Genomic DNA, 57,671 nt, shown 5'->3' on the forward strand with positions numbered 1-57,671 from the left:
CTAATGAGGTAAACTTATAGTAAAGAGGTGGTTAAAAATGTCAGCCAAAAAGCATGTGTTAAAAGTCCAGAAGCCAAGTGGCGAGGAAGACATTTTTGATTTTGATCGGTTATTCAAAGATGCTGCCAATTATAATAAAAAAGCAGACCAGCAGGATATTCAATATCCGCGCGGAGCATCGATATCAAGGAAAAGCTCCATCGTGAAAGGACTTTTCGCTGCCAAAGCCTGATGAATCGGCAAGGCTGGTTAAAAGGGGACCGGCTGCAGGCATTTGACAGGGCTGAAATAAAAAACGCCCGATTCACGGGCGGCACGCGGCATATTAGGATCCCGGAAAAGGTCCGCTGATTGTTTTTTTAGATGGACAAGCCATAAGGTCTCTTGTAACTTGCGTATGCAGGTTATTTTTTTATGCCCAGATATTTGGACAAGAACTGCTGCATATTGTGGCTGTTTCCAACGATTTGGGAAGACCGGTGCACCTTGTTGATGGGGCTGCCTTTTGGGAATTGGATCTCCCGCTGCCCCTTTTTATGAAAAAAGCTTTCTGCATCCGCAAATAGCTTTGAAAAATTAAAGTCATCCATTTCTGTTCTCCGCCTCCAACTCAAATGCTCTCCTTATTGTATTCTATGCAGGCAGTACTATACGGGAAATGAAATCTGTGTGTATAGACAAAAACGGGCTTTTTTACGGGAGCGGCAGGGTTTAAAGCATAGGAAGTCGAACCTTTGTAAAGTGAGAAAGAGGAGGGAAAGAAATGGCGGATAACTATCCAGTATTAAACGGAGCAGAACCCTTTTATTTTGAAGGCGGCAGGACAGGCATCCTGGTTTCGCATGGTTTTACAGGCTCGACACAAAGCATGCGGCCGCTCGGGGAGGCATATGCGAAAGCGGGCTATACTGTCTGCGGCCCGAGACTCAAAGGCCATGGCACCCATTATGAGGAAATGGAGCAAACACAGTACAGCGACTGGATTACAAGCATTGAAGAAGGCTTTCAATGGCTGAAGGAACGGTGCGATGATATTTTTGTCACGGGACTGTCCATGGGAGGAACACTGACGCTTTATATGGCTGAGAAGCATCCCGAAATCAAGGCCATCATCCCGATCAATGCAGCCGTAGAGATTTCGGATATGGAAGGTGCAGCAGACCTGCAGGACGTCCGCTTCCTCGATGCCATCGGCTCAGATATAAAGAAGGCTGATGTAAAAGAGCTTGCCTATGAAAAGACCCCGGTCAAATCCATCGGCGAAATCGTCCAGTTAATGGAGCTGGTAAAAGGAGGGCTGGCTGACATACAGTGCCCGGCATTGATTTTTGTCTCCAGCGAAGACCACGTTGTCCCGCCTGATAATTCCCGGCTCATCCTTGACCGCATCTCAAGCAAAGATAAAAAACTGATTACGATGGAAAACAGCTATCATGTTGCCACGCTGGATAATGATCAGCAGCTGATCATTGATGAGACCTTGGCGTTTATAAAAAAATATCATTAAGAATGGGGGCCCCGGCCTCCTTTTTTTTATGGAAAAAGGGTAAAATACAGCATTGCCATAAATTAAATAACTGTGTTAACATTTAGTGAATCGAAATATATTCTGAATAGAGTATTTGTTTTGAGCCTTATGCCCGAAAAAGGGAAATCCAACAAAAGTTTTTAGAAATAGATTATTTTTGAAAAGGAGGCTTGGCCGTTGAGTGAACAAAAAGAAAAACTTTGGACAAAATCCTTCGTCATGCTGATGGCAGGGAATTTATTTGTCTTTATGTCTTTCCAAATGCTGATTCCGACAATGCCGCCATACATAAAATCGATAGGAGCCTCCGGCTTGGAAATCGGCCTGGTCACAACTCTTTTCTCTGCAGGTGCAATCCTGTGCAGGCCTTTTATCGGCTATATGCTGGAGTACAGGACAAGAAAGCCCCTCGTCCTGGCCGGTGCAGCCGCCCTGCTGCTGATCACGCTAGTCTACCCGCTTTCCAGCGTGGTTGTTATGTTTCTTCTCTTCAGGCTGGTGCACGGGCTTGCCTGGGGCTGGTCGACGACTGTCAACGGGACAGCAGCGGTCGACGTTGTTCCTAACTCCCGCCTTGGCGAGGGGATGGGCTATTATGGATTGTCTGTAACTCTCGGGATGATCATTGCGCCCAGCCTTGGCATTTATTTATTCCAGGTTACGACCTTCGAGAACCTGGTTTATATATCGGCTGGTCTTGGCATCATCAGCATCATACTCCTGGCGCTTGTCAGCTACAGGACGCCCCAGTCGGTTAAGGAAGCGAAAAAAGAGGATTTAGCTTTTTCCTATTTAGGGTCGCTGATTGAAAAAACGAGCTGGTACCCGGCACTTATCACGGTCATCGTCACCTTCGGGTATGGATCCATTGTCACTTTCATTGTCATTTTTGGTGAAGAGCGGGGGATAGAGCAGATCTTCCTTTTCTACCTGTTCAATGCCGTCCTGGCATCGGCATCGCGCCCGGCGGCTGGAAAGTGGTTTGACAGAAATGGGCCGAGAGGGCTCGTCCTATTCTGTACGCTCATTACGTTCGCCGGGATGTGGGTGCTGTCCTTTGCCCATTCTAATGTTTTGATTGCAGCCGCCGGAGTTCTGTTCGGGATCGGCTTCGGATCGCTGATTCCGACGCTTCAGTCGTGGACATTATCCCTTACGCCGCCAAACCGCAGGGGTGTTGCCAATGGCATGTTCTTTTCAGCCATCGACCTTGGCATCGGCTTGAGCGGACTGGTATTTGGCGTCATAGCACAGTACGTGGAAACAGGCAGGCTGTTCCAGATCTCGAGTATCTTCCTGCTGATTGCCATCGCCATGATCATGGCTGAAGGGCGGAGGCGGAAAAACAGCATAAAGAAACAGGCAGCAGCCATATAAGGCCGGGGAAGCTTCCCTGGTCTTTTTTTTGCTGGGCTGGATTGCTGCGGAAAGCTTAAACAAGTCTTGTTTCTTTAGATTTTCTCAGCAATTGGCTTCTCCTGGTGCTGGAATGATAAAATAGAACAAGCAAAAGATACAGCTGGCGAACAGGGCAGCTGATCTCATAGAAGGGTGATTATATGGCACAGGAAATAAAACTGCGTCTGAAGGCGCGTTCTGATGAAGAGTATAGAAAAGGGCTTCCCCTTGTTTATAAAGATAGAATAGAGAATCTTGCTGATCTGAAGGAGGAGGGGGCAATCTTCCGTCTTGCAGACAGCAGGAACAAATTCATCGGCAAAGGCTATTATGGCTTGCAGAACAAAGGCTGCGGCTGGATCCTGACGCATAATGAACAGGAAGAGATAGACCAGGATTTTTTTGAGAAAAAGCTGCAGAAGGCTTTTAAGCACCGGGAAGCATTCTTTAACAGCTCCGAAACGACCGCATTTCGCGTCTTCAATGGCGAGGGCGATGGAATTGGCGGGCTGACAATCGATTATTTTGCCGGCTATTATCTGCTGACATGGTACAGCGAAGGCATATACCGGTTTAAAGAGGAAATCCTCCAGTCTCTAAGGAACCTGGCTGACTTTAAAGGGATCTATGAAAAGAAACGCTTCGATGTGAAGGGCTCATATATGGAGGATGATGACTTTGTTGAAGGAGAGCGTGGAGAGTTCCCGCTCATCGTCAAAGAAAATGGCGAAAACTTTGCCATCTACCTGAATGATGGGGCGATGACCGGCGTATTCCTTGATCAGCGCGATGTCAGGAAAACAATCAGGGATGTATATGCGAAAGGCAGGACCGTACTCAATACGTTCTCCTATACAGGAGCCTTCTCCATTTTTGCGGCCAAAGGCGGGGCAGTGAAAACGACAAGCGTGGATCTTGCGAACAGGAGCAAAAGCAAAACGATTGAACAGTTCAGCATCAACGGGATCGACTATGAGGCACAGGATATCATTGTAGAGGATGTATTCAATTATTTTAAATATGCCGTAAGGAAAAAACTTCTATTTGATATGGTGATCCTTGATCCACCGAGCTTTGCCCGCTCCAAGAAGCATACCTTCAGTGCAAGCAAGGATTATAAGAATCTGCTGAAGGAAGCGATTGCGATTACGGAAAAGGATGGCATCATCGTAGCTTCCACCAACTGCAGCACATTTGATATGGGCAAGTTCAAAGGGTTTATAGAAGCAGCCTTTAAGGAAAGCGGCGGAAAGTACAAGCTGCTGGAGGAATTCTCTCTGCCAAAGGATTTCCGGACCATCAGTGAGTTCAAGGAAGGGAATTATTTGAAGGTCGCATTCATCCGCAAGCTGTCTTGATTATGCCTGCGTTTTGCCTGCAGCTGTAAAGGGTAAACAGCCTATATATGATTTTCATATAGGAGGCATAATGATGAAACGGGATATTATCGGTGTTTACAGTTCAATAGATGAAACAATCGAGGCGATCAGGGACCTTACTGCCAAGGGCTATGATTCAAAGGACCTGGCTGTCATTTCGAAGCGGCAGGATATTTACACTCTTGATGCGTACACAAATGCAGATGTGGAAAAGACTGCCGGCTCAGCTACGGAAGATCATGACGATGAATCGTTCTGGGATAAACTGAAAGAAGCGTTCTCGCTGGACGGCGACTTTGGCGAATCCCATGAAAGGCTGACAAAGTACGGAATTGCTGAGGAAGATGTAGAGTCATATGCAGCAGATATGGATAATGATAAGATTCTTCTGGCTGTAAATGCAGATTCTGCGTTTGCCAATGCTGAGACCGGTGCGGATGAGTGGTATGGCGCAGGCCGGATCGAAAGCGAAGATGAAGCGGAAGGCACGGCAGGCAGCCCATCATTTTCAGGGGAGCAAACCGTCTATACAACAGATGAACAAAACAACCTGAGAAGAGGCTCCCGCTAAGGGCTTCCATCCAACATCAGCGCGAACCCGCCTTCTTTCAAGGCGGGTTTTGCTTGATTCAGGCTGTTTCAGGCTGTCCAGAAAGAAGAGGCTGCGTAAATTTTTCCATATCTGAAGGTTGCTGTTAGAATTATTACAGAAGGAAACATTTCTGTATCAAAAATGAAAGTAAAATGAAATTTGTTGCATTCCATTCTTTGCTAGAATACAAGGATAGAGAGTGCAGAATAAAAGGAATCTCTTTAGCATATAGTAGGTCAATCTATTTACATAAGGGGATAACAATGACGATAGAACAACAATTAATCGATAAATCATATTACGGGATGTTCATGGAAGGCCGGAGCGGCGAGCAGCCTGCACAGGTGCTCGGCGAGGCATATTTCCTCGAGCAGAAAAAAGAAATACCGGAGCTCTCGGTCATCAGGTTCGCACAGGGTGAAATCTATTTCCACCATAAAGACTATGAATCTGCCATTTTCAAATGGGAAAACATACATAACGAATTAGGGGAGTGGGCCAAAAAAAATACAGCTGATGCCTATATGGAGCTGGAGCTGCATGCAACAGCCGAGGAAATCTATAAAAGCATCGGGACAGAATCCCTTGTGCTCCAGACAGAGGTCCTGCTCCAGCTTTTTTCCTTATATATCCATCAGGGCAAGCTTGACAAGGCTGTGCAGACAATCAAAGAAGCTGTCCTCCTCAATCCGGATTATCCGGATGTAACAGAGCTTGCGAGAGCCTTTTTCGAAAAGCACCAGGATTGGGGCAATGCCATTGAACTTGCCGTCAATGAAGGTGTCCGCACCAGCTCGCTCAAATGGTTTGAGGTCCTGAACGGCTATATTGATCAAGGGGCGGCAAGGAAGCTTGAGCCTGTTTATTTCCTTGAAGCGCTGAAAACGGTCTTTTATAAAGATGAATCAAGGTTTGAAAAGCTGTCTGTATCCCTATGGCAGCATTATCAGAATCAAAGCAGCAGCCACCAATGGCTTAAGGATTTCAACGGGATGATGCTGGAGCTTGAAGCAGACCGCTCTTATGCGTGGCATGAACTGTCCGCTATGTACAGAGAGACGTACCTGCAGCTTATCACAGGCAATTATTATGTGAAGGAATTGACTCCGCTCGTTCCTGAGCTGCTCGTGAACTGGGTCAGGATCACAGATTCCGCCAACGCGGTGCACGCTTCCGCTGCATTGCTTGCCTGGAATAAGCTATTTGCCGGTATCGATTCTGGCGCTGTTGCAGATGCAGAAAACCTGATCGGCCGCTCAAGCCTTTATAACGGAGGGCTGGAAGACAGCTATAAATTGTTTATGGATATTAAGAAGTGGGCCATCAAAAATGATATTCCGCTTGGCCAGAGGCTGGAATGGATGGTTGAGGAGCTCCTCGACCTTGATAACAGTCATGTCCTTCTTGCCGGCAGGCCTGGAAGCGGAAAGTCCGCCTTCATTAATTATGTGCTGGGCAAGCCGGTTCTGGGAGAGGATACAGCTTCCATCAGCATGTTCAAGGCAGGGGAAGACGCAGCGTTCAGTGAGGTTACCGACAGCGGGCTGATCATGATGAAAGATCTCCCGCAATATCAGGAAAATGAGGCTGCTGCTGCCCTTGAAGGAGAAAGGGTTGCCTTTGATTGCCGCGTCCCTGTCCCATTCCTGCAGGAAAACAGGATTGCGCTCATTGACACCCCGGGAGCCAAAGGAAGCGGCCGCGCAAGTGGGGAACTCGCCCACTATCTCCCGCTTGCAGACAGCATTTTATATGTTATCAATGCAGCTGAAGGCCTTGTAGAGGAGGACCTTCTGCTCCTGGAAAAAATCCGCGGAGGCGCCCCTTCCAAGCAGGTGCACTTCCTCTTGAATAAGGTGGACAGGATCCATGATCAGCATGAGGCGGAAAGGCTGGTCGACGAGATAACCTCACAAATCCAGTCGTATTTCCCGGAAGGAAAAGTGTTCGCCTTTTCCTCCCATTACGGGAGCAGGGAGCAGCTGGCAGATTTGGCCGGATTTTTCAATGACAGCTTGAGCCGCGACTGGTATGAGGTCCGGACACAAAGTGTGCTCAGCTATATCCAGCGCGCCTTAAGCTATCTGCTTGATAAGCGGGTGGAGGTGGAAAACTCGCTCCAGGAGGATATCCGCTGGAACGAAGAGATGGTCACGAAGCTGAATGGCGCCATCAACCAGCTCAGCGATATTGAAGAAGAAAAGACAAGGACGATTACAAAATCCTACCAGTCCATCAAAGACCGGATGAAGACGAAGCTTGAAGAAGAAATCCCGGGAATCCTTCGGGGCACTTCCGAGCTGGTCACAGAAGACAGCGACTTTCGGAAAATCCATCTGGAGCTGAACGACGCGATGAACGAGCGCGTCCAGCAGTATCTGGAAAGCTCCGTTCTGCCTGAATTCTATGGCAGCATCCAGAAGTGGATTGCCCTCACAACAGAAGAGTTCAATCACAGCCAGGCTTATCTGTATGAAATGGGCGAAGGGTTCAATGAATTATATGGAGAAGAAAAAATCCGGCTTGAGTGCGACTTCAAGGTGCTGGATGACTGGCGGAGGGATGCCGACAGGATGACAAGCGGGGTAAGGATGGAGAAGGTGAACATCCTATTGCGCTTCACTCCTTCGCAATTCCTGCTGAAGAGCGCCGGAAAGCTGTTTGGCGCAATCCCGCAGAACAAAGGCATGCTGTACAATAGATACAAACAATTCCTCGAAAATGAGGATTACAGCGAGAGTGTCGACAGCATTGTCAGCAAGTTTATGCAGCAGTTTGAATTGTTCGAAAAAGCACTTGAGAGGGATATTAAAATTTTCTTCCGCAATCCATTCAGTGTGCTCAATATGACAGTTGAGGAAACCCTGAATATCATTGAAGCGAACGGGGTGGCTCTCAGCAAAATGAAGGAAAATCCTGAGGCTTACCGCGATCCGGTTACTTTGTTTGAGCTTAGGAAGCTCCAGTATGAGCAGATGGTTCGTGCATAGGGGAGTTTGTGCTTCATAAAATAAAAGACTGGCCAGGACTTGTTCTGGCCAGTCTTTTTGCGTTTTTTCCGCAGGATTAATCAGGCTGGTTCCGAAGCTGTGTGCTCTTGCTGCTGCTTCAATCCCTGTCTTTTGCCTGCTGTGTATCCCGGATATTCTTCTGGACTGTAACAGCGGCAAAGACGCTGAGCACGAATGACATCGCATAAAATCCTTTTTCACTCAGGATGATGCTTCCTGCATTGTACAAGCCGATAGCCATTAATAAAACGGCAACAATAAGTGCGAACCAGCTTAAACCGTAGTAGATTCCGGTAACAGGTATTCCCTCTTCCTTGTCTCTGACCGCCTTTTGCAAAGAGACCGCTGAGTAGAGCCCAAAGATCAGGACAGCAAAATAATATCCTTTTTCATTCAGCTGCATGGTGTCAGCATTGAACAGCCCGATCAGATAGGCTCCAGCCCCGACCATTAAAGCAGCCCAGGAAGCGCCTTTAAAAGCGGCAGTCGGTTCTCCTTCTTTCCGTTCTTCCTTCTTTTTCGGCGCTTTATTCGTGCCTTTATCTAACAAAACATCATCTTCATAAGCCATTCCAAAATCCCTCCAGCTAGTCAAATAAATTATAGCACCGCAAAAGCCTGCAGCACTCTTCTTCCAACATCTATTATATAGAAAATTTTTGAAATTAATAGGGAAATTTGTGTCTAAGTTCCAGTGTGTCAGGCACTGTCTGTGGACAAAATTGGTTAAAGTGTCTTTTGGCGGTGTCAGGCACGGGAGAAATGACATTTGTCATATGATTTTGATGACATCAGGTACTAATGAGCATGGCTGGAAAGTTTTACAATGAGGTTAATCAATGGAGACGGAGCTGATGAGTATGCAACAGGCAGTTGTTTTTGAAAATGTAGTGAAGGCTTATGGATCTTTCAGGGCGCTTGATGGATTGAATTTGAAGGTCAATGCGGGAGAGGTTACGGCGCTCCTGGGTCCGAACGGAGCCGGAAAGACTACCGCGGTGGGGCTGATGCTGAATATGCTCAGGCCTTCCTCAGGCAGGGTTGAAATATTCGGGCGGGAGCCGAAGAGCAAAGAGCTCAGGGAAATGACGGGGGCCCTTCTCCAGGAAACAAAGCCTGCAGACGGCTTGCGTACAGGCGAGATCCTGCAGCTTTTCCGGAGCTATTACAAAAATCCCTTGTCGTATGAACGGCTGCTGGATCTTTCAGGGCTGCATAAGGAAGAAAAAAGGAAGGCCACTGCTCTTTCAGGGGGCCAGCGGAGGCGGCTTGCATTCGCACAGGCACTTGCAGGCAATCCGAGCCTCATTATTCTGGATGAACCGACTGTCGGGATGGATGTGGAATCGAGATTCCGCTTTTGGGAAGTGATCAGTGCTCTTGCGAATGACGGGAAGACCATTCTCCTGACCACCCACTACCTGGAGGAGGCGGATGCTGTTTCTGACCAGATCTGTGTGATGGCAGAAGGGAAGCTCATCGCTTCCGGGACTCCGCAGGCACTTAAGGCAAGAGTATCATCAAGGACTGTTTCGTTCCGCTCTTCCCAGGAGCTGGACCTGAATCTCCTGAATGGACTGCCGGGCGTCGAGAGGGCGGAGAAAAGCGGGAATGCTTATTCTCTTTATGCCAGGGAAACGGATGAGTTATTGCGGTACATCATCTCATCAGGCTGGGAGATCAGGGATGTCCAGGTTTCCTCCGGCAGCCTCGAAGCCGCTTTCAGGCAGCTGACAGACATACAGGATCAGACCCTCAGTAAAGAAGGAAGGTGCGTAAACAAATGAATATGTTCATATCCCAGTGGAAGGCAGAGAGCCTCCGGATCATCAGAAGCCCATTTTTCCTGCTGTTTTCCCTTTTGATGCCCTTTGTATTTTACTTTCTGTTTGCCAGCCTGAATGGAGCCGATAAGGAAATAGCAGGCACTTCATGGGGGGCATACTCACTAATGTCCATGACCGCTTTTTCATTGATAGGGACGGCTACATCCCAGTTTGGCATCCGCCTTGCTTTTGAAAGGAAGGAAGGGTGGATCCGCCAGCTTCAGCTCACACCTCTGTCCCACTTCACCTGGATCAGCGCAAAAGTTGCCTCGCAGATGCTGATCCATCTGCTGATCATCCTGCTGCTTTTCCCGCTGGCAGCTATTATATATGATCTCCATCTTACTCCCCTGCAGTGGGCAGCCTGTACGATATGGCTGCTGTGCGGAAGCCTCCCGTTCCTGGCACTGGGCGCCCTTGTCGGCACGATGCGGAACGCGGATGCCGCGATTGCGATCTCAAATGTCCTGCTGATGGGGCTGGCAATCGCCGGAGGGCTGTGGATGCCATTGGAGGCACTGCCGGAATGGCTGCAGAGCATCGGCAAATGGCTGCCATCCTACCATTATGCAAATGGTGCATGGGAAGTGCTTTCAGGCAATCTCGTCTCATTGGAAAATATTTTCTATCTTGGCGCCTGCACGGTTTTATTTATGGTACTATCAAGCTATATTCTAAAGAAACGGGATGCGGTATAAGTGAATCTTTACTGGAAAAAGTTGTTTCCTGCCTCGGAAGGCTGGCCGCCGTATATCTATCTGGCCAACTTTGCACTGCCTGTATATTTCATGCTTGGGGAAGCCCCGCTTAAGAGGGAAGCGGGCTTTTTCCTGCTGCTGATCTATCTCTTTTTTTACAGGCATCTGTACTGGACCAGAAAATATGAAACTTTCATCGTTGCATTAATGGTCGGCATGACGCTGTTATTCAGCTTTTTCTATAATCCTCTGTATCTGTATCTCATCTTTCTGGTGCTCAATCATCTGGTTAGGCTGCCGCTGAAAATGATCTATATCCTGTGTGCATTCTTTGGTGCAGCCAGTGCAGCTGTTATGTTCCAGTCGGGCCTTTATCTTGAGCCCCTGATGCTCTCCGGCATCAGTCCGCCATTATTCGGCGGGACGATCCTTCCTTTCGTTGTAAAAGCTTCTGCAAAATATAAGGATATGTCAGAGCAGCTGCAGGTGGCCAATATGCAGATTGAGCGCCTGGCACAGCAGGAGGAAAGGCAGAGGATTGCGAGGGAACTTCATGATACACTCGGCCACACCCTTTCCTTGATCGCACTGAAAAGCGAGCTCACAGCCCGGCTGGCCTCCAAGGACCCAATCAGGACGGAAAAGGAAGCAATGGACATCCAGCAGACGGCCAGGACGGCTTTGAAGGAGATGCGTGACCTGGTATCAGATATGAATCTTGTCAGGCTTGAAGAGGAAATCGGGCATGCCCAGACGCTTTGCGCGGCTGCCGGCATAGAATTCATCTATGAAAAATCGGCTGTGCCGGCCACCCTGACACCGCTTCAGGAGAGGATTCTGGCCATGTGTGTGCGCGAATCAATCACCAATGTGGTGAAATACAGCAGGGCAGCCAGATGCGTTCTGTCAGCTGCCGAAACAGATGATAAAATTCACCTTTCTGTCCAGGACAATGGGATTGGGTTTGATTTATCGGTGATTGCTAAACATTCCGGAAATGGGCTAGCAGGGATGAAGGAAAGGCTCCAGCTTGTAGAAGGGAGCCTCAAGATCAGTTCGGCAACAGGAAAAGGAACAGATATAGTGATGAGCATTCCGCTGGTCATCAGGGAAGGATTTTAAAGGGGGAGATGGCAAATGATCAGGATTGTACTGGGCGAGGATCAGCGACTGCTGCTTGGCGCACTCGCCTCTCTGCTTGAGCTGGAGGATGATATTGAAGTGGCTGCGCAGGGGGAAAATGGCAGGCAAACCTTGGAGCTCGTCGAAAAGCACCAGCCGGATGTATTAATCGTTGATATTGAAATGCCGTTGATGACCGGGCTGGAGGTGGCAGAGGCGCTGAAAGAAGCAGGTTCTTCCTGCAGGGTGATCATCCTTACTACATTTGCACGGCCGGGCTATTTCCAGCGGGCGATTGCGGCTGGGGTGGGCGGCTATCTGCTGAAAGATACCCCGAGCAGGGACCTGGCGGAAGCAGTCCGCCGGGTGCATGCAGGCAACAGAATGATTTCACCGGAGCTTTCCCTTGCCATGTGGGAGGAAAAAAGCCCGCTCACCCCAAGGGAAACCGAAATACTCGAATCGGCTGCCGCAGGACATACAATGGCCCAGATTGCCTCACAGCTGTATTTATCGCACGGAACAGTCCGAAACTATATGTCCGAAATCATCGGCAAGCTTGGGGCTGCCAACCGGATTGAAGCCGTCAATCAGGCAAAGGCGAAGGGCTGGATTAAATAGAGTTGGTGAAATAAGTGAGAAACAGGCTCGGGCTTTTTGCCGGGGCTTTTTTTGTGTTGGGAAGGGGTGTGCTGAGGCGGCAATAAGTATATGAGAGGGGGAGGGGAGGGCAAGGTAGTATGGCGGGGGGATCGGGTCTGGAGTACATGAGAGGTGTGGAGAAGAGGGAGTCGTGTATCTCGGGAGCGTTTTGGAGTACATGAGAGGTGTGGAAAAGAGGAAGTCATGTATGTCGGGAGTGTTTTGGAGTACATGAGTGGTGCGGAAAAGAGGAAGTCATGTATCCCGGGAATGTTTTGGAGTACATGAGTGGTGTGGAAAAGAGGAAGGCATGTATCCCGGGAATGTTTTGGAGTACATGAGTAGTGTGGAGAAGAGGAAGTCATGTATCCCGGGAGTGTTTTGGAGTACATGAGTGATGTGGAAGAGAGGAAGTCATGTATCCCGGGAGTGTTCTGGAGTACATGAGTAGTGTGGAAAAGAGGAAGTCATGTATGTCGGGAGTGTTTTGGAGTACATGAGTGGTGTGGAGAAGAGGAGCTCGTGTATCCCAGGGGTGTTCTGGAGTACATGTGTGATGTAAAGAAGAGGTAGTCATGTATCCCGGAAGTGTTCTGGAGTACATGAGTGGTGTGGAAAAGAGCGAGTCGTGTATCTCGGGAGTGTTTTGGAGTACATGAGTGGAGTAGAAAAGGGGGAGTCATGTATCCCGGGAATGTTTTGGAGTACATAATCAACGGTAAAAAGGGAGTGGGATGTATCCCGCCATAGGAATCCGCGCAGTATACCTCTGCATTCATGTCAAACCCTAAGACTAACCACACTTTTGTCCTCCCTTAAAAAACATTTGTGCTTTCCACAAGGAAAAACTATTGCTTTTTCTGCTTTAAAGCGTGATAATAAGAGTTAAATTTTAGCAGGGAAACTGCAGTTATGGGAGATGTAAAAATGAAGGTTGTTAAGTTTGGCGGTTCTTCTCTTGCTTCCGGCCGTGCAGTCGAAAAGGTCTTTGAGATTGCAGCAGCCGATGAGAACCGTAAGATCATTGTTGTATCAGCTCCGGGCAAGAGATTCCCGGAGGACGAGAAAGTGACAGATATGCTGATTGACTGCGGGATATATGCCCTTGAAAAAGAGGGGATGCCTCCGAAGCTGGAAAAGATTGTTGAACGGTACAGCCGGATAGCAGCGGAGCTGGGCCTTTATAATAAGGCAGAAGAAATCAGGGGCAGGCTCCTCGAAACAATGGCTTCCGGCAAAGAGCGGCCGGAATACTTCCTTGAAAAAGTAAAGGCATGCGGCGAGGATTTGAATGCGAGATTGATAGCCGAATATTTCACCTATAGGGGAGTGGAAGCGGCGTACGTCAATCCTGGGGAAGCCGGGCTTTATGTGACGGATGAACCCGGCAATGCGAGGGCGCTTCCTGAGGCCTACTTCAATTTAAAGTCATTGCGGGAACGCAAAGGCATCATTATTTTTCCCGGCTTTTTTGGCTACAGCAAGCAGGGTGATGTTCTTACTTTTTCAAGGAGCGGTTCGGATATTACCGGATCGATATTGGCAAATGGCATTGAAGCGGAGCTTTATGAAAATTTCACCGATGTGGATGCTGTCTATTCGGTGAATCCCCACACGGTAAGTTCGCCGAAGGAAATCAGGGAGCTGACATACAGGGAAATGCGGGAGCTGTCTTATGCAGGGTTTTCTGTATTTCACGATGAAGCGCTGATACCGGCTTACAAGGCAGGCATCACCGTTAATGTGAAAAATACGAATAATCCGGAGGCCCCCGGCACCAGGATTGTCGGTGAAAGGGACAATACAAACGGGCCGGTCATCGGAATTGCCAGTGATAAAGGATTCTGCAGCATCTATGTGAGCAAATATCTGATGAACCGGGAAATCGGCTTTGGCCGCAAAATCCTGCAGATTCTTGAGGATTTTGGCTTGTCCTATGAACACACTCCTTCAGGCATCGATGATCTTTCTATTATTCTAAGGCAGCACCAATTTGATAAAGCTGCTGAGGAACAAATAGCGGCAAGGATCAAGGAAGAGCTGGAGGCAGACGAAGTGGTCATTGAACATGATCTTGCCCTCATTATGGTCGTCGGCGAAGGGATGAGGCATAATGTAGGCACGATGGCCAGAGCTTCAAAGGCACTTGCTGCAGCAAAGGTAAATATAGAGATGATCAATCAGGGTTCATCAGAGGTGAGCATGATGTTCGGTGTAAAAGAAAATGATGAAAAAAGGGCGGTCAAAGCGCTTTATGAAGAGTTTTTTGAACCGGCCCGGACAGCTGTAGGATAGTTTAGGAAACCTGATTGCATGGCAGTCAGGTATTTTTTTGTGTTATTATATCGTTATATACGATATAATCGCAAGAAACGATTTAAAGTTGGAGGAATAAAATGATTGATCAAATCAATGAATACTTTACCGATATATATTTCCATCTTCACCCTGAACAGCAAGAGCCCATTTCCCACCAAAGCGTCCGAATCCTGCAAATGGTGGGTAAAAGAGAATCCGTCATGATCCGCGATATTGCTTCACTGCTGTCCATTTCACATAATACAGCTTCAGAGCATGTGAAAAAGCTGACAGCGGGCGGATGGCTTTATAAAGAGAGGGATGAAAAGGATCAGCGCAAGGTATATTTGCACCTCACAGAATCAGGAATAGCGGTTCTCAAAAAGAATACAGAACTGGACGGGGAGAAGCTGGAGGCGGCACTTGAAAAACTGTCTGCAGAAGAAAGGCAGCAGATTTTCACTGCGTTTAAGCTGCTGAGTGAGGCATCCAAATAAATGTATACGTTTATAAAAATTTTAAGCTCTGGAGCAATTATTGGCATCATCACAGAATTGGCAAGGAGGTTCCCGGTATACGGAGGCATGATCGCCGCCTTGCCGCTGGTCAGTCTGCTGAGCATCATCTGGCTTTCTGTCCAGGGGGAATCTGCACAGAATGTCACCCGATTCACTCTGGGCGTTCTGACTGGCCTCCCTGCCACAATCATCATGCTGCTTGTCATTTATGCCGCCTTCAAACATGCCGTCCAGCTGCCTTTGGCAATTATAATGGGGATTGCAGCATGGGGGATTTTTTTACTGATTCAAAACTATTTCGTGCAATCATTTATTAGATGAAAAGATTTCCTTCCATCACACAAATGACAGGCGTAACTCCAAGGCAGGGTTATGCTTCTTTTCGTGGAATAGTTTTATAGAAAAATAATACATAGTTAAAAATGTTTTGAAACATTACTATTATCCGGAAGCAAAAACGGGAATGGAGAAAAATGAAATAGAGATCCGGAAAAACCGGTGGATTTATAATCAATTCCACTGCTGGAGCAATCATGTATAAATGCGTTTCATTACAGCTAAAATGTTAAAAAGTGAGGTTACTCTTATGTTCACTGTTATGGTTGCAAAAATGCTGCGGCGTCTTCCTAATCAAGCGAAAAGGAAACCTATGATTCCCCAGCAGCAGGTAAAAATGAAAAAAGATGTGCTGGTAGAAACCTCTGTTCAGCCTGCCAGCATTTCCTTATATTATCCTCTGGAAGCAGAACAGAAAAGATATCCTGTTTATATCAATTTCCATGGGGGAGCGTTCATCATGAATGAAAAAGAGATGGATGATCCTTATTGCCGCTACCTGGCCAATCAGGCAAAATGTGCTGTTATTAATGTCGATTATGCAAAAGCACCGGAATACCCTTTTCCGAAACCGATTGAACAGGGCTATGAAGTGATCCAATGGATAAAGAGAAGTGCTGATGACTTGAATATCGATGCGGAGAAAATCATGGTGGGCGGACAGAGTTCAGGGGCAAATATAGCAGCAGCCCTCTGTCTCAGCATGGAAGAAAGAGGGGACAGCCAGCCGATCCTCCAAGTGCTGTCCTGCCCGATGCTGGATTTTGTTACCCCGCATGCAGAGAAGCCGGAACCGGATAAGTGGCGTGCCCGGTATCCGCAAGCAGCCCATTTTTTAAACATGTGCTATGTACCTGGCAAAGAACAAGCAGAGCATCCCCACGCTTCCCCTGTCCGTGCTGAGGTGAGCGGCCGTTTGGCTTCAGCCCTTATTCTCATAGCGGAGTACGATGCTTTCAGGCCGGAAGCTGAATGTTATGCTGAGAAGTTAAAAGCGGCCGGGGTGAATGTTCAAGAGGAGCTGTTCCGGGACTGCAGGCATGCTTTTACCCATAATGGCCCAAAAGAAAGGGCAGAAGAAGCTTGGGAGCTGATCGCACGGAAAATCAAAGCGGCGGCTGAATCCTATTAAAATAAGCATCTCAACTTATATTCCTCTTGGATAATGTGTTTTTCAGCACATTCAAGTTTTTGCAGGGAAATATCAGGGTATAAAATAATTTTAAGGCTGCAGACGCATCAGCGGAAAAAGGAAAATCGGCGGTTATCATATTTCAATGATCTTGAAAACAGATCCAAAGGAGATGAATATGGAAGAGCAAAGGCAAGCGGATTTTGATTATTGTGAAAGAATCATAAAAAAACATTCCAAAAGCTTTTATTATGCCTTTTCACAACTGCCACGTGAAAAAGCAAATGCCGTATATGCCATCTATGCTTTTTGCAGGACCGCAGATGAATGTGCAGATGGAAAACATTCATCCAAGAAGAAAGTACAGCTGCTGAGACAATTAAAGTTAGAACTGGACTTGTTCAAAGATCATGCTGAATTGGACAGACCGTTATGGCGTGCGCTCAGACATGTATTCAATACATATGAAATGGATATCAGCCCATTTTATGACCAGCTTACCGGTCAATCCATGGATTTATCATTTACCACCCCGAACACAATGAAGGAACTGGAAAGATACAGCTACTATGTAGCCGGTTCTGTCGGTTTAATGCTTTTGCCTATCATCACTTCAAAACCTGCAGCAAATTTGCCTTCAACTGTAGTAAGTCTGGGCGTGGCAATGCAAATAACCAATATCCTGCGTGATATTGGCGAGGATTACCATGAGAAAAAACGCATCTATCTGCCCGGAGAAGAAATGAGTCATTTTCAATATACACAGAACGATTTACATAAAGGCTTGATCAATGAACATTTCATCGGCTTATGGGAGAAGCTTGCTGCACGTGCCGAAGCATTATATAACGAATTTTTACTCAGTATAGAACTGCTGGATGCAGACAGCCGGATACCCGTCTATCTATCTGCCCACGTTTACAGGGGCATACTTGATGCTGTACGGAACAATGGATATCAATGCCTGACCAGACGGAATTATGTCACAAAAGAAAAAATGTCCCAGATCAATGCTGCCGTAAAAAGAGTCTTTGATTTGCGGGAAGGAGATGCATTAACAGTTGAAAAATAAAACCGTACTAGTCATCGGAGGCGGACTCGGCGGTCTGTCGGCTGCAATTTCACTTGCTCAGGCCGGATACGATGTCTCCTTATATGAGAAAAATGAACACATTGGAGGAAAGCTGAACAGGCTCGATCAGGATGGCTTTGGATTTGATCTTGGCCCATCCATCCTGACGATGCCGCAGATTTTCGAAAAATTGTTTGCTGCCAGCGGGAAATCCATGAAGGACTATGTCCCGATTGAAAAGCTGGATCATCAGTGGCGTTCCTTTTTCCCTGATGGAAATGTCATAGATTTGTATGAAGATCTGAAGGAAATGCAAGAGAAGAACGCATCCCTGAGTGAAAAGGATATGCAGGAATATCAGAATCTGCTTAACTATTCGAAAAGGATTTATGATCTGACAGATAAGACCTATTTCCAGCATGGCGTGGATACGACGAGAGAAATCATGAAACATACGGGCCTGTTCACTGCTTTGAGGAACTTTGATCTATTTTCTACTGTTCATGGAGCCATTGATAAGCGGATCAGCAATGAACAGTTCCGCGATATGCTTTCCTATTTTATCAAGTATGTAGGTTCGTCCCCTTATGATGCACCGGCGGTTTTGAATATGATGATCTATATGCAGCATGACCAGGGGGTCTGGTATGTACCCGGCGGACTGCACAATCTGGCAGGCGGCCTGGTGAAGCTGGCTGAAGAAGTGGGTGTGAAGTTCCACCTCGGCAGGAAAATCGTCAAGCTTGAAAAAAAGAACGGCGAAATTACAGGAGCAGTTATGGAAGATGGTACAGTGCTGACCGCCGATTATTTTGTTTCCAATATGGAAGTCATACCGGTATATGAACGACTGCTGGAGGAAGACAGCTCTTATGTGAAAAAATTAAAAAAGAAATTCGAGCCCGCCAGTTCCGGCCTTGTAATGCATTTGGGCGTGAAAAAGAGCTATCCGCAGCTGCGCCATCATAATTTCTTTTTCGCTGAAAATATGAAGCAGCAAATGCAATCAATCTTTCATAAGCATGAACTGCCGGAAGACCCTGTCATTTATTTAGTCAACGTCAATAAAACAGATCCTTCGCAGGCACCTGACGGACATGAAAATATAAAAGTGCTGCCTCATATTCCATATATCCGGGATCAAAAGCCTTTTACGCAGCAGGATTATGAACAATTCGCTGAGCGGGTCCTGATCAAACTGGAAAGAATGGGCCTGCACGATCTGCGGGAAAATATCGTCACAAAGGATGTTTGGACTCCGGAGGATATCAGACGGATGTATGGATCTGACCGTGGTGCCATCTATGGAACAGTATCAGACCGCAAGAAAAATAAAGGATTCAAGCACCCGAAACAGAGTGAACGCTATAACAATCTATATTTTGTCGGCGGAACCGTGAATCCAGGCGGCGGTATGCCTATGGTCACCTTAAGCGGCCAGCTTGTAGGCAAGAAAATTGTTCAGCGGGATTCTTCCCATGCCTGACAATGACAGACCTTCTCTGGAATCATTGCCGGAAAGGCAGAGGGAGGATCTGTTTTCGGAGGGGAGCCCCTCACTTGAAGCGCGAAAAAAACTGCTTTCAAAGCTGAAAAGCATGATTGTGGAGAATGAAGAGGCATTTATCAAGGCCCTTCATGCAGACTTGGGAAAGCCGGCATTCGAATCCTTTTCATCTGAGATTGCAGTTTTATTGAATGAAATCGATCATGTATGCAAGCATATAGCGAAATGGAACCGGCAATCCCGGTCCCGATATCTTAAATTGGGATATGTGGAAGCGGTTAAAAGAAAGCGGCAGCCATATGGGAGTGTACTCATCATCGGTTCATGGAATTACCCGCTCCAGCTTACCCTGATGCCTGCCATCGGTGCAATTGCCGCAGGAAACCGCTGTGTGATCAAACCATCTGAACATGCACCGGCAACAGCTGAACTGCTGAAAGAAATCATCAATGATGCCTTTCCTCCCGAGCATCTGCTTGTGGTGACTGGAGATGCACAGACCGCGAGCCTGCTGACCGCAGCCCCTTTTGACCTGATCTTTTTTACAGGCAGCAGCCAGACAGGGAAAGCTGTGGCAGAGCAGGCAGCCAGACAGCTCACTCCGGTGATACTCGAACTCGGCGGAAAAAATCCGTGCATCATTGATGAATCAGGATTTTCAAAAGAGGCCATCAGGGAAATTGTCTGGGGTAAGTTCCTTAATGCGGGGCAAACCTGTATTGCACCGGACACCCTTTTTGTCCAGGAGTCCATTTTTGAAAAAACGCTGAATGAAATTTCCGCTTCAATCTCCGCTTTTTACGGAGACCATCCTCAGGCAAACGGTGATTATGGCCGGATCTGTACAGATGCCCACTTTGAAAAGGTGGTTAATTTTATCGGACAGGGTGATGTCCGGCATGGCGGTAGCTATGATCGAAGCGACCGGTTCATCGCCCCGACGGTGGTAGCGGATATAGAACCTGGAAGTCCGATCCTGGCGGAAGAAATTTTCGGCCCGGTCCTTCCTGTTATTCCTTATTCAGACATTAGGACGTTATTATCCAGCGGCAGCATTCAGCGTGATGCACTTACGGGGTATATATTCAGTAAGAACAAAGAAGACATCCAGCTGTTCAAGGAACATATGCGGTCACCAACCATCAGTGTCAATCAGGTGATCCATCATGCTGCGAGTCCCCATATCGCATTTGGCGGGGTTGGAAGAAGCGGATACGGTGCTTATCACGGCAAAGCGGGCTTTCTGGCTTTCAGTTATGAAAAAACAGAATACAAAACCTGGCATTACATTCACTTTCAAGGTAAGTTCCCGCCATATTCCGATACAAATATGAAAGCTTTGAAGAAGTTAAGAAAGTGGCTGCTGTAATGATTGTTTCGCTATCGCTCCACTGGATTATTATCCTGGATATATGTGCATGGGCGTTTTTCCATCTGTCCATCTCGGCCATTTGCCTGAAGCTGCCTTTATCCTGGTTTTTAAAAGACACCTTCTGGTTTCGGAGTTTCACCTGGGAAAGATCCGGAGAATTATGGCAGCGTTTATTCCGGGTAAAAACATGGAAAGGCTATCTGATAGATGGCACGATTTTTCTCAAAAAAGGGTACAGTAAAAAGGAGCTGCATGGCATCGGACCGGGGGACTTGGCAATCTTTGCTGCGGAAACAAAGCGCGCGGAATTGACACATTGGCTTTCCATCCTGCCTGCCCCACTGTTCTTCTTGTGGAATCCAGCAGTGGCGGGCTGGGCAATGATTCTGTATGCACTTGGTTTTAACCTTCCCATTATTGTTGTCCAGCGCTACAATCGGGGGCGCATGACTGCCATTGCATCAAGGCCTGCTAAGAAATGAAGCGGAATTTTGTTTGGAAATGAGGGATTTACATGAGTAAGAAAGTTATTGTCATTGGCGCTGGTGTAGCCGGGCTTGCCACTGCCATAAGGCTGCAGCATGCAGGATACCAGGTGGAGATATATGAAAAAGGACAGACACCCGGCGGAAAAATGAACCGCATTGAACTGGATGGCTATAAATTTGATCTGGGGCCAAGCATCGTCATGATGCCGGATTTATATCAGGAAATATTCGAACTGTGCGGCCGCGATCCGGATGATTATATTCCAATGGAAAAGCTGGACCCGATTTACAGGGCTTATTTCAGTGATATTCCCGACAAGCCTTTTGATATCTCATCAGATCTTACCAAATTGACAAAGACGATTGAATCGATCAGCGAAGATGACACGGCAGGCTTTTTTCAGTATCTCCAGGAAATTTACAAGCGCTTTGTCATCGCGAAGCATCATATTCTTCAAAGGCCGTTCCGCAAAAGGTCTGATTTTTATAACCTCCCGATGCTGAAGAAAGCCTTGAAACTGAAACCATATGACACTGCCGATACGTTCATAGGAAAATATATTAAGAATGAACGGCTGAAACAGCTGATCAGTTTTCAAACATTGTACATAGGCATTTCCCCTCTTAAAAGCCCTTCTTTTTACACCATGATCCCCATGATACAATTTTTGTATGGAGTATGGTTTATTAAAGGCGGTATGTATACGATGGCCCTGGCCATGGAGAGGCTCTTCGGGGAACTGGGAGGAACCATTCACTATGGCAGGGATGTGCAGGAAATATCCATTCAAAATGGCCAGGCAGACGGAATAATCGTGGACGGCAAAAAGGTTTCCTCAGATTATGTTGTCTGCAATGCTGACTTCCCGCATGCGATGAAGCACCTGGTGAAAGACACGGCCGCCAAAGGGAAATATACCGATAAAAAAATCGACAGCATGAAATACTCTTGTTCATGTTTTCTTTTATATCTCGGCATGGACCGGAAATATGAAGAAATCGACCATGTACATAACTTTATTTTCAACGAAAATCTTAATAAGAATCTGGAGGACATTTTTTCCGGGGAGAAACTGGAGAATGCCTCCTTTTATGTATACATCGCTTCAAAAATGGATCCCTCCCTTGCACCCGAGGGGAAGGATGGTTTGTATATCCTGATGCCCGTCTCGGACAAATCTACAGCAGACTATGAATGGGACGAGGAAACCATTTCATATTATCGAGGCTATATCTTGAGTGAGTTGAAAAAAATCCGCGGCTTTGAAAATATCGAAAATGAGATTGTCACTGAAACGTATACAACACCGCAGGATTTTGAGTCGAAATTCAATGCCTATAATGGTGCCACGTTCGGTTTACAGCCCATTTTGAAACAAAGCAACCACTATCGTCCGCAAAGCAAGGCCAGCACTTGTGAAAATCTGTACTTTACCGGAAGCAGCACACATCCCGGCGCCGGTGTCCCGATCGTGCTGCTCTCCGCCAGGATCACGGCACAGGAACTGATTCAGGACGATACAGGCATTCTGTATGATTACTCAGCGAAATAAGGACTTGCAGGGGATCATAAAAGCTGTGTGCCGGCACGCAGAGGAAGGAGGCAGGTATGGCAGCTGCAGAAGCAATTAATCTTGCTGTTGGATTTCTGGCATTTATTGTTGGCATTTTTATGTTCTGGTCTTTGCCGGTCCCTGTATTCTCCTCCAGGCTTAAGGAGGATCTAACGTTTCTGTCCATCATTATTCCTGCCAGAAATGAAGAAGGCAGGATTTCACCGCTTCTGCAATCATTGCAGGAGCAGCGGTTCAGACATTTTGAAATTCTGGTCATTGATGACGATTCATCTGACAATACCAGGTCTGTTGCGGAAAGCTATGGTGCCAGGGTTCTGCAGAATGCAGGCTCAGGAAAATCATCGGCCTGCTGGCAGGGTGCTGAGCAGGCTAAAGGAAACTGGTTGTTATTTTTAGACGCAGATACGAGATTCACCAGTGCGGATGGACTGAGGAATCTGCTGCATTTCTATCACGGCAAGGGAGCACGGGGCATATTGGCCTTACAGCCCTTTCATACAGTTGAGCGCTTATATGAACACCTTTCCGTTGTATTTAATATCATTGTCGTGGCGGGGATGAATCTATTTACGATCTGGGGATCGAAATTCAAAACCGCCGGCTCATTCGGTCCATGCATTCTTTGTAATCGGGACGATTACTTTTTGAGTGGAGGGCATAAAAAAATCGAGGGAGCCATTATGGATGATCTGGCATTGGGTGAGGCATTTCTGGAGCATGATCTCCCGGTCCGCTGCCTCGGCGGCAAAGGGATTATCTCCTTGCGCATGTACCCGGAAGGCTTGGGCAGCCTTATCGAAGGCTGGTGCAAAAGCTTTGCGGTCGGCAGCAAATCTACTCATCCAGCCGTCATGCTGATGGTCATCTTCTGGATCGCAGGCAGTTTCATCGCTGCAGGGGCATTGATCTCTTCTATAACTGAATGGAACACTGCCGCCATGATATTCAGCGGAATATTGTATATACTCTACAGTATTCAAACAGCATGGTTCGCCCGCAGAGTCGGCAACTTCAGATGGGCCATCTTCCCTTTTTACCCGGTATTATTCCTGTTCTTCGCAGGAATCTATCTCTACTCCTTCATCCGCGTAAACATATTCCATTCGGTGAAGTGGAAAGGGCGTAATATTAAGGTTTGAGCCAGTGCCGGGGGCCGGGCCGGGGGGACAGACCCCTTGGCCCTTTTTTGGAGAACCAAGGGGACAGGTCCCTTGGTTCTTTTTGAGGTGGACGTGGGACCTGTCCCAGTGGACTTTCAATTCGAATTCACTAGTAATCAATCGTTTGAAATTTGACGCAGTTTGCAAGTGGAATGTCGCCATTGGCTAGTCACAGGACAGGTTAAGGATGGTAATATAATATCTGTTCTGTTAAACAAACTGAAACGGTATTTAAATTTTGCCAATGTGCAGATGGCTAAAGGAGGGACGATTATGACATCTTTTACCCGGATAAAAATGCCGGCAGGGTTTTGGACTGGATTACAGCAATTAGGGATTTCCGCACAAGATGTGGTTCGAAAAGCACGAGTGCCTCTCACGATTATAAATGAACCGGTTGTTACTGCTGCTCAGTATTTTGCAATCTGGCAGGCATATTCAGACATGGTTGACGATATTGCGAATGGAATCATCAAGCTTATAAAAGTCTTTGAAACAGCGCATTATCCACCGGCCGTTTTAGCGACCTACCATGCTCGGAATTACCGCGAGGCACTAAACCGAATGGTCCGGTATAAGCAGCTGTGTCCTCCCGAAAGCTTACGAGTCACTGAGGAAGGCGAGTTTTGCCATATCGATTTGGAATGGCAGCATACCGGGGAAACTGTTCCTCCGATGCTGGTAGGCATTACATTATCGTTTCTTATAGAGTTAGGGAGAAGAGGCACAGGTAAACCATTGACTGCGGGATTCGTTGAATTTTCGCACCCAATGGGCAATGTAAACACGCTTGAAGCTTATTTCGGCTGCAGTATCCGAATCGGAGCAGATAGGAACCGTTTAACCCTGCATCAAAAAGATCTGGACCTCCCTTTTGTCTCGTATAACTTAGAATTGCTGGAAGCTTTGACGCCTGTATTGGATAAATCATTGAACGAAGAGCAGCGGATCCGCTCAAACACCGAAGTGGTTAAGTGGATCATCGAACGCAGCTTAGCAGATGGGCGCCCCAACATTCATACTGTCGCGAGCGAACTGGGAATGAGTGATCGTACCCTGCAGCGCCGGCTAACGGAAGAAGGCACAAGGTTCAATCATCTGCTGGCAGAAGTTCGGCATAATCAGGCGCGGGAATACCTATTAAACCCTTCTATAGATATTAAAGAAGTGGCGTTCCTGGTTGGCTACGAAGATCAAAATGCGTTCTACCGTGCCTTTCGCCTTTGGGAAGGAGATACTCCTTCAAATTGGCGTAATGAGCATATGGGGGCAAACGCAATCCATTAACCTTATCTCTTTAACACGATATACAAGCAGGGGGAAAATTTATGGACATGGGTCTAAAAAATAAAACGGCTTTAGTTACAGGCTCTACCAGAGGCATTGGGAAAGCAATTGCTATTGAACTTGCCAAAGAAGGTGTTAATGTACTGATTAATGGAAGAAGTGACGAAGAGGTAGAACGGATTGTGAAAGAAATGAGGTTGGATTTTCCGGATACCACTCCCGGAAATGCAGCAGCAGACATAGTGGATCGCAATCAAAGAGAAGACTTGTTCAGGAAGTACCCCCATATTGATATTTTGGTTAACAATATGGGTATTTACGAAATCATGGAATATAAGGACGTTGACGATGAGATTTGGGAAAAGTACTTTCGGACTAATGTTCTTGCCGCAAATGGATTATCTAAATTTTATTTACCGAAAATGCTGAATAATGGCTTTGGGCGTGTTATCTTTATTGCAAGCGAGGAAGCAGTTATGCCTTCTGGACAGATGCCGCAATATTGTATGACAAAATCAATGGTATTATCATTGTCTAAAAGCTTATCTAAATTAACAAAAGGTACGGAAGTCACAGTCAATACCATTATGCCTGGACCAACACTCTCTGAAAATGTGCATCAAATAATTGAGGGGATCTACCCAAATGAGGATATGAGTTTCTCGGATAAAGAGAAAAAATTCATGAATTTAAACCTGCCTCAATCTGAATTGCAGCGATTTATCAGACCGATAGAAATAGGACGCCTAGCCGCATTTGTATGCAGCCCTTATGCAAATGCGTTTAAAGGATCCCCTATCCGTATGGATGGAGGAATGGTGCCGACTATTTATTAAAAGAACCAAGGGGACAGACCCCATGGCTCGTTTTGTAGAACCAAGGGGACAGACCCCATGGCTCTTTTTTGAAATTGGGCCGGGGGGTCTGTCCCCATGGCCTCTAGGAGGCAGATGAATGACAAAATTCGAGATCAATGAAATGACTCAAGCCTTTATCAAGAAGTATAAACTCTTTGAAGAAGATACTGTACAGCAGATCCAGCTGCAGCACCGGCTGGATCTGGCTGCGGCCTTTCAGATCAAGGAAGGCATGCGTGTGCTCGAGGTAGGCTGCGGGCAAGGAGACACTACGGCGGCTCTTGCAGATGCAGTAGGGAATGACGGATTTGTGGTGGCGATGGATGTTGCCAGTCCGGAATATGGAGCTCCGTTCACTTTGGCAGAAGCTGCAGAAAGAATTAAGAAATCCTCCTTGGGGAGCCGGATTTCTTTTCACTTTGAAGCCGATCTTGAAGACTTTACAGGGGAAGCTCCTTTTGATGTGGCAGTTCTGTCTCATTGCTCCTGGTACTTTAAGCATCCGGAGGATTTGCTCCGAACTTTTACAAGGCTGCGCCAGCTGGCAAAAAGGGTCTGTTTTGCAGAGTGGGACCTGGATTTCACAAGAATGGACCAGCGTCCCCATTTTTGTGCGGTTTCAATTCTAGCTTTATATTCTAATTTTGTAGACAACGAGGGAAATATCCAGAACTTGTTCCATAAATCCCGTATCCAGGAGCTGCTGAAGGAGGCAGGATTTACAGTTGAGAATCATTTGACTGTTAATGCGTCCTATCTGCAGGATGCCAAATGGGAAAAAGATTTTGCGAACAGCATCCGGCCCCAATTCTCAAAAGCACCTGAAATGATCCAGACCTTAGTGAACAGCTATTATGAACTGATGAATCACAGCCAGGATCATGAAAAGTCACTTGATAGTTTTATACTTTGTGCAAGATGAGCCAAGGGGACAGACCCCTTGGCTCTTTTTGAAACTGGGCCGAGGGGTCTGTCCCCCTGGCCTTTTTAAACAAATGATGCCAGAAAAAAACTAAGGCTGATCCATACACAAAGTGGTGAGTAGAGGACGGTGTCTTGTTTTGCAAATCTAGTATGTTTGATTTTCTTGAAAAAGCCTACATATCTGCCATCTCCAATAGCGCGAAGCAGGAACACAGTTCCACCAGCTATACAAAGCCATTTTGAAAGAGTGGAGGATTTGATGATGGTGAGCAGATCTGCTTGAACTAATAAAAGTGCAGATGCAAAAAAGCAAAGCAATGCGATAAAAAGTGTGCCTGCCATTCTTGGCTGTAAAACTGGCAATTGACTATCATCCTTAGTTGGTAGGACCATATTTACTCCCCACTTACCTCCAAATGCCCAAAAAACGTGTAATATACCAATACTGATTAATATAAGAGACGTTAAGCTTATTATAGCGTTTACCAAAAGACCACCTCTTCTGCATGTTATGATCCTCCGTTACTAACTTGCTGTATTATAATTATACAGATTCATTTCTCAAATCAGCACAAATTTTTTCAAGTAAGAACCAGGGGGACAGGTCCCGTGGTTTTTTTGGGCCGAGGGGTCTGTCCCCTTGGCCTTCCCTTGGCCTTTGCGGCCATAAATAGGTATGATTATGAATGAATAGCTTTGTTCAGTTGGAAAGGAAGAAATATATGAAAAAGCAATTTGTTATTTTGTTTTATGTCCTGCTGCTTTTTGGAGTGATGGCAGGGTGTTCGGGTAATGAAGCTGAGGAAGGACAAGAGGGCAACAGTGAAAAGAAAGAGGAATTGACAGTTTCTGCTGCGGCAAGCCTTCAAGATGCTTTAAATGATATAAAAGCTTCTTTTGAAAAAGAACATCCTAATGTGATAGTCAACTTTAACTTTGGGGGTTCAGGGGCGCTCCAGCAGCAAATATTCCAAGGAGCACCGGTCGATCTTTTTTTCTCAGCGGCAGAAGACAAATTCGATAAGCTGGTAGAGGATGGGGTAATTGATAGTGCCGACGGATTGGATCTGGTCGGAAATGACCTTGTGCTGATCGTGCCCGGGAATTCTAATAAAAACATTCAATCGTTTGAAGACCTGGCTAAGGCCGATAAAATCTCAATCGGCACCCCGGAGTCTGTGCCCGCAGGACAATATGCCAAAGATACTCTGGAATATTTAAATGTATGGAAATCTATCGAAGGCCAGGTCGTTTATGCGAAGGATGTCAGGCAGGTCCTTACATATGTAGAAACAAACAATGTTGACGCAGGAATCGTCTATAAAACAGATGCCATGGTTTCGCAGAAGGTAAAGATTGCAGCAACTGCGGAAGAGGATGCCCATGCACCCATTATATATCCTGTGGGTGTGATCAAGGATAGTGCCCATCCTGAAGAAGCGCATTTATTTTACGACTATCTGCAAACTGAAGCTTCAATGAAAACTTTTGAAAAGTATGGGTTTAAGGGTTTGAAATGAATTGTGAATGAGTTATTTTTGTATTAAGCTGCCAAATAAGGCGGCTTTTTTTATGGCTTAAAGGGCAAAGCTGTTCAAAAATAATCCATAATTCTTATATTTATTTATACCATATGGGGGTATAATGAATAACAGCTAACAATATTGGGGAGTGAATGGGAATGAAGAAAAAACTAATTGGTGTTCTTAGCCTTGCAGCAGTTATTGGCTTAAGCGGCTGTGGCAATGATTCAAGCACAGAGAATCATAATAACAAAGCTGAAGAGGGACAGAGTGATCATTCAGAGCATTCGGGAATGAATCATTCTAATTCCGGGGAAGTGCCTAAAGGGTTAAAAGAAGCAGATGATCCCACATATCCAGTCGGGAGCAAGGTTATTTTAGAAGCCGGCCATATGGAAGGAATGGAGGGTGCAGAAGCAGAAATTTCCGGTGCCTATGATACTACAGTTTATGCCGTTTCTTATACTCCAACAACTGGTGGAGAAAAGGTAGAAAACCATAAGTGGATCATCCAAGAGGATATAAAAGATGCTGGAGATTCTCCATATAAAGCGGGAGATGAAGTCACTTTGAACGTAAAGCATATGGAAGGAATGGAAGGTGCAAAAGCTGTAATTGATTCAGCTGAAACAACAACTGTTTATATGGTAGATTTCACGCCGACAACAGGTGGTGAAAAAGTGAAAAATCACCAGTGGGTCACAGGCGATGAGCTTTCAGCGAAATAGGGTTTTCTATACGAACGGGTTTTTAGATCAGCTGCCGGATTTGGGCGGCTTTTCTTATTTTGAAGGGGAGGAGCAACATTCGAGCCAAGGGGACAGACCCCTTGGCTCTTTTTCTCGAAACCGGGCCAGGGGGTCTGTCCCCTTGGTATCAAAAATCATTTAGAGCCAAGGGGACAGGTCCCTTGGCTCTTTTTTATGAAATTGGGCCAGGGGACCTGTCCCGCTGGCTCCATGGAGTGTAGCCGCTAATTATTAATAATGTAGGTCACATGTATGACGTCTTCCTTGTCTTTACATCCTTCTAACTGATAAATGGTTTGATTATTTTTGTCTAATTTCTTTATGCTTTCACACACATCTTCTTTTACTAATTGATCCCCAAATTCATCTTCTCTTGTATCCTTTATCGAGGTTAGTTGACCGTTGGAATAGTTTAAGTCATGAATAATCGGATCGCCTTCGTCTGTGTAATTTACTACCCGGACTTCACTGTCCTTATTCATAGAAACATCTTCAATAAATTCCTCAAGTAAACTAAGATTCTCAATCTGTCCGTGAGTATTGACTACATCATGCTTAGAAGGAGAATATTCGCCACAGCCTGAAAGAAAAAATAGCAATAAAAAGCTCATAAATAATTTCCTCATTTAATCACTCCCTAACAGTAAGATGCCATCAATTATTGCGTATCAATAGATTGTCATTGAACAAGTGATCCAGCTTTTCTTTATAGTTTCTCGAAGACCAGCTGACGAGCCAGGCAGCTGCTCTTCCTTCATAAGTGGGACGGATTTTTGAAAAAGGGAAAAATTTGAAACTCTTTCACCGAGTTAACCGTATAATATATAAGGATATTATAAACATATATTGAATTTTCAGATAGGCGGTTTTGCTATGTACGTATATGGTGTTGAACCTGCTATTGGAGCGAGACTAGCCTTATTTTTAGCGATCAATCTAATTTTGTTATTTAGCTTCAATATGTTAGCAAGAAAGTGGTTTAAAGTAGAGAAGAAGAAATTCTTTTCTTATAACCATGTGAACGATAAACATATGAAGATTGATTGGACAATCAGGCTTACATCAATGGCCAGCATTTTGGTGGGATATGCAATAAACATCACAAGAGACCCATCAGACTGGTATTGGTTTTTACAGCCGTGGTTTTTCCTTCCTGTTTTTATCGTCATTTCTCAAACAGTTACAGCAGTCATGGAAAAGAAATATGCCCAGAATCCCAATGCCTATAAAGTAACACTCAGTGAGTTAATATTTATACTTATATTGTTCTTTACACTATACCAGACAGATTTTTGGGGATTAGGGTGAGCCAGGGGGACAGGTACCTTGGCTCTTTTTGAAACTGGGCCAGGGGACCTGTCCCCCTGGCTCCAAGAGGAGGGTGATTTTTATTAGGAAAGCGGTTCAATTTTTTATGATTGTTTCTATTTTGGGTCTGTTTGGCTGCTCGAAAAATCACATTAAGGACAATGATGTCTTAGAGATGCTGAAAATATATAAAAAGGGACAGTATACAATTGAGGAGCCCTCTGACCCACCCATAAATGATGAAATAGTTGAACGTGTAAAACCATATTTAAGCGAGAGAGCCCTGGAGAAACTGAATGCAGATCGTGTCTTCAGCATTGCACCGGATATTGCGTCTAACACAAACAAATCTATTAAAGTGAACGGTGTTCAGATTAAAGAGCTGGAGAAAAATGAAGATGGTACAGCTGATTATACTTATACTATAGAAATCCAGCTCGGCGAAGGGGTTAATGCGGAAGTCATTAAAAACAATGGACAATTAACCGTTTCATCTGAAGATGGCTTGAAAATTATTAGGGACTGGGAAGAAAAAGATCAATTTAAGAAGTTTTATTAAAGATCAGCTGCCAAACCAGGCGGCTTTTTTGATTTCCCAAAGTAGCAGTTTTCTTCAACGAGAAGGTAAATATTGTATTTCTATAGAAGTTAGTAAGTAGGAATGAGAGGGGGAAATATGATGAACTTAACAATAATTAAGAGTGTTAGAACTAATAATTTCAAAGATGAGGCTATTATGCAAAAGATATCAGAAATGTGGAAAGAGGCATCAAGTATTTTGAGGAACCATGAAGAGGTCAAGTATGGCCTGTACTATGATTACGAAAGTGATTATAAAGGCGATTATACATTAAGTGCAGCCATAGAAAGCAGTGATAACAATCCCGGTGTTAAAATTCCAAACACAACTAAATATGAAATCTTTGAAGTGGACACATTAGATGAATTTGGGATACTTAACGCTTGGAGAGAGATATGGGATCGTGAGGAAAAAGGAGAATTGAAAAGAGCTTATTCATACGACTTTGAAAAGTATTACCCAAATGGACAAATTGAAATTCATATAGCTACTAAATAACCTATGATGCTTATAAATCGTGTCGGTTTAGTAGAAAGGGTAAACCAGGGGGACAGGTCCCTTGGCTCAGTTTTAAAAAGAGCCAAGGGACCTGTCCCCGTGGCTCGTTCAACAAGCATGTGAGCAGTTTGATATGTACAAGTAAGGTCTCAGGATTAATTTCCTGAGATTTTTTTATTTTTTCGAAAGTGAACGATTAGAGGAAAGTAATCGTCTTAAAAGTAAATAAACAATTAGGTGGAGAAAAAAATGAATGAACTTTTAAATGCAATTCCATGGGGAGCGATTGCGCCAATTCTTGTTTTACAGCTGATTCTGATGATTGCCGCATTAGTTTCTTGTATCAGAGAAGAAAAAACGAACGGACCCAAATGGCTGTGGATCCTTATTATTCTCTTGATCAACATAATAGGACCAGTGCTTTATTTTGTTGTTGGAAGGAGAAATGATTAATGGAGTTATTGAAGGCAAGCGATTTAGTAAAAAGATATGGAAACACGGACGCTGTTAAAGGAATCAATTTTCATATTGAAGAAGGCAGGTGCGTTTCATTACTTGGACCTAATGGAGCAGGAAAAACAACGACGTTAAAAATGCTGTCCGGATTGCTGGAGCCGACTTCAGGGAGTATTGATTTTAAAGGTGGAAAAGCAAAGGATTTAAGGCAGTTTATTGGCTATTTACCTCAATATCCTGCTTTCTTTAATTGGATGAGCGGAAAGGAATTTCTGGTTTTCGCAGGGCAATTAGCAAAGCTGAATCGGAAAGAAGCAGAAAAAAGAAGTGAAGAATTGCTTGAACGAGTGGGCCTGAGGGATGCGAAGAAAAGAAAAATAAGGGGTTATTCCGGCGGAATGAAGCAGCGCCTCGGATTGGCGCAGGCACTGATTCATCGTCCGAAACTGCTTATTTTAGATGAGCCTGTTTCAGCACTTGATCCACTCGGAAGACGGGAGGTATTGGACATGATGAGAGAGATTAAAGAGGAAACCACCATTCTCTTCTCAACTCATGTCCTTCACGATGCAGAAGAAATAAGTGATGATATTCTTATCATGCATGATGGGGAAATTGCGGTATCAGGCAGCCTGGCAAGTGTAATGGCAGAGTATCGGCAGCCTATTTTACAAATTGAATTCGAATCACAGGCTGCCGATTGGCTAAAGAGCATAGCAGGTTATGGCTTTGTATCTGAAGTGAACATCCAGGGCAATAAAGCCAGCATAGTATTAAACGATATGGTAAACGGGAAGCAAACATTATTGAAAGATATCGTGGACAGAAAACTTCCGATCCGCAGGTTTGAGGTTTCTCAAACTACATTAGAGGATTTATTTATGAAGGTGGTGAAGCTATGACACAATGGACTGTTCTTTATCGAAAAGAAATGCTGGAAATGGCGCGGAATTATAAAATCTTATGGATTCCCATTGTCTTTATTTTGCTGGGGGTGATGCAGCCGGTTAGCTCGTATTATATGCCGGAAATTTTAGATACTTTTGGCGGCCTTCCAGAAGGTACAATCCTTGAAATTCCTGTTCCAACCGGGGCAGAAGTATTAATGTCGGTTCTATCCAATTATGGGATGCTTGGCGTCCTTATCGTTGTTTTGAGTGCAATGGGTGTCGTTTCCGCTGAAAGACAGAGCGGGGCAGCAGGTATGATCATGATTAAACCAGTTCCTTATTCCTCTTACATATTATCGAAATGGGCCGGGTTACTTACAATTACACTTCTTTCATTGTCTATCGGATATGCAGCTTCCTGGTATTATACGAGCTTACTTATTGAAACAGTCGCTTTTGGGCAGGTTTTTCAAAGTGCAGCAATCTACAGCGTATGGTTAATTTTTGTTGTTACACTCACACTTTTTTTTAGTACGGTCATGAAAGGAAATGCCAGTATCGCTTTTGTTACCATTATTGTGGTCTTTGCCATTTCGACGGCTACAAGCTTTCTGGGAAAGAATATGAAATGGAGTCCGGCCGCAATGACTGAGCACACAGGGCAGGTCTTGCTGTCAGGAGAACTGGATTCCAGTTTCTTGCCAGCCTTAATAACAACCATTGCTATTATCATCATCATTCTCATCTCATCCATACAAATCTTTAAGCAAAAAGAGCTTTTGGAATGAGCCAAGGGGTCAGGTCCCTTGGCTCGTTTTGAGGCTTTGGGCCATGGGACCTGTCCCGGGGGCCTCTGGAACACATCACTCAAACTATAAATAGCTTGTATAAAATTAGCTGTCAATAAAGGCAGCTTTTATTATTATAGAAGGGTAGGATGCTGAATGTGGTGGAGAATACCTTTATATTTTAGCGTGATTCTACTCTTTTCTTACCTATTATTTAATCTGATTGCTTATATAGTTCCAGACAGTCCAACAGCAACAGAAGTATTATTGCTGTTGTTAACTATACAAATGTCTTTTATTATTTCAATTCAAATATATTTGATTCGAAAAGGGAAAAAATAGGAGGTTAATTTTCAAGAGAATAAATTCCTCCAGATGGAGTGTTGATGTGATAAGGAAACTAATATTCTCTAGTATTCTATTCTTTAGTGTACTGGAATATATATTGATCTTACTTATGATTGATAAATATGGAGATATTATGTGGATTGGTAAAATATCATATTGCTTAATCTATATCATAATCTTTAATATCATCCTTTTCATAAGGTCCAAACAAAGAATTGAGAATTTGACTGAAACAACAATATCTTGTGTAATCTTACTGATCATACCAATATCAATATTTATATTTAAACCCGATTTTACGGTAGAGAAAGCTCTATGTTTTTTAGAAGATAGACAGCAAGAGTCATTAGTGTATACACATTTTCAAAAGTACAATAATGAGAAAGTCTACGTTTTTTATTCTGAACGAACAGAAGAGAGGTATTTTTTTAATCCTTATAATGGTGATCTTGGAGATTTTAAAAATGATTAGTTAATGGGCCTAGACTGGGTTTAAAATCAGATCAGGCTTACTATAGTAAAATTACACAAAAACATCATAGAGGAGATATAAATGACTATAGGAATCTACGAACTTATAAGTGAAGCACAGTTAAAAAAGTATGCAGAACTGGCTGTACGGGCTGGTGTGAATCTACAGAAAAACCAATTATTGATTATTCATAGTGATATACAAAATGCTGCGTTTGCACGTCTGATGCAGACGGCAGCCTACGAGGCAGGTGCTTCGAATGTATATATAGATTGGAAAGATGAACAGTCTGCCAAAGAATTTTACTTAAATGCAGCAGACAGTGTCATTGATCACTTTCCTGATTGGCAGGCTGCCCGTTTTAAGGAGTGGGACGATGCAGGTGCTGCTTACATCCATATTATTTCTGAAAACTTAGATGTCTTTAAAGAGGTTTCTCCAGAAAGGATCAGCCGTTTCCAAAAAGCTTCTCGTACTAAATTGAGGAATTATTATGCGAAAATAAGATGCCATGAGGTGCGCTGGTGTCTGCTGGCTGTCCCGTACGAGGCATGGGCAACTAAAGTATTTCCCAGCTTAAGTAAAGAAGAAGCTGTACAATCATTATGGGAATTAATTTTAAAAGGATCCCGGGCAGATGGGGACAATCCAATAAAAGATTGGGAGAGTCATAATAGAGCGTTTGAAACCCGTAAAAAAATCCTAAACGAGAGCCAGTTTGAAGCCCTGCATTTTACAAATAGCCGTGGGACTGATTTATTAGTCGGTCTGCCTGAAAATCATCTTTATATTGGTGGGGGCGTCACAGATAAAAATGGAATACCTTTCTTTCCGAACATTCCTACAGAAGAAATATTTACTGCTCCCCATAAAAATAGGGTGAATGGCAAATTGGCCGGTACGAAGCCTCTTATCTATGGGGGAAGTGTTATCGATGAATTTTATCTGATTTTTAAAGATGGACGCATTACCGATTATCATGCCGCAAGGGGACAAGAAGTGTTACAAAATCTCATCGAAACAGACGAAGGTTCACATTATCTGGGCGAAATTGCGTTGGTCTCTAATAAATCACCTCTTGCCCAGGGGGATACTCTTTTTTACAATACCTTGTTTGATGAAAATACGGCCTGTCATAGTGGAATCGGAAATGCCTCTCCCTCCAATATTCAAAATGGCATGAACCGATCTGAGGAAGAGCTGAAGGCAGCGGGTCTGAATACTTCACTTTTATCAGTCAATGTGACCTTTGGTTCCGAAGATATGAAAGTAGTGGGCATTAAAGAAGGCGGAGCTGAAGTTTTGCTACTGAAGGATGGGGATTTTCAATTCTAAACCGTCTATGGCTTTCTGGTAGATTTTAATTAGTGTTTATCATTGCAGTAAGGAAAAAGGGCAGCTGGAGGAAACTTTGATTTAAATAGAAAAAAACGCCTTCTTTCATATTTCTTTTTGAAAATTCTATAATTTGTTATGATGTAAATAAAGTAAGAGTATACAGAGGGAGTGCTTAAAAAATGGAATACATAACACTTAATAATGGCTTAAAGATGCCTATTATAGGTACAGGTACAAATACTTATGGAAAAGAAAATAACGATTATAACGGGGCGATAACAAATGAAATTCCTGAACTCTTATCAGCGGTTGAGCTGGGTTATCGTTCCATAGACGCAGCCATCATGTATCGAAACGAGGAACTTGTCGGAAGAGTTTTAGCAGAAAGCACAGTGCCTCGGGAAGAGTTATTCATTACGACAAAAATTCCAGCCAGTGAAGAGTATATCTCTTCAAAGGAAGCGACCCGGGCAGCTATTGATAATAGTCTGAAAAACTTCCAAACTGATTATCTCGACCTGTATCTTATTCACTTCCCTATCGAAGACAAAGAACAGCTGAAAAACACTTGGGAAGTCTTTGAAGAATATTACGAAGCAGGCAAACTAAAAGCAATCGGTGTTTCAAACTTCGGAAAAAATCATCTGGATGAATTGAAAGAATTCGCTAAAGTGAAACCGGCTGTTAATCAAATACAAATTAACTTAAAAGAACCTAACAAAGACCTGCTTGCTGTATTAAAAGACGAAGGCATTACCCCTGTTGCATGGGGCCCAATGAAAGCCGAAGCCCATCAAAAAGAAGCTTTGGATGAAATAGGTAAAGCCTATAATAAATCTAGTGCGCAAGTATTATTAAAATACCAAATCCAACGCGGTGTAATTGTTATTCCTAAATCTCACAACCGTGAAAATCAAGCATCTAATCTAGACCTTTTTGATTTTGAATTATCTGCAGAAGATATAGAAAAGATTGAAAGCCTATAATTAGTTAGTCTTTATCCTAGTGATATGTATAATATCGCTGGGATTTTGATTTTTTCAGAGCAATGAGGTTGGAGCAGCACTGTTTAATTTGAGCCAGCTAAGGGGGTAATTAGATGAAAAAGGCTGTATTTATACTTGGTATAGCAATAGTTATTATAGCTGTGTTCATCTTCGTAAATAAATTATACTATCCCTCTCTTCCGATAAAGAATTTATCAGCAAAAGAAGCAATTGAAAAACTAAAAGAATCTGAAAGTAAAGTAGCAGAACTTGCAGTAGAAGGTGATTCTATTTGGTATATCACAAGTAGTGAGAACACAGGTATATCGATTGCTGATGAAAATATAAAACAAATGATTAGTTCAAACGGATGGGAATTTAAAGAAAAAGATGGTGCTGGTCTGTTCTTTGAAAAAGACGGAAAGAGATTAATAGCTACCACCCAAATGTGGAATGGGAACTATGTTCTCGTTAAAATCCCGGCTGATTTTAAATAATCTAAAATGGCACGTACCGTACGGAGCAGGGGAAAAGCCGGAGATAACTTCAAACGCTTACGTACTGAATAATAAACAAAAGGCAGTGTTTAAAGTGGAATGTTCCGGTTGTAATTTAGCAAATAAAAAGGAACCAGTTAATGTAGTTTGGGAGGATGACCATGTTTGCTGCTTCTTGGACCATGCCCCATTTAACGAAGGGCATATCTTAATTTTACCTAAAAAACATGTAAGGTATTTTGATGAACTTGATGAAAGTACTGCCACTTCCATAATGAAGGCTGCAGGGCTTCTTTCAAAGGTAATTAAGGAATTGTTTAATCCAGATGGTATTACCGTTTGTCAAAATGGGGGCAGTTTTGATGAGCTAACTCACTTTCATATGCACGTTGTTCCGAGATATGAAGGACAAAACTTCGCAAGCTTTTATTCCGAAGAAACTGAAGAAGTTGCAGTAGATGAAGTCGGTTTATCTAAGACCAGAAGAATAATAATCAATTCGATAAACAGTATATAAAAAAGGAAAGTTTATTTTGCTAATAGTGCTTATGTTCTAGATCAGCTGCCAAACCAGGCGGCTTTTCTTATGCAATAAATAGTCGTTTTATAATTTAGAATCTTCAACTTCTCTTAACCTTTAATCACATACAGAGGAACACATATAGAATTAAAAATTTTACCAACAGCTAAATACTGCACACTAAATTTAGAAAAGTTATTTTATTTTTTTTATATAGACCGTCACAAACCTGTCTGCTTTTGTCGAAAGATATGTCGAAAACAGATCAGGAGGCAGCAGACTATGAAAAATAAGAAATCATTATTAAGCGGTGTCGCAGCATCAGCACTTCTACTTTCTTCATTGGGGACAAGCGCTGTATATGCGAATGAGAGTGCAGCTGAACAGAATGCAGATACGGAAGAAGCAGTTGAAGTTGATGTAAACGATGAAACGACAGCTGCAGAAGAAAATTCAGCTGATACTGAAGCTGCAGTCGAGGAAGAAGTAACTGAAGAAGAAGCAGATGATAATGGAACAACAGCGGACGAGGATCAAGAGCAAGAAGAGGCACCGGCTTTAGTTCCTGGAGATTTCTTCTACTTTGTAAAGACTATGATGGAAAAAGTAAGGCTTGCTGTCACAATGGATGATTACAAGGAAGCACGCCTTTTAGCTGACTTTGCAGCAGAGCGTATTGCTGAAGCAAATACATTGCTTGCAGAGGGAAAAACGGATGAGGCGACAGCACTTTTAGAAGAGGCAATTGCTACTCAACAGGAAGCTGCTGAGAGTTTAACAGATTCAGAAGACAGTGCCGGTAATGATACAGAAGTGGCAGAGGAGGCTGCTGAGGAAACGGAAGCAGATGAAGTTCAGCCAGCTGAAGACACTGAAGCGGTAACAGAAGCAACGGAAGGCGAAGAAGCTGCAGGGGCAGAAGATGAAGTAGAATTAAAGCTTGCTCAAAACATCGATGCACTAGCCGCCGCATTGTCACATGTTAAAAATCCTACCGCTCAATTGGCATTAATGAAGAATATTCAAAAGTCTTTTGCGAAATTAGACAAAAAACTTGCAAAGCTTGAAGCAAAAGCAGAAAAATTCAAGGTCGAAACAACTGATGATGATAAAGCCGTTGAGGAAGAAGCTGCAGCAGATACTGAAACTGCGGCAACAGAGGCAACCCCAGAAGCAACAAAGGAAAAGGCTGTTGAGGATGCCGTAACAGAAGAAACAGCAACGGATGAACAAGCTGAAACCGAAGCTGCGGAAGAAACTAAAAAATCAGCTGCTGTTGCCCCCGGATTAGCCAAGAAAGAGGAAGCAAAGGCTAAAGCAGCTGAAAAGCGTGCTGAAGGCCAGGCAACTGCTGCTGTTAAAAAGCAAGAAGCTCAAGAGAAGAAAACTGATAAACAACAGCAAGTCCAAGAAAAGAAAGCTGATAAGCAGCAGCAAGTCCAAGAAAAGAAAGCAGATAAACAACAGCAGGTTCAAGAAAAGAAAGCTGTTAACCAGCAGCAAGCAAACGAAAAGAAACAAAATGGCCAAAACAAAGGCGCGGAGAATAATAAAGACCGCGGTAAAGGAAAAGAATAATATTTTTCATAAACCTAGTACTTTGAGTGCTGGGTTTATTTTTCTGCCTGCATGTCTTGGTTGCAGATCTTAAGCTTGATCTGGAATTGAATGGAAGCAGTTGATATAAGAGCCTTATATCAAATTAATTTAAACATCTTTACCCTTTGGAGCCTTCAATTAAACAAGCAGCAAAAAACGCTCGGACGTAAGCCCAAGCGTTTTTTTGTCTGTTTTTTTCTGGCTCAATATAATCTATGTTTCTAGGAAGTTATTTCTTTCGTTTCTTACACTTTCCCTCATGCAAGCTAATTCCCGGCATTGTGGCTATGCCAAACCTTCTAACCTTCCTGCACGCTCCGCCTCTTTCTCCAAAGGAAACTCAAGCCGGAAAACAGTCCCCCGATGTTTGACAGAAGAGACAAGAATGCTGCCGCCATGCAGTTCGGCGATGGCGCGGGCGATGCTCATGCCGAGGCCGGCGCCTTCTGTCTGCTCGTCTGTGCTTGTACCGCGGAAGTAGCGGTCAAAGAGGTGCCGGACTGTTTCTTCGTCCATTCCCGCACCATTGTCAGAAATGGTGACAATGGCGGATTGGTCCTGTCTGCTGACTGAGGCGGTAATGCTTGTGCCCTTTGGATTGTGCTTGATGCAGTTGTAGATAAGGTTATCGAGCATCCGCTCAAACCACCGTATATCTGCTTGGATAAAAAGATCTGTATTTGCCCCTTCAAAGTTAAAGGGAACATCGTCAAGGGTGCGGTCGTTTACAAATTTCAGCATGATGCCGCGCACAAGTTCGTTCAGGTCGGCCGGCTTCAGCTGATGGGGGAGCGACTGGTTTTTGAGCTGGAAGGCCAGGGAGAAGTCCTCGATCAGGGCTGTCATATAATCTCCTTTTTCCCTGATCATCCTGCCCATGTCCAGAAGCTCTGCTTCGGTCCAGCGGTACTGCCCGCTTTCAAGCAAATGGGCATAGCCCTGGATAGTGGAAAGGGGTGTCCTTAGATCGTGGGATATGCCGGTCATCCACTCTTCACGCGTTTTGTCCAGCCGGTCTCTTTCCTTGTCCGATGCAGAAAGCTTTTCGGCCATTTCGTAAAAAGCCCCGATTACTTCTTTATAAAGCTTGTATCTCAGGCGCACCTTCCCATTTTTCCGGAAGACTTTTTTGCGTTCTTTTTCTGTCAGCACTTCCTCGTAATTTCCGTAGCCCATCCTTTCCAGCCAGCCGGTGAAGAGAAGGAGGGGCTGGCCGTACCGGAAGCCATGCCAGAAGGAAATGCCTATGGTCAAGGCAAGCAGTACAGCTGCGAGGATAACAATGACCCTCATTACTTCAGTAAGAAACGCAAAGCCTTCAGGCTCTGCCTCTTGCCTGGGGGTATGCATAATCCAAGTGAAACCCGATTCCGGATCATTGAAGATCGTTGTATGGGTTTCGAATTTTCCCGGTGATTTTGTCCTGACAAGTACATCGAGAGGCTTGTAGTCTTGTTTCATTATTTCAGAACCGGCGGATTGGACAACTTTCCCATCCTGGTTTACCACATGGATGGAGCCTTCCATTGGCTCTAATTCCCTTTCCAGCTTCTTCAGGTTTTCATCAGAGAGCCTGCCGCTGCTTGAATACTGTGAGAACCAGTGCTGGAGGCTTTCCAGCTCATTGTTTTCATAGCCGAGCATATAAAAATACGGGTCCTTAAAGGTTGTGTCGACCTCGGAATAAACATAGAAGCCTTCATATTGATTCGTTTTTTCAATCTGGAGGATCTCGCTGACGGAGTATGAGTCAGGCAGGAGTTCAGGCGTATTTTCTGACCCGATGACCTCCCCATCCATATCAACAACCTGCACCCAGAGATTCCGTTCCTCGAGCTGATGTTTCCAGGCATCACTGATGGTGGCCTTGTTATCCTCAATCAGCGTATCGATCGTAATGCCTTCCAGGGCACCAGCGGGCCAATTTTGCTTCATTTCTTCTCTGTTTAAATGCATCAGCAGCACAAATAGAAGCACCAGAGAAAAAATCGCGACAAACACCATGATGGAAATGAACTGAAGAGAGAAGTGAAGGGCCAGCCTCCGCCTGAGCGACTTCATCCCTTTTTCCCCTTGACCAGCTTGTAGCCCAGTCCGCGCACGGTTACGAGCAGTTCCGGGTGGCTCGGGTCTTTCTCGATTCTTTCCCGGATCCTTCGGATATGTACAGTAACGGTATTATCATCCACAAAGCTGTCAAAGCCCCATACGGCTTCAAGCATCTGCGTTTTTGAGATGACGGTGTTCGGATGCTGGCACAAATACTGCAGCAGGAGAAATACCTGGGCAGGCGTCTGTACGGCCTTTCCCTCGACAATCAGGTCCCCTGCCTCTTCGTCCAGGATAAATCGCCCGAAATCATGCTTTCTGCCAGTCTCTTTTATGGCAGGGGAAGCAGCCTGGTTCCGCCGGAGCCTTGCCTTGATCCTCGCCGCGATTTCCAATGGGTTGAAGGGCTTGGTAATATAATCGTCCCCGCCGATCGCAAATCCTGTCAGCACATCAAGATCAGAGACGCGTGCTGTTAAAAAGAGAATATAAGCATTGGAGATTTCCCTGATTTTCGGGCAGATATCGAAGCCGCTTTGTCCAGGGAGCATAACATCAAGCACCACAATATCAATGGGGTGACGGGAAACGCACTCAAGCGCCTCTTCTGCTGTGTAAGCTGTATGTATAGAAGTGAATCCTTCTTTTCTTAGAACGGTTTCCATTAATTTCACGATTGATTTCTCATCATCCACTAATAAGATTTCTGCATTTTCCACTTTTGCCCACCTCGGTCACTATCGTAGCACATAAACCTTACGAGCATATTAACAACTTTCCAGAAAGTTTATCAGAAAGTAAACTTCTGTTTCTCCCAGGGAAATAGAGGCGGACTATACTGGAGATAGAATATAAGCTTCCTATTGAAGGAAAGCAGATTAAAGGAGTATGAAAATGGACGGAGCAAATAAGAGGATACACGTAATCGATGGGATGAGGGGCTTCAGCCTGTTGGGCATCCTGGCTGCCAATATGCTGATTTTTCAATACGGGATGTTTGGGAAGGATGAGATGGGGGCATTTTCACCTTCTGGGCTGGATCATTTCCTGCATGAAACTTTAAAGATTTTTGTTGAGAGCAGCTTCATGCCGATCTTCACTTTTTTATTCGGCTATTCATTGATCAAGCTGAAAGAGGGGCTTGAAGATAAAGGTTTGAAATACAGGAGGCATCTGATGCGGAGGTTTTTCCTGCTCCTCGTGCTGGGCGGCTTGCACGGCGGTCTACTATGGGAGGGCGACATCCTTTTCTCTTATGGAATCATGGGCTTCTTTCTGCTGCTCTTCCTGAACCGGAAAAAGAAAACCCTCCTTGTATGGGGAATGGTGCTGCTGATTCTTGCTTCCTTTATGGGCTATGGCATGGACTCTGCCGTCCCGGCCGATGAGGCAAAAAGGATGGATGAGTATGTGGCAGACACTAATAAAATATATGGCACAGGAACCTACAGCGAAATATCCAATCATCGCAATAATGCCGATCCGTTCGGGATGCCGGACTCCTTTTACCTGTTCATGATGCTTGCCATGCCGTTCATAACAGCGCCCCTGTTTCTGTTTGGCATGTATGCCGCCAAGCGCCGCTCTTTCCATGAAATCGGCCGCAATAAGAGCAGATATCTGCTTTGGGGAGGCATCCTCACCGGAGCGGGAATCCTGCTGAAAGCCTCGCCGCTCATGGTGGCGGAATCTGGCTGGACCGGTGTTCTGTATATGTTTGGAGGGAATATTTTATCACTCGGCTATATCTTCCTTTTTGCCTGGCTGTACGCAGTTAAGGGAAGCGCCGTTTTGTTCAGGGCTTTTGAAAGTGTAGGCAGGCTGTCGCTGAGCAATTATCTATTGCAGTCTGTTATCTGCACCACTGTTTTTTATGGCTATGGCCTGGGATTGTTCGGCAAGCTGGGCGTACTGGCAGGCATCCTGCTGACCGTGGCGATCTACAGCGTCCAGCTTGCCGGAAGCTATTTCTATCTGAAGCTGTTCCGAACGGGCCCGTTTGAAAAAATCATGCGGATGTGGACCTATTTCTCTTTATCAGGGAGACCTAAGAAGAAGAAGGCTAAAGAAGAGAGAGATCTGCTGGCTAATGCCCAATAGTGAAAAGCCCTGGGAGGCAATCCTTCCAGGGCTTTTTGCCATGCAGGATTTTCCTGCATGTGGGAGAATAACTCTAAGGACTGCAATTTAACAACAAGCAGAGGAGAGATCATATGGAGCAGGAGCTTTTGAAAATATTCGATGAGGAAGGAAATCAGATCGGGACGGCCACAAGGAAGGATGTGCACCGGCAGGGATTTTGGCATGAAGCTTTTCACTGCTGGTTCATTCAGCGGGAAGAGGAGAAGGTCTATATATATGTACAGCTGAGAAGCAAAGAGAAAAAGGATTATCCGGACCTTCTGGATATTACGGCGGCCGGGCATCTGCTGGCTGAAGAAACCGTTGAGGATGGCGTCAGGGAAATAAAAGAAGAAATCGGCATCGATGTTGATATCGAAGAGCTGTCACCGCTCGGAATCATTAGATATTGCATTGAGAAGGAGAACTTCATTGATAAAGAAATGGCAAATGTGTTTCTTTACGAATGCTCCCAGCCGTTCATCGAGTATGAGCTGCAGCAGGAAGAAGTAGCCGGCATTTACCGGATTGAATGGGACAGCTTCAAGAAGCTTTGGGAAAGCGGGGACGGCAAGGTGCAGATGGAAGGCTTCGAGATCGGCAGTGCCGGCGAGAAAGTTTATTTGGAGAAGGAAGCAGCCATCGGAGATTTTGTACCGCATGACCGCTCTTATTACCAGGAAGTCATTAAAGGCATCACGCAGCGGCTTGATCTGATGTAGCAGACCCGTCAGCTCCACAAAACATAAATTTTCCCTGGGATAGCAGACTATAGATATCAAAATGCAGGATGGGGGATGGAGATTGAAGGTATTAACAATGAAACAGCCCTGGGCCAGTCTGTTTGCCCTGCGGGAGGCTGAGTATGAAACGCGGACTTGGAAAACCCCATACAGAGGGGCGCTGGCCATTCATACCAGCCAGAAAATTGACGTAAAAGCATGCAGGCAAAAGATGGTCTCGGAGCTTTTAGGCCGGCATGGGTACTCAGAGGAAAATCTTCCCGCCGGGCAGATCATAGCTGTCTGCCGCCTGGAGGATTGCTTTAGTGTCATAGATCACTCCGGGTCAGGGGCCGTGCTTGAAAACGGCAGGATTATATCGGGACAGGAGCTCTATCTGGGCGATTACCGGACTGGCTGCTATGCCTGGCAGGTCAGCGGCATGGAAATCCTGAAGGAGCCAATCCCGGCCAAAGGCCGGCTGGGTTTATGGGAATACCCGCTTTGAGGGCGGGCTTTTCTATTTTAAGCTGGTAAAGACTGTCAAGGCGGCATTTTTATACTAGGACCCTTATCTCCATATTTTCCGCCTTTGCAGGAGCTTTTGGCCTTATGATGGCAAGTGAAGAAAAGGAAGGGACAGCAGAATAAGCAAGTCTCCTCTCATGCATGAAAACCTCTCCCGGAAGGGATACTTGGGCTATAGCGGCATCCTTTTTCAATAGGTGGTTTTCTGCTTCCATATTGAGGTAAAGGTAATGGCAGGACTGCAGGCTAATGTCTGTGCCGGAAAGGGGAATTTTCAGTGCATCATTTTGATGAGGTCTTTATTCAAATCTTATTTTTGCTCGCTGTTTCGGTAACGGTTATCGGAATTGCAAAGCTGGCCAGGCAGCCATATTCCATTGCGCTTGTACTGGTCGGTCTTATCCTGGGGCTCACCAATATACCGCTTCTTGAAGAGGCTGAACAGTTTATTACACAATCACATATTTTTCAGGCTATCATTATTTCTCTATTTCTCCCCATTTTATTGGGGGATGCCTCCATTAAAATGCCTTTTTCTCAGGTGAAGCAGGTGAGGAGGCCGATTTTGGCGCTTGCCTTTGGGGGAACCTTTCTCTCATTCATTATTATCGGCCTGGGCTCATATTATCTGCTTGGGCTTCCGCTGGTCCTTTCCTTCACGTTTGCTTCCCTGATGAGTGCAACAGACCCGATCAGTGTTATATCAATATTCAAAACGCTCGGCGTTCCAAAAAAGCTGGTGACCATTATAGAAGGAGAGTCTCTCCTTAATGATGGTGTGGCTGTTGTACTGTTCCAGATATCCTCCATCTACCTGCTTACGTACATAGAAATGGGCTGGGCCGGGATTGCGAGCGGCGTTTGGCTGTTCATTAAATTCAGTATAGGCGGGGCCCTGCTTGGAGCCTTGCTGGGCTATATTTTTTCACAGATCATCCGCATTTATGATGACTATCCGCTCGAAATTGCATTTTCAATCCTGCTGTTCTTCGGCAGCTATTTTATCGCTGAGCATCTGGAGGTATCAGGTGTTATCGCCGTAGTGGTCGGAGGGGTCATTTTCGGGAATTATGGCGCAAGGATCGGCATGTCCGAGACAACGAAGACTAATATCAGCTCTTTCTGGGATGTGATCACCCTGATCGCCAATTCTCTGATTTTCCTGATGATCGGCCTGGAAATCAAAAATATCAGCTTCATCAATAACTGGTGGACGATTGTCCTGGCCATCGTCATTGTGCTGGCAGGCCGGACAATTGCCCTTTACAGCAGCCTTGCATTTGTTAAAGACTTTTCCAGCAAATACAAAATCCTGCTGAACTGGGGAGGCTTGAAGGGAAGCCTCTCGATTGCCCTTGCATTGAGCCTTCCGCCTTCTTTTGCAGGCAGGGATACAGTCCTGCTTCTTGCCTTCAGCGTGGTTCTGTTCTCCCTGATTGTCCAGGGGCTCACGATCAAGCCGATCATTCAGAAGCTCGGGATAAAGCCTGTCCCTGATGATGATAAACATTGACCGGAAATCCATTCAGCATGCTGGATGGATTTTTTGGCTGAGAGACCAAGAGATCTTTAAAAAGGGCTTGAAGTTATGCGATTTATCTTTCTTTTGTAAGGAAAGGAAATTAAAATTGCCTCTGCCATCCTTCATGCTTTAAACTGTAAAAAGTGCATGGGGGAATATACATCCCAGCAGGGCAAATTTCCGGAAGAAAATAAAGGCGGGATCGCTCCTGCTTTGTTTGACCATGACCTCAGCCAAGTGATTTGTGCATGGAGGGAGAGCCAGTGGAGGAATTCAAGAACGATACATATGAAATCATGGAGGTTTGCCTTCTTGCCGGAAAAATCATGCTCCAAAGCGGCGCAGAAACATACCGGGTCGAGGACACGATGATGCGGATAGCTGCTTCCTTCGGGGTTGACCAGTCGCACAGCTATGTTACGCCGACTGGCATTATTTTTTCCATAGAAGGCCATGATCCGACCAAAACGAAGCTGATCAGGATTTCCGAGCGGGGAACTGATCTTGATAAAGTCACCATCGTCAACAGCATCTCGCGCAATATCAGCAGCGGGGAGCTGACAGTGAAGGAAGCCCTGCAGTCATTGCGGGAAGTGGAGGCTGCCCCGATGGCGTATTCGCTGCTGCTTCAGATACTGGCGGCTGCCATTTCCAGCGGCTGTTTCCTAATTATGTTCAAGGGGAGCTGGGAAGACTTTTTGCCCGCGGTAGTATGCGGCGGACTGGGTTTCATTTCTTTTGTCTATTTTCATAAATGGGTGCCGATCAAGTTCTTTGCTGAGTTTGTAGCGGCATTTGTCATTGGCCTCGCATCTTATGCTTTTGTCTTTTCCGGGGCCGGCAATGAGCTTGATAAAATTATTATCGGATCAGTGATGCCGCTTGTACCCGGTCTGCTGATTACCAATGCAGTCAGGGATTTGATCGCGGGCCATCTGGTGTCAGGTCTGTCAAAAGGCGCTGAAGCATTTCTGACTGCTTTTGCCATCGGATCAGGCATCGCGGTCGTATTATCTTTCATCTCATTTTAAGGAGGCATTGCATGGAAACGATTGAACAGCTTGCAACAAGCTTTATAGCATCGGCAGCATTCGGGATTCTATTCAATGCCCCGAAAAAGTCATTGATCAAGTGCGGTACGGTCGGCATGATCGGCTGGCTCGTCTATTTCTGGATGGAATCGTCTGGGGTTGACGCCGTTGCGGCAACAATTAGTGCAGCTTTTTTCGTGGCTTTCACAAGCCAGTTTTTTGCAAGAGCCTATAAGACGCCGATCATCATCTTCAGTGTAGCCGGGATCATCCCGCTTGTTCCGGGCGGGCTTGCATATGATGCGATGAGGAATTTTGTTGAGAATGACTATAATACAGCCATCTCCCTCGCAGCCCGGGCCTTCATGATTTCCGGGGCGATCGCAATCGGGCTTGTGTTCTCAGAGGTCATCAACCAGATCATCAAGAATGCGAGAAGAGTCCAGAGCTGAAGGATTTCCATTATATAAAACAAGGGGAGGCATGTAACTGCATGCCTTTTTGCATACAGTAAAAAGAATTAGCAGATAAATAATTTCAAAATTCCGTAAAAAGTCGTATGATAGTGTATATATTTAGTTAAACGAAAGATTAAGATTCTGAACTTTTTCCTCGAAAGGCGGGTAAAGGAAAAGCAATTCAGCAGGAATCAGACTTGGAGGACGATTTATGGGAAAGGTGTTTGGATTTTTAAAAATATACAGAGTCGCCGTCATTGTCGCTCTTGCATTGATGCTGACAGAGCTTGCGGTTGAGCTGCTTCAGCCGCTCTTGATGGCCAAGATCATTGATGAAGGAATCATGAAAAAGGATATGGATGAGGTCCTGATTTGGGGTGCGGTCATGGTTGGCATCTCACTGATTGCCTTTGCGGCCGGCATCATCAATTCCTTTTATGCTGCGCACGTCAGCCAGAGCTTCGGCTTTGATATCAGGAAGAGTGTGTTCAGGAAAGTGCAATCCTTCTCGTTTGCTAACTTTGCCATGTTTCCGGGTTCTTCTCTTATCACGAGGATGACCAATGATGTCACATTGCTCCAGAATATCGTCTTCATGAGCCTGCGCATCATGATGCGTGCTCCGCTCTTGGTTATTGGGGGTTTGATCATGGCGTTTGTTGTCAATGTGAAGCTCGCTTTGATTCTGAGTGCGGTTGTCCCATTTTTATTTATTTTCCTCATTTTTATTATGAATAAAGGCGGGGCCTTGTTTAAAAAAGTTCAGGAGAAGCTGGATGACGTCAATAATGTGATGCAGGAAAATCTGGCCGGCATCAGGCTCATCAAGGCGTTTCTGCGCAGGAACCATGAAAGCGAAAGGTTCACAGAGGTAACAGGGGACCTGAAGGACCAGACTGTTTTTGCTCTGCGGCTGATGGAAGTGACGATGCCGATGCTTCTTCTGATCATGAATATAAGCATCATCGGAGTCCTCTGGTTTGGAAGCATCCAGGTGGATGACGGGAGCGCCAAAGTAGGGGAAGTGGTTGCCGTCATCAACTATGCCACAAGGATTACGGGTGCACTTTCAATGCTTTCTTTTATCATCATGGCCTTCTCCCGGGCGAAAGCCTCGGCTGGCAGGATTGCCGATGTCCTGAATACAGAAGTGGATCTGAAGGATTCTGAGCACGCTCTGGCTGGATTTGAAATAGAGGGAGGGGAAATCGAGTTTGATTCTGTGAGCTTCCGCTACCCGGGCACAGACACAGTGGTGCTTGACGGTGTATCCTTCAAAATAAAGGCCGGCGAGACGGCAGCCATCCTTGGTGCCACAGGGGCCGGCAAGTCATCTTTATTCCAGCTGATTCCCCGGCTGTATGACGTGACTGGCGGAACCGTCCGGATTGACGGGCAGGATATCCAGAGAGTCAGACTGGAAGATCTGCGCAAACAGATCGGATTCGTCCCGCAGGAGGCCCTGCTCTTTACAGGAAGCGTCCAGGAAAATATCCGCTGGGGGAAAGAAGACGCAACCCTTGCAGAGGTGGAGGAAGCGGCAAAGAAGGCCCAGATCCATTCTTCCATTGAAAGGCTCTCTGCTCAATATGACACGAAGATCGGGCAAAAGGGCGTCAATCTTTCAGGGGGCCAGAAGCAGCGCCTTTCCATCGCCCGTGCCCTTGTCCGCAAGCCGAAGATCCTTTTGCTGGATGACAGCACAAGTGCCCTGGATTTAAAAACAGAGGCAAAGCTCCTGGAGGCATTGCGGACGTATACCGCGACAACTCTCATCATTACACAGAAAATCAGTACGGCGATCGAATCAGTTCATATTCTGCTGCTGGAAGATGGAAGGCTGATTGCCGAGGGGAACCATGAAACACTCCTGAGGGAATCAGAGCTGTATCAAAAAATCTTCCGTTCGCAGTTTGGAGAGGAGGCGCTGGAGCATGTTCAGGGAGCTGACTGAACCATTCCGCTACAAGAAGATTCCAGTCCTGGAGAAAGAGAATCTCAAAAAGACAGCGGATGATGCAAAGAAACCAAAAGTAAAATCGAAGAACTGGGCAGGGACTCTCCGCAGGATCTGGAATTATCTTGCCGAGGAAAAAGGGCTCCTCTTCCTCGTCCTGCTGATGGTCATTCTCAGCAGTGTACTGGGGCTGCTCGGTCCGTTCCTCCTTGGGAGGGGAATTGACCAGTATATCGTAGAAAGAAGCAACAGCGGATTTGCTGTCCTGCTTGCCGGGCTTGCTGCTATCTATATTGTCTATTCTGCGTCCCTTTGGTTCCAGAACTATTGGATGATCGGGATTGCCCAGAACACGGTATTTAAAATGAGGACCCAGCTATTCCGCCACCTTCACAAACTGCCGATTCCGTTTTTTGACAAAAGACAGCATGGAGAGCTGATGAGCCGGGTGACAAATGATATCGAAAATGTCAGCTCCACGCTGAACAGCTCGGTCATTCAAGTTTTTTCTAGTGTGCTAACGCTTGTCGGGACCGTGGGGGTCATGCTATGGCTGAGTCCGCTGCTTACCCTGATCACCATGATCATTGTTCCGGTCATGTTTTATGGAATGAAGTGGATAACGAACCGGACCGGCCGGCTCTTCAAAGAGCAGCAGCGCAACCTGGGAGAGCTGAACGGCTTTGTCCAGGAAACGATTTCCGGACAGCGGATAGTCAAAACTTTTTCCCAGGAAGACAGAGTGATTGAAGAATTCATCGGCAAAGGCGAAAAGCTTCGGGCAGCGGGCTTCTGGGCCCAGACGTATTCAGGCTTCATCCCCAAACTGATGAACATGCTGAATAATATGAGCTTTGCCATCATCGCAGGAGTGGGCGGCATATTTGTCCTAAAAGGGATGATATCAATCGGCGTCATCGTCATTTTTGCCGAATATGCCCGCCAGTTCACCCGTCCGCTTAATGACCTGGCCAACCAGTTTAACACCCTGTTGTCGGCTATCGCCGGTGCTGAAAGGGTATTCGAAATCATGGACCAGAAAGAAGAATTCGAGGATGAAGAGGATGCAGAAGAAATCAGCTTTATCAAAGGGGAAGTAGTGTTCAAGGATGTTTCTTTTTCTTATGAAAAGGGTGAAAATACAGTAACAGGCATCAATTTCAAGGCAAATACCGGGCAGACTGTGGCCCTTGTCGGTCCGACCGGCGCCGGAAAGTCTACGATCATCAACCTGATCTCCCGGTTTTATAATTATGACAGCGGCAGCATCACGATCGATGGCCGTGAGCTGAAAAAAATCAAGCGTGAAAGCTTAAGGCAGCATATGGCATTCGTCCTCCAGGATTCGCTCCTTTTTCAGGGAACTGTCAGGGAAAATATCCGCTACGGAAAGCTGGATGCGACAGACGAAGAAGTGGAAAAAGCTGCAAAGATGGCTAATGCACACTCGTTCATCATGAAGCTGCCGCAGCAGTATGATACCATCCTGAAGGGGGACGCCAGCGGAATCAGCCAGGGGCAGCGCCAGCTTTTATCCATTGCCAGGGCTTTTCTTGCAGATCCTTCAATATTGATTCTTGATGAAGCAACTAGCAGCATTGATACCATCACAGAAATGAAAATCCAGGAAGCGCTCCAGACGCTGATGGAAGGAAGAACCAGCTTTGTGGTGGCCCACAGGCTGAACACCATCCAGCAGGCCGACCAGATCCTTGTCCTTGATGAGGGCAGGATCATTGAGAAAGGCCCCCATGAGGAACTTCTTGAACAGGAAGGATTCTACCATGGCCTTTACCACAGCCAGCTGAAGGAAGAGGCGATATAGGAAAAAAGGTGCACGGCCTTTAGGCTGTGCGCCTTTTTTGTATTTCGGGCTGGAGAGTTCTGTTCCTTCATTAATGTCTGTAGAAGACAGAGCAAAAAAAGATTGTACTCCAGTACCATTTCACATATAATTCTTAATAGGAAAAAGATTCAGAATAAAAGGGGGAATTTGTTTGGAAGGTTTTGTTAGCCAATTAAACGGAATACTTTGGAGCACGCCTGTCATTTATATTTGTTTGGCAGTAGGGCTGCTATTTTCCGTGTTAACCCGTTTTCTGCAGATCAGGCACATTAAAGACATGGTGCTGCTCATGTTCAAAGGCAAAAGTTCCGATGCGGGCGTATCTTCTTTCCAGGCCTTATCTATTGCTCTTTCCGGCCGCGTGGGAACTGGTAACATCGCTGGTACCGCTACAGCAATTGCTATGGGCGGACCCGGCGCAGTTTTCTGGATGTGGGCCATTGCATTCATTGGTGCAGGAAGCGCCTTTGTGGAATCAACTCTTGCACAAATCTATAAAGTAAAACAGGATGGATTATACCGCGGGGGCCCTGCTTATTATATCGAAAAGGGCATCGGCATCAAATGGTTTGCAGCTTTATTTGCAGTCGCTGCCCTGCTGGCTATGTCAGTACTTATGCCGGGCATCCAGTCGAATTCGATTGCTTTGGGCATGGAAAATGCATTTGGCGTTAACGTATATATCACTGGCGGAATCATTGTCGTCCTTCTCGGCCTAATCATCTTCGGAGGGGTCAAAAGGATTGCGACAGTTGCCCAATATGCCGTTCCATTCATGGCAGTAGGCTATATGCTGGTTGCCCTGATCATCATCGGCATGAATATCGGCGAGCTTCCAGGCGTAATCTCCCTTATTTTCAGCAGTGCGTTTGCCGCGGATTCCATGTTTGGCGGAATTGTCGGCAGTGCGATTGCCTGGGGGGTAAAACGCGGAATCTATTCCAATGAAGCCGGCCAGGGTACAGGGCCGCATGCAGCCGCAGCTGCCGAGGTATCACATCCGGCAAAGCAGGGGCTTGTCCAGGCATTCTCTGTTTATATCGATACGCTTTTCGTATGTTCTGCAACAGCCTTTATGATTCTTTTCACCGGCATGTTCAACACAGTCGGTGAAGACGGCAAAACGATGATCTTCAACGGACTCCCGGGAGTAGAAGCAGGCCCGGCGTTCACCCAGGCTGCAGTTGACTCTGCACTTCCTGGCTTTGGAGCAGGATTTGTCGCAGTATCTCTTTTCTTCTTTGCTTTTACAACGATCATGGCTTATTACTATATCGCCGAAACGAATATGACTTATCTTATGCGCAATAAGGACGGCAGGTTCATGAACTTCATCCTGAAGATCGTATTGCTGGGCAGCACCTTCTATGGGGCCGTCAATGCAGCCGATCTCGCATGGGCGCTTGGGGATGTCGGGCTCGGCCTGATGGTATGGCTCAATCTGATTGCCATCCTGATCCTGGCCAAACCGGCCCTTATTGCCCTGAAGGACTATGAAGCCCAGAAAAAGCAGGGGCTCGATCCGGTCTTCAACTCCAAGAAGCTCGGCATCAAAAATGCAGAGTATTGGGAAGAGGAATATGTGCAGCAGGATGAAAGAGTTTCATAAATGATCTGAGGGATGCCCTTGATGGTAAGCAGTACCGTCTTGGTGGAGAAACATTTAAAATAGCACACTAATGAACAGGCCAAATCGCATATGATTTGGTCTGTTGTTTTTCATTGTATATCAATGTTTTTTGAATAGTAACACATGAATCCACATGCGAAAGCACCCTTTAGATAACATAGTGACAACCGTTATTGACAATAAGGTAATGACTATTTTTTGAGGAAGTTTTATCCTTAATCGGGTGACCAGCAAGGCTTAAAATAAGCGGAGATTTTCCGGTTAAGCTGCTAAACATGGCACGGTTGGGTTTATATAAGCGGAAAATTTCCGGTTAAGCGGAGCGAAGCTGCCCATTTTCCTGTTTTTTGAATCAATAGCCGGAATTTCTCCGTCTATTTGAGCTGTTTTTAGAGGGTTTTTGAAAATAGGGGGAATTTCTCCGCTTATTTTTCAGCCCGTAATCAATTCCCTCATTCAAGTGCTTATGTTCCAGAACGCCTGCCAACCATTAGGGGCAGTTTAGTTCAATAAAGAAAAAATTTACTACGAAAAGAAAAAGTGGCTGCAAATAAATGTTTGCTTTAAAAAGAAAGGCAAAAAATTCATTATCCCTGGTGACAAAATTGAAAGACTAATTGGCTCTAATGAGGGCTGTATTGCAACTGACAGAATAACAGTTAACGGGTGCAAAGTTGGTTTTATGTATAGAGAAGAGCCATACCAAAACGGGAATCCAGATAGTGGCTGGAGATTCATGGCAGGTGATGAAAGTGATGAATATATGAATAATCCCAAAAACCATTCAGTATATCAAGTTAATACTATATGTAATTACGACAGAGAAATAATACCACTACTGAATTCAGCGCCAGGGACCGCATATATTCGTAATGAAAACGGTAAACTGGTTCTTGATGAAGACTGGGAAGAACCACTAAGTTAGTCTTGATAGATGGCCCCTTAATTCATGGCGTTTTACTATTGAACAAACTGAGGTTAGTTTAATAACTTGAGGAGGGATTCTCTATAACTTATGATTGGGCAAATTGTTCGTCGGATATAAAAGACTTTGTTCTCGATCTGCTATTTAAGACACAAGAAGTTATCCGAGACAATTTCACAGGATTTTATATACACGGCTCACTTGCGATGGGGGGATTCAATCCTAATAGCAGCGATATTGATATCTTAATTGTCACTGAAGACCTATTAAAAATTGAAACCAAAAGACAATTAGCACACCTATTCCTTGCTCATTCAAACACCTCTTTTCCTGTTGAAGTAAGCTGTTTAAATCGAGAACAATTAACGTTATTTGAGCACCCTTGTCCTTTTGACTTCATTACAGCGAATTTTGGAGAGAACGATATGAAGAGGATTTAGCATTACAGACATTTGAGTTTTTAAATGGAGAAATTAAGAAAGATCCAGATTTGGCTGCACATATAACTATAATCAACCATCGGGGAATTTGCATTGAAGGGAAATCAATTGTGGACGTATTTCCTTTGATTCCTCATTCCTTTTACACCTCTTCTATAATTGGAGATTTTAACGATTGCTTAGAAAATATATTTGATGAGCCTGTATATTGCACGTTGAATTTAATTAGGGTGTATTTGTACTTAAGAGAAGGATTAATTTCATCTAAGCAAGAGGCAGGAAACTGGGGATTGTCATCACTGCCAAAAGAGATGTTCCTTACATTAGAGAAGGTGATGTATAACTACTCCCATAAGCAAGACTGTTATCAGTTTGAGGAAAAAGAATTGTTGCTTATCAGAAATTATTTTGCTAAAAATGTACACGGGTTAATGAGCTAAAGGGGCAGGTTTGTTTAATAAGCAGTACCCGAGAAAGAAGCGTTGATCCAACAGGACTAACGCTTTTTTTGTAGTATTCTTTAACATATAAAAGGGGTAGGTGTGTTTAAGTTAATTGTAAATTTCCATGTAAATAATTGTAACCTTTCTTACAGCTCAAACGATTAATACATGAAGACTAAACAAGGGGGGAACAATTTGGCCGGCAATGAAAGGTTAGAGAAGAGAATCGATCAGATCTATAAGAGTCATTATTTGGATGTATATCGCTTCCTTATTTGCTTTACTGGGAACCAGAATGATGCCGAGGACTTAACTCAAGAAGTTTTTTTACGTATCCTGAATAACTTAACCAGCGGCAAAAATATTGACTATCAAAGAACTTGGATTTTCTCCATTGCAAAGCATGTTGCCATTGACAATTATAGAAAAAGAAGATTTTCTTCCCTTTTTACCGACGGCTTCTTTAAACATATTATCTCGGCTCAAAAAGAACCTGAAGAATTAATTGAGGAAAACGAAATGAAAAGGATTGTTCATGGTGCTATATCTGAGCTGAAACCAAAGTATAGGACGGTAGTGATCCTAAGAGGCATAAATGAGTTTTCAATCCGGGAAACATCCGAAATCCTTCAATGCAGCGAGTCAAAGGTCAAAGTAGATTATCACAGGGCTTTAAAAATACTTAGAATGAAGCTTGAGTGGAATATAGAGGAGGTCATCGGGAATGCAAACTGATAAAGACTTGTTCGACTTAATAAAGGAAACTTACCCAATCAACCCAAGAGAGAAGTTTGTCTTGGACACAGCCGATAAACTCAAAAAATCGGCCAGGCAGCTAAATAGAAGGAGCAGGCTCAAACAATTTACGATTGCTTCAGCCAGTTTTGCCATGTGTACATTGGCTCTTTCATGGTTCTTCTTTTATGGCGGAAAAGATACCTTTTATCACAACTTTTCCACTCCTCAAAATGAAAATTCAGCTTCTACAGCAGCTATAGAAAACCACGATCCTTTAGTATATATCTACCATTCACATAGTCAGGAATCTTTCGTGTCAGAGACTTCAACGAATAATTCAGATGATTTGTTTCACGAAGAAAGAAATATTTCATTAGTTGGTGAGCGACTTAGCCAAGAACTTAATAATTATGGCATTCATTCTATTCATGATAGCACGGATATTAAGGAGGAATTAGAAGAAAAAAAACTCTCGTATAGCGAGGCACATAAAGTTTCCAGAGTACCACTTGAAAATGCCTTATCACATAATAAAAAGCTGAAAATGGTTCTTGATATACACAGGGATTCATTAAAGAGAAACCAATCAACGATTAGCATAGATGGAAAAGACTATCCTAGAATTTCATTTATTGTATCGAAATCCAGTGATAAATACGAAGTTAATTTTAAATTTGCTCAACTGCTGCATGAATATACTGAGGCGAGATACCCCAACTTATCTAGGGGAGTCTTTACTAAAGAAACCCCAGCTGGAAGTACTTATAATCAAGATTTGTTTGGTAATTCTGTGTTGTTAAAAGTTGGAGGGAAGGAGAATACTTTGGAAGAGGAGTATAGAACTGTTGATGTTCTTTCAGAAGTTATTAGTGAGATCCTTGCCGACTGGACCGAACAAGAAAAGGAGTAGAAGAACAGTTATTTTATTAGTTAATCAGAGTGAGTTGCCGAAACTCTGGAAGCTTTTCTTATTTTATAAAAGGGGCAGTAAAGTTTGAAGAATATTCTTTCGGGATAAGCCCCTTTCTTACTAAGGGTTTTTGCAATCAGTTATTTCATTCGGCTTTGATATCGACCGCCTGCCACTCCATACTGTATTTATTACTAAAGGTGATAGTCACTAAATCAAAGGGGAAATCGTGAGCACCTTCAAATGTTGTTAACTGCACGGTAACATTAAAGTAGCAGTAGGTATTGTGTTCTAGCTTCTCACTGGTTTGAAGAATTTGCTCACAATAAAACTGTTTCGGTTTACCGAAATTTTTTTAATTGCTTTGTTGATGGGTTGAAAAAGTAAATCGAGGATTATATCATCACGCAAGTGTATATCCTTTTTAGTTACGGTTTCAGCTTGAACGGATGAACAAGAAAAAAGCGTGAAGCAGGAAATCAATATTAAAATGCTTTTATTCATAAGAATCCCCCAAATTGATTTGCTCTTATTATGAACAATTAAAGAATCAATTACTATTGGCTACTTATATTCCAGATCTGCTTTTAGGCAGCACTCATTGTTTCATAAAAGGGGAAGGTGTGTTCAAATTCCTTTATGAAAATGAAAGTGAGGAAAATATTATGGATAAGGCACAAATGAAAGTGGAAGTAGGAGGGAAGAAATTGAAAAAAGAATATTTCGTTCAATACTCACACAATAGCATAATAAATGGTTTTGCCCTTCCGAAAGATATGTTCAAATCAATTGAAGTTGGAATTAGAGACATAGAAACTGACTTTCTTTTTACTACGATTCAAAATATGTTTAGCTTTCCTGTTTTCTTTGTGCTGGAGTCTGTGATTTTTGAACACGTTGAAAGGATTATCTTGGAAAAGAACATCCCTTCTTACAAATTCTCCTCTGAGGGCTTTATTATCAAAATTGAATCGGTTGACACACTAAAAGTAATTTGTGATTGTACAGTTGATTTGGTTTTAAGTGGATTGACCGTGTTTATATTCTTTGGACAGGGACTTTCTGAAGTTAATTT

At 44.7% G+C, this 57,671-nt stretch carries 58 protein-coding genes and 1 pseudogene (1 of these 59 running past the window's edge); 51 read left to right on the plus strand and 8 right to left on the minus strand.

All coding sequences use genetic code 11. From position 1 onward, the window contains the following. The first annotated feature begins 37 nt into the window (after positions 1-37). On the plus strand, positions 38-232 hold the full coding sequence (locus tag LCM00_RS21345) for a hypothetical protein (RefSeq protein ID WP_009792341.1): 195 nt from the start codon (positions 38-40) through the stop codon (positions 230-232). 172 nt (positions 233-404) lie between these two features. Here the strand turns inward: LCM00_RS21345 and LCM00_RS21350 are convergent, their stop codons facing one another. After that, the gene (locus LCM00_RS21350; RefSeq protein WP_224905847.1) at positions 405-590 is read right to left on the minus strand and encodes a hypothetical protein; all 186 of its coding nucleotides are present in this window, start codon (positions 588-590) and stop codon (positions 405-407) included. Between the two features lie 173 nt (positions 591-763). Between LCM00_RS21350 and LCM00_RS21355 the strand changes: the two genes are divergently transcribed. The 5 genes from LCM00_RS21355 (at position 764) to LCM00_RS21375 (ending at position 7,887) form a co-directional block, all read left to right on the plus strand. Further along, positions 764-1,507 carry an alpha/beta hydrolase gene (locus LCM00_RS21355; RefSeq protein WP_224905849.1) on the plus strand — a complete coding sequence of 248 codons (744 nt, stop codon included), beginning with the start codon at positions 764-766 and terminating at the stop codon, positions 1,505-1,507. Positions 1,508-1,747: 240 nt separating this feature from the next. Then, positions 1,748-2,905 carry an MFS transporter gene (locus LCM00_RS21360; protein ID WP_224905954.1) on the plus strand — a complete coding sequence of 386 codons (1,158 nt, stop codon included), beginning with the start codon at positions 1,748-1,750 and terminating at the stop codon, positions 2,903-2,905. Between the two features lie 182 nt (positions 2,906-3,087). Then, positions 3,088-4,284 carry a class I SAM-dependent rRNA methyltransferase gene (locus LCM00_RS21365; RefSeq protein WP_224905852.1) on the plus strand — a complete coding sequence of 399 codons (1,197 nt, stop codon included), beginning with the start codon at positions 3,088-3,090 and terminating at the stop codon, positions 4,282-4,284. 73 nt (positions 4,285-4,357) lie between these two features. Then, a complete protein-coding gene (locus LCM00_RS21370) occupies positions 4,358-4,876 on the plus strand; it encodes a general stress protein (protein ID WP_224905854.1) in 519 nt (172 codons plus the stop codon). Between the two features lie 284 nt (positions 4,877-5,160). Then, entirely contained in the window at positions 5,161-7,887 is a 2,727-nt protein-coding gene (locus tag LCM00_RS21375) for a GTPase (RefSeq protein WP_224905860.1), read from the plus strand. Between the two features lie 118 nt (positions 7,888-8,005). Here the strand turns inward: LCM00_RS21375 and yiaA are convergent, their stop codons facing one another. After that, positions 8,006-8,479 (minus strand): inner membrane protein YiaA, encoded by a 474-nt coding sequence (yiaA, locus tag LCM00_RS21380; RefSeq protein WP_009792332.1) that lies wholly within the window; start codon positions 8,477-8,479, stop codon positions 8,006-8,008. 283 nt (positions 8,480-8,762) lie between these two features. Between yiaA and LCM00_RS21385 the strand changes: the two genes are divergently transcribed. The 17 genes from LCM00_RS21385 (at position 8,763) to LCM00_RS21465 (ending at position 26,722) form a co-directional block, all read left to right on the plus strand. Then, positions 8,763-9,695, plus strand: a complete 933-nt coding sequence (locus tag LCM00_RS21385; RefSeq protein ID WP_404802184.1) for an ABC transporter ATP-binding protein — start codon at positions 8,763-8,765, stop codon at positions 9,693-9,695. Continuing rightward, positions 9,692-10,432, plus strand: coding sequence for an ABC transporter permease (locus LCM00_RS21390; protein WP_224905861.1), 741 nt, complete (start codon positions 9,692-9,694; stop codon positions 10,430-10,432). Before LCM00_RS21385 ends, LCM00_RS21390 begins: the two co-directional genes overlap by 4 nt. After that, the gene (locus LCM00_RS24805; RefSeq protein ID WP_224905862.1) at positions 10,433-11,554 is read left to right on the plus strand and encodes a sensor histidine kinase; all 1,122 of its coding nucleotides are present in this window, start codon (positions 10,433-10,435) and stop codon (positions 11,552-11,554) included. Between the two features lie 15 nt (positions 11,555-11,569). Further along, positions 11,570-12,175 carry a response regulator transcription factor gene (locus tag LCM00_RS21400; protein ID WP_224905863.1) on the plus strand — a complete coding sequence of 202 codons (606 nt, stop codon included), beginning with the start codon at positions 11,570-11,572 and terminating at the stop codon, positions 12,173-12,175. A gap of 948 nt (positions 12,176-13,123) precedes the next feature. Continuing rightward, positions 13,124-14,491 (plus strand): aspartate kinase, encoded by a 1,368-nt coding sequence (locus LCM00_RS21405; RefSeq protein ID WP_224905958.1) that lies wholly within the window; start codon positions 13,124-13,126, stop codon positions 14,489-14,491. A 101-nt stretch (positions 14,492-14,592) separates the two neighbouring features. Next, the gene (locus LCM00_RS21410) at positions 14,593-14,991 is read left to right on the plus strand and encodes a MarR family winged helix-turn-helix transcriptional regulator (RefSeq protein ID WP_224905864.1); all 399 of its coding nucleotides are present in this window, start codon (positions 14,593-14,595) and stop codon (positions 14,989-14,991) included. Further along, positions 14,992-15,333, plus strand: a complete 342-nt coding sequence (locus LCM00_RS21415) for a DUF3147 family protein (protein ID WP_224905866.1) — start codon at positions 14,992-14,994, stop codon at positions 15,331-15,333. Positions 15,334-15,685: 352 nt separating this feature from the next. After that, positions 15,686-16,480: an alpha/beta hydrolase gene (locus tag LCM00_RS21420; protein WP_224905868.1), complete on the plus strand. Its 795-nt coding sequence runs from the start codon at positions 15,686-15,688 to the stop codon at positions 16,478-16,480. 178 nt (positions 16,481-16,658) lie between these two features. Continuing rightward, entirely contained in the window at positions 16,659-17,552 is an 894-nt protein-coding gene (locus tag LCM00_RS21425; RefSeq protein ID WP_224905960.1) for a phytoene/squalene synthase family protein, read from the plus strand. After that, positions 17,542-19,038, plus strand: coding sequence for a phytoene desaturase family protein (locus LCM00_RS21430; RefSeq protein ID WP_224905870.1), 1,497 nt, complete (start codon positions 17,542-17,544; stop codon positions 19,036-19,038). The genes LCM00_RS21425 and LCM00_RS21430 overlap by 11 nt, the downstream gene beginning before the upstream one ends. Then, complete coding sequence (locus tag LCM00_RS21435) at positions 19,031-20,428, plus strand: aldehyde dehydrogenase family protein (protein ID WP_224905872.1); 1,398 nt, start codon at positions 19,031-19,033, stop codon at positions 20,426-20,428. The genes LCM00_RS21430 and LCM00_RS21435 overlap by 8 nt, the downstream gene beginning before the upstream one ends. Beyond that, complete coding sequence (locus LCM00_RS21440) at positions 20,428-20,913, plus strand: glycosyl-4,4'-diaponeurosporenoate acyltransferase CrtO family protein (protein ID WP_224905874.1); 486 nt, start codon at positions 20,428-20,430, stop codon at positions 20,911-20,913. Before LCM00_RS21435 ends, LCM00_RS21440 begins: the two co-directional genes overlap by 1 nt. A gap of 32 nt (positions 20,914-20,945) precedes the next feature. Further along, on the plus strand, positions 20,946-22,472 hold the full coding sequence (locus LCM00_RS21445; RefSeq protein ID WP_224905876.1) for a phytoene desaturase family protein: 1,527 nt from the start codon (positions 20,946-20,948) through the stop codon (positions 22,470-22,472). Positions 22,473-22,528: 56 nt separating this feature from the next. After that, positions 22,529-23,635: a glycosyltransferase family 2 protein gene (locus LCM00_RS21450; protein ID WP_224905878.1), complete on the plus strand. Its 1,107-nt coding sequence runs from the start codon at positions 22,529-22,531 to the stop codon at positions 23,633-23,635. A gap of 294 nt (positions 23,636-23,929) precedes the next feature. Next, positions 23,930-24,943 carry a helix-turn-helix transcriptional regulator gene (locus LCM00_RS21455; protein WP_224905880.1) on the plus strand — a complete coding sequence of 338 codons (1,014 nt, stop codon included), beginning with the start codon at positions 23,930-23,932 and terminating at the stop codon, positions 24,941-24,943. A 41-nt stretch (positions 24,944-24,984) separates the two neighbouring features. After that, on the plus strand, positions 24,985-25,779 hold the full coding sequence (locus LCM00_RS21460; protein ID WP_224905882.1) for an SDR family NAD(P)-dependent oxidoreductase: 795 nt from the start codon (positions 24,985-24,987) through the stop codon (positions 25,777-25,779). 118 nt (positions 25,780-25,897) lie between these two features. Then, positions 25,898-26,722 carry a class I SAM-dependent methyltransferase gene (locus LCM00_RS21465; protein WP_224905884.1) on the plus strand — a complete coding sequence of 275 codons (825 nt, stop codon included), beginning with the start codon at positions 25,898-25,900 and terminating at the stop codon, positions 26,720-26,722. A 65-nt stretch (positions 26,723-26,787) separates the two neighbouring features. On the opposite strand, the gene LCM00_RS21470 is transcribed toward LCM00_RS21465, so the two are convergent. Further along, complete coding sequence (locus LCM00_RS21470; RefSeq protein ID WP_224905886.1) at positions 26,788-27,213, minus strand: DUF3995 domain-containing protein; 426 nt, start codon at positions 27,211-27,213, stop codon at positions 26,788-26,790. A gap of 233 nt (positions 27,214-27,446) precedes the next feature. Here LCM00_RS21470 and modA point away from each other — a divergent pair, with 233 nt between their 5' ends. Both modA and LCM00_RS21480 read left to right on the plus strand, forming a co-directional pair. Next, the gene (modA, locus tag LCM00_RS21475) at positions 27,447-28,244 is read left to right on the plus strand and encodes a molybdate ABC transporter substrate-binding protein (RefSeq protein ID WP_224905888.1); all 798 of its coding nucleotides are present in this window, start codon (positions 27,447-27,449) and stop codon (positions 28,242-28,244) included. 155 nt (positions 28,245-28,399) lie between these two features. Then, positions 28,400-28,975, plus strand: coding sequence for a YdhK family protein (locus tag LCM00_RS21480; RefSeq protein WP_224905889.1), 576 nt, complete (start codon positions 28,400-28,402; stop codon positions 28,973-28,975). A gap of 245 nt (positions 28,976-29,220) precedes the next feature. Here the strand turns inward: LCM00_RS21480 and LCM00_RS21485 are convergent, their stop codons facing one another. Next, complete coding sequence (locus LCM00_RS21485; protein ID WP_224905891.1) at positions 29,221-29,622, minus strand: DUF4362 domain-containing protein; 402 nt, start codon at positions 29,620-29,622, stop codon at positions 29,221-29,223. 247 nt (positions 29,623-29,869) lie between these two features. On the opposite strand from LCM00_RS21485, the gene LCM00_RS21490 reads away from it, so the two are divergent. The 11 genes from LCM00_RS21490 to LCM00_RS21540 all read left to right on the plus strand — a co-directional run bounded on the left by LCM00_RS21490 (position 29,870) and on the right by LCM00_RS21540 (position 39,255). Continuing rightward, positions 29,870-30,304, plus strand: coding sequence for a DUF4181 domain-containing protein (locus tag LCM00_RS21490; RefSeq protein WP_224905893.1), 435 nt, complete (start codon positions 29,870-29,872; stop codon positions 30,302-30,304). A 28-nt stretch (positions 30,305-30,332) separates the two neighbouring features. Then, a complete protein-coding gene (locus tag LCM00_RS21495) occupies positions 30,333-30,863 on the plus strand; it encodes a hypothetical protein (protein ID WP_224905895.1) in 531 nt (176 codons plus the stop codon). 120 nt (positions 30,864-30,983) lie between these two features. Then, positions 30,984-31,382: a GyrI-like domain-containing protein gene (locus tag LCM00_RS21500; protein ID WP_224905897.1), complete on the plus strand. Its 399-nt coding sequence runs from the start codon at positions 30,984-30,986 to the stop codon at positions 31,380-31,382. Between the two features lie 249 nt (positions 31,383-31,631). Beyond that, positions 31,632-31,835: a PLDc N-terminal domain-containing protein gene (locus tag LCM00_RS21505; protein WP_101551876.1), complete on the plus strand. Its 204-nt coding sequence runs from the start codon at positions 31,632-31,634 to the stop codon at positions 31,833-31,835. Beyond that, positions 31,835-32,740 (plus strand): ABC transporter ATP-binding protein, encoded by a 906-nt coding sequence (locus LCM00_RS21510; protein WP_224905899.1) that lies wholly within the window; start codon positions 31,835-31,837, stop codon positions 32,738-32,740. Before LCM00_RS21505 ends, LCM00_RS21510 begins: the two co-directional genes overlap by 1 nt. Continuing rightward, entirely contained in the window at positions 32,737-33,516 is a 780-nt protein-coding gene (locus LCM00_RS21515; RefSeq protein ID WP_224905901.1) for an ABC transporter permease, read from the plus strand. The genes LCM00_RS21510 and LCM00_RS21515 overlap by 4 nt, the downstream gene beginning before the upstream one ends. 901 nt (positions 33,517-34,417) lie before the next feature. Then, on the plus strand, positions 34,418-35,671 hold the full coding sequence (locus LCM00_RS21520) for an aminopeptidase (RefSeq protein ID WP_224905903.1): 1,254 nt from the start codon (positions 34,418-34,420) through the stop codon (positions 35,669-35,671). Positions 35,672-35,853: 182 nt separating this feature from the next. Next, entirely contained in the window at positions 35,854-36,660 is an 807-nt protein-coding gene (locus LCM00_RS21525; RefSeq protein ID WP_224905905.1) for an aldo/keto reductase, read from the plus strand. 113 nt (positions 36,661-36,773) lie between these two features. Then, positions 36,774-37,157, plus strand: coding sequence for a hypothetical protein (locus LCM00_RS21530; protein ID WP_224905907.1), 384 nt, complete (start codon positions 36,774-36,776; stop codon positions 37,155-37,157). Positions 37,158-37,251: 94 nt separating this feature from the next. Further along, a complete protein-coding gene (locus tag LCM00_RS21535; RefSeq protein ID WP_404802185.1) occupies positions 37,252-37,674 on the plus strand; it encodes an HIT family protein in 423 nt (140 codons plus the stop codon). Between the two features lie 285 nt (positions 37,675-37,959). Further along, entirely contained in the window at positions 37,960-39,255 is a 1,296-nt protein-coding gene (locus LCM00_RS21540) for a DUF5667 domain-containing protein (RefSeq protein ID WP_224905908.1), read from the plus strand. A 306-nt stretch (positions 39,256-39,561) separates the two neighbouring features. Here LCM00_RS21540 and LCM00_RS21545 read toward each other — a convergent pair whose 3' ends face one another. Both LCM00_RS21545 and LCM00_RS21550 read right to left on the minus strand, forming a co-directional pair. Continuing rightward, complete coding sequence (locus LCM00_RS21545) at positions 39,562-41,337, minus strand: sensor histidine kinase (protein WP_224905913.1); 1,776 nt, start codon at positions 41,335-41,337, stop codon at positions 39,562-39,564. After that, positions 41,334-42,044: a response regulator transcription factor gene (locus LCM00_RS21550; protein WP_101551851.1), complete on the minus strand. Its 711-nt coding sequence runs from the start codon at positions 42,042-42,044 to the stop codon at positions 41,334-41,336. The genes LCM00_RS21545 and LCM00_RS21550 overlap by 4 nt, the downstream gene beginning before the upstream one ends. A 175-nt stretch (positions 42,045-42,219) precedes the next feature. Here LCM00_RS21550 and LCM00_RS21555 point away from each other — a divergent pair, with 175 nt between their 5' ends. The 3 genes from LCM00_RS21555 to LCM00_RS21565 all read left to right on the plus strand — a co-directional run bounded on the left by LCM00_RS21555 (position 42,220) and on the right by LCM00_RS21565 (position 44,676). Then, on the plus strand, positions 42,220-43,425 hold the full coding sequence (locus LCM00_RS21555; RefSeq protein WP_224905915.1) for a DUF418 domain-containing protein: 1,206 nt from the start codon (positions 42,220-42,222) through the stop codon (positions 43,423-43,425). Between the two features lie 113 nt (positions 43,426-43,538). After that, on the plus strand, positions 43,539-44,168 hold the full coding sequence (locus LCM00_RS21560) for an NUDIX hydrolase (protein ID WP_224905917.1): 630 nt from the start codon (positions 43,539-43,541) through the stop codon (positions 44,166-44,168). 82 nt (positions 44,169-44,250) lie between these two features. Further along, positions 44,251-44,676 (plus strand): ASCH domain-containing protein, encoded by a 426-nt coding sequence (locus LCM00_RS21565; RefSeq protein ID WP_101551845.1) that lies wholly within the window; start codon positions 44,251-44,253, stop codon positions 44,674-44,676. Positions 44,677-44,725: 49 nt separating this feature from the next. Here the strand turns inward: LCM00_RS21565 and LCM00_RS21570 are convergent, their stop codons facing one another. Beyond that, a complete protein-coding gene (locus LCM00_RS21570) occupies positions 44,726-44,911 on the minus strand; it encodes a hypothetical protein (RefSeq protein WP_224905919.1) in 186 nt (61 codons plus the stop codon). A 62-nt stretch (positions 44,912-44,973) separates the two neighbouring features. On the opposite strand from LCM00_RS21570, the gene LCM00_RS21575 reads away from it, so the two are divergent. From LCM00_RS21575 to spoIIP, 11 genes are all read left to right on the plus strand, one after another. Beyond that, entirely contained in the window at positions 44,974-46,209 is a 1,236-nt protein-coding gene (locus LCM00_RS21575) for a cation:proton antiporter (RefSeq protein WP_101551841.1), read from the plus strand. Between the two features lie 257 nt (positions 46,210-46,466). Beyond that, positions 46,467-47,249, plus strand: coding sequence for a threonine/serine exporter family protein (locus tag LCM00_RS21580; RefSeq protein ID WP_101551839.1), 783 nt, complete (start codon positions 46,467-46,469; stop codon positions 47,247-47,249). An 11-nt stretch (positions 47,250-47,260) separates the two neighbouring features. Further along, positions 47,261-47,701, plus strand: a complete 441-nt coding sequence (locus tag LCM00_RS21585) for a threonine/serine exporter family protein (RefSeq protein ID WP_101551837.1) — start codon at positions 47,261-47,263, stop codon at positions 47,699-47,701. A gap of 217 nt (positions 47,702-47,918) precedes the next feature. Further along, the gene (locus tag LCM00_RS21590; RefSeq protein WP_224905921.1) at positions 47,919-49,661 is read left to right on the plus strand and encodes an ABC transporter ATP-binding protein; all 1,743 of its coding nucleotides are present in this window, start codon (positions 47,919-47,921) and stop codon (positions 49,659-49,661) included. After that, complete coding sequence (locus tag LCM00_RS21595) at positions 49,642-51,489, plus strand: ABC transporter ATP-binding protein (RefSeq protein WP_224905923.1); 1,848 nt, start codon at positions 49,642-49,644, stop codon at positions 51,487-51,489. Before LCM00_RS21590 ends, LCM00_RS21595 begins: the two co-directional genes overlap by 20 nt. A gap of 172 nt (positions 51,490-51,661) precedes the next feature. Beyond that, positions 51,662-53,119: an alanine/glycine:cation symporter family protein gene (locus LCM00_RS21600; RefSeq protein WP_224905925.1), complete on the plus strand. Its 1,458-nt coding sequence runs from the start codon at positions 51,662-51,664 to the stop codon at positions 53,117-53,119. Between the two features lie 658 nt (positions 53,120-53,777). Beyond that, entirely contained in the window at positions 53,778-54,065 is a 288-nt protein-coding gene (locus tag LCM00_RS21605) for a DUF2185 domain-containing protein (protein WP_224905964.1), read from the plus strand. 206 nt (positions 54,066-54,271) lie between these two features. Then, entirely contained in the window at positions 54,272-54,505 is a 234-nt protein-coding gene (locus LCM00_RS21610; protein ID WP_263623457.1) for a hypothetical protein, read from the plus strand. A gap of 110 nt (positions 54,506-54,615) precedes the next feature. After that, entirely contained in the window at positions 54,616-54,945 is a 330-nt protein-coding gene (locus LCM00_RS21615) for an aminoglycoside adenylyltransferase domain-containing protein (protein WP_224905927.1), read from the plus strand. 198 nt (positions 54,946-55,143) lie between these two features. After that, entirely contained in the window at positions 55,144-55,683 is a 540-nt protein-coding gene (locus LCM00_RS21620; protein ID WP_224905929.1) for an RNA polymerase sigma factor, read from the plus strand. Next, the gene (spoIIP, locus tag LCM00_RS21625; protein WP_224905931.1) at positions 55,673-56,596 is read left to right on the plus strand and encodes a stage II sporulation protein P; all 924 of its coding nucleotides are present in this window, start codon (positions 55,673-55,675) and stop codon (positions 56,594-56,596) included. The genes LCM00_RS21620 and spoIIP overlap by 11 nt, the downstream gene beginning before the upstream one ends. 145 nt (positions 56,597-56,741) lie before the next feature. Here the strand turns inward: spoIIP and LCM00_RS24955 are convergent. Then, positions 56,742-56,921: pseudogene (locus LCM00_RS24955) on the minus strand (DUF3888 domain-containing protein); the annotation flags it as partial. 235 nt (positions 56,922-57,156) lie between these two features. Here LCM00_RS24955 and LCM00_RS21635 point away from each other — a divergent pair. Beyond that, a protein-coding gene (locus tag LCM00_RS21635) for a hypothetical protein (RefSeq protein WP_224905934.1) crosses the window boundary here: on the plus strand, positions 57,157-57,671 show its 5' portion. It continues 193 nt past the right edge of the window; only the first 515 of its 708 coding nucleotides appear in the window; it begins with the start codon at positions 57,157-57,159; its stop codon lies off the right edge, out of view.

Origin of the sequence: Bacillus infantis, assembly GCF_020171945.1 — a bacterium.
Taxonomy (GTDB): domain Bacteria; phylum Bacillota; class Bacilli; order Bacillales; family Cytobacillaceae; genus Bacillus_AB; species Bacillus_AB infantis_A.

Bases quoted from the DNA above. Each gene is read 5' to 3' on its own strand.
- LCM00_RS21355 (WP_224905849.1), top strand. From the start codon at position 764: ATGGCGGATAACTATCCAGTATTAAACGGAGCAGAACCCTTTTATTTT.
- LCM00_RS21420 (WP_224905868.1), top strand. From the start codon at position 15,686: ATGAAAAAAGATGTGCTGGTAGAAACCTCTGTTCAGCCTGCCAGCATT.
- spoIIP (WP_224905931.1), top strand. From the start codon at position 55,673: ATGCAAACTGATAAAGACTTGTTCGACTTAATAAAGGAAACTTACCCA.
- LCM00_RS21425 (WP_224905960.1), top strand. From the start codon at position 16,659: ATGGAAGAGCAAAGGCAAGCGGATTTTGATTATTGTGAAAGAATCATA.
- LCM00_RS21415 (WP_224905866.1), top strand. From the start codon at position 14,992: ATGTATACGTTTATAAAAATTTTAAGCTCTGGAGCAATTATTGGCATC.
- LCM00_RS21555 (WP_224905915.1), top strand. From the start codon at position 42,220: ATGGACGGAGCAAATAAGAGGATACACGTAATCGATGGGATGAGGGGC.
- LCM00_RS21445 (WP_224905876.1), top strand. From the start codon at position 20,946: ATGAGTAAGAAAGTTATTGTCATTGGCGCTGGTGTAGCCGGGCTTGCC.
- LCM00_RS21610 (WP_263623457.1), top strand. From the start codon at position 54,272: ATGGGGGGATTCAATCCTAATAGCAGCGATATTGATATCTTAATTGTC.
- LCM00_RS21505 (WP_101551876.1), top strand. From the start codon at position 31,632: ATGAATGAACTTTTAAATGCAATTCCATGGGGAGCGATTGCGCCAATT.
- LCM00_RS21590 (WP_224905921.1), top strand. From the start codon at position 47,919: ATGGGAAAGGTGTTTGGATTTTTAAAAATATACAGAGTCGCCGTCATT.
- LCM00_RS21485 (WP_224905891.1), bottom strand. From the start codon at position 29,622: ATGAGGAAATTATTTATGAGCTTTTTATTGCTATTTTTTCTTTCAGGC.
- LCM00_RS21440 (WP_224905874.1), top strand. From the start codon at position 20,428: ATGATTGTTTCGCTATCGCTCCACTGGATTATTATCCTGGATATATGT.
- LCM00_RS21385 (WP_404802184.1), top strand. From the start codon at position 8,763: ATGAGTATGCAACAGGCAGTTGTTTTTGAAAATGTAGTGAAGGCTTAT.
- LCM00_RS21375 (WP_224905860.1), top strand. From the start codon at position 5,161: ATGACGATAGAACAACAATTAATCGATAAATCATATTACGGGATGTTC.
- LCM00_RS21365 (WP_224905852.1), top strand. From the start codon at position 3,088: ATGGCACAGGAAATAAAACTGCGTCTGAAGGCGCGTTCTGATGAAGAG.
- LCM00_RS21515 (WP_224905901.1), top strand. From the start codon at position 32,737: ATGACACAATGGACTGTTCTTTATCGAAAAGAAATGCTGGAAATGGCG.
- LCM00_RS21435 (WP_224905872.1), top strand. From the start codon at position 19,031: ATGCCTGACAATGACAGACCTTCTCTGGAATCATTGCCGGAAAGGCAG.
- LCM00_RS21345 (WP_009792341.1), top strand. From the start codon at position 38: ATGTCAGCCAAAAAGCATGTGTTAAAAGTCCAGAAGCCAAGTGGCGAG.
- LCM00_RS21405 (WP_224905958.1), top strand. From the start codon at position 13,124: ATGAAGGTTGTTAAGTTTGGCGGTTCTTCTCTTGCTTCCGGCCGTGCA.
- LCM00_RS21350 (WP_224905847.1), bottom strand. From the start codon at position 590: ATGGATGACTTTAATTTTTCAAAGCTATTTGCGGATGCAGAAAGCTTT.
- LCM00_RS21480 (WP_224905889.1), top strand. From the start codon at position 28,400: ATGGGAATGAAGAAAAAACTAATTGGTGTTCTTAGCCTTGCAGCAGTT.
- modA (WP_224905888.1), top strand. From the start codon at position 27,447: ATGAAAAAGCAATTTGTTATTTTGTTTTATGTCCTGCTGCTTTTTGGA.
- LCM00_RS21490 (WP_224905893.1), top strand. From the start codon at position 29,870: ATGTACGTATATGGTGTTGAACCTGCTATTGGAGCGAGACTAGCCTTA.
- LCM00_RS21460 (WP_224905882.1), top strand. From the start codon at position 24,985: ATGGACATGGGTCTAAAAAATAAAACGGCTTTAGTTACAGGCTCTACC.
- LCM00_RS21595 (WP_224905923.1), top strand. From the start codon at position 49,642: ATGTTCAGGGAGCTGACTGAACCATTCCGCTACAAGAAGATTCCAGTC.
- LCM00_RS21455 (WP_224905880.1), top strand. From the start codon at position 23,930: ATGACATCTTTTACCCGGATAAAAATGCCGGCAGGGTTTTGGACTGGA.
- LCM00_RS21520 (WP_224905903.1), top strand. From the start codon at position 34,418: ATGACTATAGGAATCTACGAACTTATAAGTGAAGCACAGTTAAAAAAG.
- LCM00_RS21540 (WP_224905908.1), top strand. From the start codon at position 37,960: ATGAAAAATAAGAAATCATTATTAAGCGGTGTCGCAGCATCAGCACTT.
- LCM00_RS21545 (WP_224905913.1), bottom strand. From the start codon at position 41,337: ATGAAGTCGCTCAGGCGGAGGCTGGCCCTTCACTTCTCTCTTCAGTTC.
- LCM00_RS21400 (WP_224905863.1), top strand. From the start codon at position 11,570: ATGATCAGGATTGTACTGGGCGAGGATCAGCGACTGCTGCTTGGCGCA.
- LCM00_RS21570 (WP_224905919.1), bottom strand. From the start codon at position 44,911: ATGGAAGCAGAAAACCACCTATTGAAAAAGGATGCCGCTATAGCCCAA.
- LCM00_RS21525 (WP_224905905.1), top strand. From the start codon at position 35,854: ATGGAATACATAACACTTAATAATGGCTTAAAGATGCCTATTATAGGT.
- LCM00_RS21510 (WP_224905899.1), top strand. From the start codon at position 31,835: ATGGAGTTATTGAAGGCAAGCGATTTAGTAAAAAGATATGGAAACACG.
- LCM00_RS21390 (WP_224905861.1), top strand. From the start codon at position 9,692: ATGAATATGTTCATATCCCAGTGGAAGGCAGAGAGCCTCCGGATCATC.
- LCM00_RS21410 (WP_224905864.1), top strand. From the start codon at position 14,593: ATGATTGATCAAATCAATGAATACTTTACCGATATATATTTCCATCTT.
- yiaA (WP_009792332.1), bottom strand. From the start codon at position 8,479: ATGGCTTATGAAGATGATGTTTTGTTAGATAAAGGCACGAATAAAGCG.
- LCM00_RS21370 (WP_224905854.1), top strand. From the start codon at position 4,358: ATGAAACGGGATATTATCGGTGTTTACAGTTCAATAGATGAAACAATC.
- LCM00_RS21500 (WP_224905897.1), top strand. From the start codon at position 30,984: ATGAACTTAACAATAATTAAGAGTGTTAGAACTAATAATTTCAAAGAT.
- LCM00_RS21450 (WP_224905878.1), top strand. From the start codon at position 22,529: ATGGCAGCTGCAGAAGCAATTAATCTTGCTGTTGGATTTCTGGCATTT.
- LCM00_RS21360 (WP_224905954.1), top strand. From the start codon at position 1,748: ATGCTGATGGCAGGGAATTTATTTGTCTTTATGTCTTTCCAAATGCTG.
- LCM00_RS21465 (WP_224905884.1), top strand. From the start codon at position 25,898: ATGACAAAATTCGAGATCAATGAAATGACTCAAGCCTTTATCAAGAAG.
- LCM00_RS21530 (WP_224905907.1), top strand. From the start codon at position 36,774: ATGAAAAAGGCTGTATTTATACTTGGTATAGCAATAGTTATTATAGCT.
- LCM00_RS21580 (WP_101551839.1), top strand. From the start codon at position 46,467: ATGGAGGGAGAGCCAGTGGAGGAATTCAAGAACGATACATATGAAATC.
- LCM00_RS21560 (WP_224905917.1), top strand. From the start codon at position 43,539: ATGGAGCAGGAGCTTTTGAAAATATTCGATGAGGAAGGAAATCAGATC.
- LCM00_RS21585 (WP_101551837.1), top strand. From the start codon at position 47,261: ATGGAAACGATTGAACAGCTTGCAACAAGCTTTATAGCATCGGCAGCA.